Genomic DNA, 56,722 nt, shown 5'->3' on the forward strand with positions numbered 1-56,722 from the left:
CGGGCGGCAAGCGCGACAGCAAGATTCGTGGCGAGGGTCGTCTTGCCGCAACCGCCCTTGGAATTCACCACCAGTATCTTGCGCATTTCCACTCCTTTGTGTGTTCTCTCGCACACGCTCGCCTAAGCTTCAACATAGGCGCACAAAATGCGCCTTTTCAAGGGCGTTGGGCGCGAAAATTACCTTTTCGTGGCGACAAAGCGGCAGAACTCGGGTATAGCTTTCCGTCACCATGCATGTGATTACAAAAACAAAAGATCTCGCCGCTGCGTGTCAGCGTCTTGCCGCTCATGATTACGTGACCGTCGACACGGAATTTCTCCGTGAGACAACCTTTTGGCCCAAGCTCTGCGTCATCCAGATGGCAGGGCCTGACATGGCCTTCATCGTCGATGCCCTGTCAGAAGGGCTGGACCTTGAGCCTTTTTTCGAGCTTATGCGCGACGGCAGTGTGACAAAGGTTTTTCATGCTGCCCGCCAGGATATCGAAATCATCTATCACCTGGGTGAACTGATCCCCGCGCCGCTGTTCGACACGCAGGTGGCGGCCATGGTCTGTGGCTTCGGCGATTCCATTTCCTACGACCAGCTTGTCTACAAGGTCACCGGAGCACGAATCGACAAGTCCTCGCGCTTTACCGATTGGGCCCGCAGGCCCCTGACGGCAAAGCAACTGGATTACGCGCTGGCGGACGTCACGCATCTGCGCGACGCTTACCAATTCCTGAAAGCCAATCTCGCCGAGCAGGACCGCATCCACTGGGTACAGGACGAGATGCAGGTTCTGACGTCGGTGAACACGTATCGCACCGACCCGGAACAGGCCTGGAAACGTTTGAAACTGCGCGTGCGCAAGCCGGTTGAACTGGCTGTCATGATGGAGGTCGCCGCTTGGCGCGAACGGGAAGCGCAATCGCGCGATGTTCCCCGCAGTCGCGTCGTCAAGGACGATGCCATTTACGAACTTGCGGCCCAGCAGCCTCAGGACGCGGAAGCACTTGCGCGCCTCAGAACCATTCCACGCGGCTTCGAGCGGTCCAAGTCCGCGGATGAAATCCTGAAAGCTGTCAGACGCGCCGTTTCGCTTCCCAAGAACGAAATGCCGAAACTGCCCAAGGGCCGTCAGGCTCCGGATGGTTCGGCGGCAGCCGTCGATCTCCTGAAGGTTCTTCTGAAACTGGTCAGTGAAGCCCACGGCGTTGCGGCCAAGGTCATTGCCACCGTGGATGATCTTGAAAAGATTGCTGCAGACGACGCTGCCGATGTGGCGGCCATGAAGGGCTGGCGGCGCGAGCTTTTCGGCGAAACCGCACTCAAGCTGAAGCGCGGCGAAGTCGCCCTCGCCTTTCAGAACCGGCAGATCGTGGCGATCGAGCAACCGCAACAGCCGGAAGATGTCGAAAAGGAAGCGGCGGAATAACCTCTGCCGCTTTGTTTCCTCAAGTCCCCTGACTAACGATCCCTGCCCTCAGCCGGCGTTTACCGCAACATCAACCTCGATGATCTTGCTGAGCTGGTTCGCGCGCTTGCGCAAGCGCTCGCCGTCCAGATTGGCCAGCTCCTTGCCGAGGTCGAGCGACAGCCCCTTGTCTGTCTTGGTGATGCCCACCTTCGGCAGCATGCCGGCAATCGATGCACTCAGAAGTGATGCCACGCGCATGGTTGCGCCGAGAACCTTGGCACGAATGCGCAGGCGGTCGGTAAACAGTTCCCGGATCACAGGCGAAAGATCGCCCTCCCGCAGGCCCTGGTGGCGATAGAAGACGGCCGCGGCCAGATAGGCGCGGCTGGCATGATCCAGGCCGACGAAGGACGCGTTCGAAATGATGTTGAGGCTTTGCTCGCCGCGATAGTCCGGATGGGCTCGCCAACCGATGTCGGAGAGAAGGCAGGCCGCATGCCGCAGCCGGGTCTCGTTGGCGGTTTCTTCAATGCCAAGTTGCCGGAACAGAGAGTCCGTCCAGACGATCAGCTCCTCGGCAAAGGCAGGAGAGCGCGCCCGCAGCGTGCACAGTTCGCGTGCGGCTTCGATTACCGGATCATGGGCCTGCATTTCCAGCGGCAGCTTTTCGTGCAGCAGACCTTCGCGCACACCGGTTGCGGAAAAGACCAGGCGTTCCGCCTTCATCGACAGGAGCACCTGCTCCAGCACCACTGCGCCGATCGGGACGAGCGGACGGCGCTGCTTAGAGACGATCTCGGCAAGCTCCACTCCTTCGAGATTGGGAACCGCGATCCGCTTGCAGAAGGCAATCGCCTCTTCCGCACTGATTTCGTAATTGTGCATCACGTGCAGCGGGTAATTGTTCTGCATCAGATGCAGACGCCCGAGCGACCGCCAGGTGCCGCCGACGGCGTAAAACGTCCGTTCACCTGGTGCCAGATCAGGCCAGTGAAAATCCTTGAGCGCGGCTTCGGTAATTTTCTGCGCCTTGGCAATCTTGCCGTCGGCCTCCTCCGACAGGCGCAATCCGCCGAGGGGGAACGTTGCCCCGGCGCCCGGCTTGTTGTCGGCGATTTCCACCAGCTCCAGGCTGCCGCCACCCATGTCGCCCACTATGCCGCGCGGCTGCCAGAAGCCCGCAATCACGCCAAGGGCCGAGTAATAGGCTTCCTCACTCCCGTCGAGAATACGGACCGGCGCGTCCAGTGAGCGCTCGACTTCGCGCACGAATTCAGGACCATTTTCCGCATCGCGCGCTGCAGCAGTCGCGACGATATAGATATCCTGACAGCCGGTGTGTTTGATGAGGGTCTTGAAACGGGTCAGCTCTCCTAGCGCCAGATTAACAGAATCGTCAGCCAGACGGCCGGTCGCGGCAATGCCCTTGCCAAGGCCAGCGAGGAGCTTCTCGTTGAACAGCATCGTCGGCGTGCGGGCCTTGCGTTCGTAGATCACGAGGCGCACGGAGTTGGAACCGATGTCCACGACTGCGACAGGGCCGGACCCGTTGAGACGGCCACGTGCCGGGTGAAACTCAGCAGTCATGCTAACCTCGTTTTTGCCGTTCCAGGAACGGCCTCGGCCGGTCACTCTTCAACGACTTGCCACGCCCCGACAGTGAGGGGTTCGTCATGAAATATTGATGCGCATTGAAGGGTTCTTCATTGGCGTTCGGAACGATGCGCTCATGGCTGCCATCGGACAGGATGCGCCAGCTTTGCTGGTTATCCTTCAGGTTGGCCACCATGATCTGGTCCAGCACCTGCTCGTGTACGGTCGGCGTCTTGAGCGGCGCCAGAACCTCGACCCGCCGGTCGATGTTGCGCGGCATCAGATCCGCCGATCCGATGTAGACATGCGCTTCCGGCGATGGCAGACCCTGGCCGTTGCCGAAGCAATAGATGCGCGAATGCTCCAGAAACCTTCCGACAATGGATTTCACCCGGATGTTGTCGGACAGGCCCGGAATGCCCGGACGCAGGCAGCAGATGCCGCGAATGATCAGGTCGATCTGCACGCCTGCCTGGCTTGCACGGTACAGCGCGTCGATGATCGCCGGATCCACCAGCGAGTTCATCTTCCACCAGATCTGCGCGGGACGTCCGGCGCGGGCGTGCTCGATTTCGCCCTCGGTCATTTCCAGCATGCGCTGGCGCAGATTGACCGGTGAGACCATCAGATTGTTCAGCTCCGCCGGCTGAGCGTAGCCTGTGATGAAGTTGAACACGCGGGCTGCATCCTCGGCAATGCCGGGGTCATCCGTGAAGAAGGACAGATCCTCATAAATTCGCGCGGTGATCGGGTGATAGTTCCCCGTGCCGATATGGCAATAGGTCTTCAGCTGGCCGTGTTCGCGCTTGATCACCATGGACAGTTTGGAGTGGGTTTTCAGTTCGATGAACCCGAAAACCACCTGCACCCCTGCCCGCTCCAGGTCGCGCGCCCACTTGATGTTCGCCTCCTCGTCGAAACGGGCTTTCAGCTCCACCAGCGCCGTAACCGATTTGCCGGCTTCGGCTGCCTCTGCCAGGGCCTTCACGATGGGGCTGTCATTGGAAGTGCGATAAAGCGTCTGCTTGATCGCCACCACGTCCGGATCACGCGCTGCCTGCCGCAGATACTGGACCACCACATCGAAGGATTCATACGGGTGGTGGACGATGATGTCCTTCTGGTGGATTGCCGCAAGACAGTCGCCGCCGTGTTCGCGAATGCGCTCCGGAAACCGGGCGGTGTAGGGCTGAAACTTGAGATCCGGCCGCTCGAGATCGACTACCTGAGACAGGTTGTTGAGCGCAAGCAGCCCGTTTGCCAGAAAGATCTCGCTCTCCCCGACGTGCAGCGCCTCGGCCACGAATTCGCGCAGAGCCGGTGGTGTGGTCTCCTGAATTTCCAGGCGGATCACCGAACCCCGGCGGCGGCGTCGCAGGGCGCTCTCGAACAGGCGAACGAGGTCTTCCGCTTCTTCTTCGATTTCCAGGTCGCTGTCGCGGATGACGCGGAAAGCGCCCTTGCCGCGGATCTCGTAACCGGGAAACAGGCGTCCGATGAACAGGCTGACGACTTTTTCGATCGCGATGAACCGGGCTGCGCCATCTGCGCCGTTGGGCAGCTGGACGAAGCGGTCGACCTGGCTTGGAATTCTGAGCAGCGCGATCATTCCGCGCCCGCCGGATGTGGGCGCCAGTTCGAAGACGATGGAAAACCCGAGGTTCGGAATGAAAGGGAACGGATGCGCCGGATCGATGGCCAGCGGCGTCAGAACCGGGAAGACATAAGCCAGGAAATAATCCTGCAGCCAGACCCTGTCCGCGTGGTCCAGCGTCTCGCCCTGCGGGATCTCTATACCCTTGTCGGCAATCTCACGGCGCAGTTCCACCCAGATCTTCTGCTGGGAGGCCTGCAGGTCCCGCACGGCATCGCTGATCTTCTGAAGCTGCTCGGTTGGAGTCAGGCCGTCATCGGACAGATTTGTAACGTCCGCCCGCTGCTGGCCGCGCAGACCGGCAACTCGCACCATGAAGAATTCATCGAGGTTGTTGGCAGAGATCGACAAGAACCGAACCCGCTCAAGCAGCGGGTGGTTCGGGTTCATGGCCTCTTCCAGAACCCTCAGATTGAATTGCAGCCACGACAGTTCGCGGTTCATGAAACGGGCCGGCGATGTAGCCAGCTCACCTTCTGGCGCCAGTTCCGGCACGGTTCCCTTGCCATCGGCTGCAACTGTGGAAGCGGGCAGAATGTCAGAAATATCAGGGGCTTCGTTCATGGCATCATCCCTTTTTCCGTGCAGCTTCCGCTTCAATCAGGCAGAGCAGAGCATACCCATTCCGCGTTGTTGCCGACGTGACTAACATGAAGTCCCAAGCGGACAAATGACAGTCCTGTGGAAGTATCGGCGATTATTGGCCTTTATGCACATTTTCCAAGACCCGCCCTGCCAGTGGTTTCGTGATCTTCACGCGTCCGGCCAAAGCCTCTTGATCGATCGCTTCGACAGCGCGCATGGCAACTTCAAGCGACCTCTCCATTCGCACCACAAGATAATCGACGACACCTTGATCGACCGCAATCTGACGGTCGGCGAACAGTTTCACCAATACCCGGCGCAGAAGATCGTCGTCCGGCTCCAGAATTTCCACAGGGGTTGCCGCCCGCAGACGGGACTGAAGATCCGGCAGGGAAATTTTCCAGCTTGCAGGCCACGTGCGGCTGGTGATGAGCACGGTCTTGCCGGCCTGACGCGCCGCATTGAGAAGGTGAAACAGCGCCGTGTTGTCGATGCCCAGATGCGCATCCTCGATCACGCAGGCGGACGCTGCGACGAGGGTTTGCACAGAGTGTGGCGTAAGCTCAGCCGCCGGCACAACAGCCGCTCCGGTTTCATCCTGAAAAGCCCGGACCAGATGGGTCTTGCCCGCTCCGACAGGCCCCGCAAGCACGACGACCGGCGACGGCCAGTCCGGCCAGCGCTCCAGAAGTTCGAACGCAGCCCGATTGGAGCCTCCAACCAGATAGTCATCACGGCTCAGGGCCGCTTCATGCGGCAATTCCAACGGCAACTGGCGTGGTGTTTCCGCCATTTCTACTCTGAAACCTGCTGTTCTTGTTCCGACGCGGGATGGTCTGTTCCCTGGTAGACCGGGCTTGCCAGATACTGCTTCAGGGCAAAGCGTGCAAGCACGCCGATCATTGCAGCTGCGGGTACTGCAATTAGCATCCCCACAAATCCAAAGAGATATCCAAAGGCAAACAGGGCAAACATCAGTGCCACGGGATGAAGCCCCGTACTGTCACCGACAAGTTTGGGCTGCAGGATATTGCCTTCCAGAAACTGGCCGATGCCAAAGACCGCGGCGACCGCGACAATCCAGGGCCACTCCGGCCAGAACTGGACGATTGCCACACCTAGAGACAGGATTAGACCCAAACCGGCCCCGACGAACGGAATGAAACTGACGAGGCCCGCTGCCATTCCGATCAGAAGGCCGAAGTTCAGCCCGACCAAGGCCAGCGAGACAGCGTAAAACGAACCGAGGATCAGGCACACCGATACCTGCCCGCGCACAAATCCGGCAACTGCCTGATCCATTTCCCGCGCAAGCCCGCGAATTTCCGACAAATGAGGGCGCGGCAACCAGCTGTCTATCCGCGCGACCATGCGATCCCAGTCCAGCAACAGGTAGAAGGCGACAACCGGTGTAATGACGAAGAGCGACAGGATCGACAGCAACGCCTGACCGCCACTCCACAGAGACTGCGCCAGCTTGCCGATAAAGGAAGCGCCTTGCCCAATGAGATTGGACATTGAGGATTGAAGATCTTCCGCGCTTATGCCGGCAACAGACGCAAGATTGGCCGGAAAATTCTCCGACAACAGGCTCTGAAGCTTGCGGATCAGCTCCGGGAACTTCTCAAGGAAAAGCGAGAGCTGATTTCCCAGAAGCGGCAGGATCAGAATGAAGAACATCACCAAGATGAGAACGAAGGCAAACAGGATGCAAAGCGTCGCCCACATGCGCCCCATGCCCAGCTTTTCCAGCCGGTCGCAAACCGGGTCCAGCAGATAGGCAACGGCCATACCCGCCACGAAGGGCAGAAGCACGCTGGAAAAGACGTACAGAAAAAGGCAGAAGACAATGAGAGAGATCAGCCAGAACTGTACCTGTCGGCGAAGGGTCATGAATGGCGCTCCTCGGTTGTTCCGGCGCGTGAAAATGGCTTTCCTGCGGACATGGGATTAAACCCTGCCTCGGGTCAAGTCCAGAATGGTCAGTCTTGCACGGTCCTGGCCCCCCACGGCGGCCCGCCAGCCTTGCTGTTTGCCGGCAATGCACTTTCTGGTGGTTGAACGGGCCGGGCAGCCAAGAAAGATGCGGAAGTTACCCCGCCATCTGTTCTTAAGCCCTGCGCAGAGCCGCTCGCCTCTTGTGTTCCTTGGCAGCAGACTGTAATCCGCACTGGCACAGCCAACCGCACGCAGTCTCGGAGTGCCCCATGAGCGAATCCTCTGGTCCCAACGGCCTGACCTATGCCGATGCAGGTGTCGATATCGATGCCGGAAACGAACTGGTGAACCGCATCAAGCCGCTGGTCAAGGCAACCTCTCGCCCCGGGGCCGACAGCGACATCGGTGGTTTTGGCGGTCTGTTCGATCTGAAAGGCGCAGGGTTTCAAGATCCGATCCTGGTTGCGGCCAATGATGGCGTCGGCACCAAGCTGAAGATTGCCATTGAAACCGGCCAGCACCGCACTGTGGGCATCGACCTCGTGGCCATGTGCGTCAACGATCTGGTGGTTCAGGGTGCAGAACCGTTGTTCTTCCTCGACTATTTCGCAACCGGCGCGCTGGACGTGGAAACCGCAACGGATGTGGTGGCAGGCATTGCGGACGGCTGCAAGATGGCCGGCGCCGCACTGATCGGCGGCGAAACGGCTGAAATGCCGGGCATGTATGTGGAAGGTGACTACGATCTCGCCGGTTTTTCTGTTGGAGCGGTTGAACGTGGCGCAATCCTGCCGCGGCCGGATGTCGCCGCAGGCGATGTGCTGCTTGGCCTTGCCTCTGCCGGTGTCCATTCCAACGGCTATTCCATGGTCCGCAAGATTGTCGAACTGTCCGGCATGACCTGGTCGGACGCAGCGCCCTTCGCTGCCGGAAAAACACTCGGCGAAGCTCTGATGGAGCCGACCCGCATTTACGTCAAGCCGCTGCTTGCCGCCCTGAAGGAAACATCCGGCATCAAGGCTCTTGCCCATATCACCGGCGGAGGTCTGCCGGAAAACCTGCCGCGCGTCCTGCCGAAGAACTGTTCCGCGCGCATCGACCTCACCCAGATCAACGTTCCGCCGGTGTTCGGCTGGCTCGCTAAATCGGGCGGTGTGGCTGAAAAGGAAATGCTGCGCACCTTCAACTGCGGCACCGGCATGGTGATTGTCGTCGCCTCAGATGCGGCGGACGCGGTTGCCGACGTCCTTGCCAAAGCTGGGGAAACGGTCAGCCGGATCGGTACCATCGAAGCTGAAGGCGCTGCACCGGTGCTGTTTGACGGCAGCCTGGACCTCGGCGCATGAGCCGGAAAAAGACAGCCATCCTGATTTCCGGGCGCGGTTCCAACATGGGCGCGCTGATTTCTGCCGCCATGTCTCCCGACTATCCGGCAGAAATCGCGCTGGTTCTTTCCAACCGTCCGGACGCAAAGGGACTGGAGCGGGCTGCGGGATTCGGCATCCCGACGGCCGTTGTCGACCACAAGGACTTCGCAGGCGATCGGGAAGCATTCGAGCGATCCGTTGATGCCGTGTTGAAGGAACACAAGATCGAACTGGTTGCCCTCGCAGGCTTCATGCGTATCCTCACGCCTTATCTCGTCAATGCCTGGGCAGGCCGGATGATCAATATCCACCCTGCCCTTCTGCCTTCGTTCAAGGGCCTTGCCACACACGAGCGGGCTTTGCAGGAAGGCGTAAAATTGCACGGTGCGACGGTGCATTACGTATCGGCTGAAATGGATGATGGGCCGATCATCGTGCAGGGCGCCGTTCCCGTTCTTGATGGCGACACACCGGACACGCTGGCCGCCCGCGTTCTGGAGGTCGAACACCAGATCTACCCCAAGGCGCTCTCGATGGTTGCCAGCGGCACGGCCAGAGTGTCCGGAACACGCGTGACCGGCAGCAGCGACAGCGCAGGCACCGAAGCGCTTATCTGGCCGTAGACAGCAAAGCGCCTTTCCACCGACAGTGAACCGATCGCGGCTTTGTCTGGCAAATCTTCCTGACCTTCTGATCAATCGGGCTTTGTCTGGAGCTGCTGCCGTAACGGCATCACAATAAACTCCGCCGGCCGAATGAGGGCAACCTGCACCACGACGTTTACAGTGCCAGCTATGACATCTGTCTCGGTCATGGTTGAACCAAGGCCAACATCCACTCCGAAAGCCTCATCAGAAGTGGCGCCAACGAGCGCTCCGGCTTTCCAAAGAGAATTCAGAAAATACTCAATCGAGTGCTTTATCGATTGCCAGGTTGGTTCAGTGTTGGGTGAAAACACGAATGCATCGAGCGTTGCCTTGATCGATTGTTTCAGCATGATCGCCGTTCGGCGGACATTCACATAGCGCCATTCAGAGCTGTTACCGGCCAGCGTGCGCGCGCCCCAGACAACTGTCCCGCGTGCCGGAAACGACCGGATCGCATTCACGGCCTTGCCATCCAATGGGGCGTTCAGATCTTCCTGCTGAGCATCTGAGATAACTATGCAGGGTGATACGACGGAAGATAGCCCAATGTTTGCAGGCGCCTGCCAGACGCCGGTATTGTTGTCGGTCCTTGCGTAGGCACCCGCCAGCGCACTTGACGGAGGCATGACATTCAACGCTGCGACCGCATGGTCAATGAGGTCTTTGTAACGATCCGAAAGAACTCTCAAGCCTTTCTCACAACGTGCCTTTTCTGCGTCGGACGTTTTGTCATCCGCTATCAGATCGAGTGTTTTTTCCAGCGCGGCTTTTTGGGCATCGAACGCCTGTGCGCTCGGATCTTGCCGGACATAATCGAAAAAAGCCTTTCGGGTGTCGGCAGAAATGTTGTCGAAGGTCAAATCAGAGGCGACATGGAGCTTGGTGTTCACCCAGGGATAATATGCGGCCGCGAAGCTCAAGTCTTCTGCCGAGAGCATATTCCGCAGGCCGGTCTTTCCCGAGATCACGTCAGCCTCGTCGTATGTCCTCTTCGTGTCACCGTTGAACACATCCACAATGGCGAAACGTTTTTTGGTCTCGGCACAATGGGCAAGACCCCTGTCCCAGACGGTCTTGTAGTCCACCGGTGACGGCAGGAGCACCGCCTCTGGAATGACGACCATCGACGGCTCCTCCTGCTGGGCGACTTCCTGCCAGACAGCCTCACTGAAATGCTCCACGGACTTTGCAATCGCGGGCTCTCCCTCGCCGTAACAAGCGACTGACAAAATCCAGCACTTGCTGCCGCCATTTTCGAAGAACAGGCGTATGGCCGAGTGCAGAATGAAATTGCTTGCGTCCTCCAGTTCCAGAACCGGTTCCCCTGCCCGCAGACTGAAGTCAAACCGCGCTGCCGGTGCTTTGCCGAACCATAGTTCAAACTCCTTCAATGAAGTGACCCGAGCCGGCACGCCGGTCACATCCGCGCCCTGCTGCGCGGCCCTTTGCGTGTAGCCGATGAAGATCGGGACATCTGTCGCGACTTCCACAACCTGCATAGGAAAGGCATTTTTCTCGACGATGTAGACGCCCGGGGCCTCATACTTCTTCATGTGCTCTTCCTCGTGACGCGGCCTCCGGCGGAAGCTTGACGCGCTTGCTCGGTACAGGCTCCCACAGTAGCCCCGATCAGCAAAGGACTTTCCGCCAGAAGTTGCAGCCACCCTCGGAAACACTTCGGGTTTCGTTTTGGGTGCACAGGACGCGTAACAGCGCTGCGGATAGTATCTTGACTGATTGTGAGGGTTCACCCGGTCGGATAACGTCACTGCATGTTTTCAAGTTTCCTGTCGGCGCTTGGTGGCGTTGGCCTGTTTCTGATCGGTATGATGCTTCTGACCGACGGGCTGAAGGCCCTCGCGGCGCAGCGCATGCGCGATATGTTGTCGAGGTTCACCTCAACGCCTTTGTCCGGTGCTGTGACAGGCGCCCTCACCACCGCGGTCATCCAGTCTTCCAGCGCGACCACCGTTGCAGCCGTCGGCTTTGTCGCGTCCGGCCTGCTGACGTTTCCACAGGCGCTTGGTGTCATATTCGGCGCAAATGTCGGCACCACCCTGACAGGCTGGCTGGTGGCTGTCCTGGGCTTCAAGCTGGATCTCGGACAGATCGCCCTGCCTTTCGTGTTTTTCGGTGCGATCGCGCGGCTTGCGTTTCGCGGCCGGGTCGCACTGGCGGGACAGGCGCTCGCCGGCTTCTGCCTGATCTTTATCGGCATCGAACACATGAAGGACGGTCTGGACGCCTTCAGCGGCGTCGTAACGCCCACCGACTTTCCGCCGGACACACTTTTCGGCCGTCTGCAACTTCTGTTCATTGGCATGCTGATAACCGTCGTGACCCAGTCCTCAAGCGCAGGTGTTGCCACAGCGCTGGCGGCTCTAGGTGCCGGCGCCATCAACTTTCCACAGGCAGCCGCCCTGGTGATCGGCATGGATGTCGGGACCACGTTTACCGCAGCCCTGGCGACAATTGGCGGCGGCACCATGGCCCGGCGCACGGGCTATGCGCATGTGATCTACAATGTCCTGACCGGTGTGATGGCGTTTTTTCTGCTGGGGCCATTTCAGCTTGTGGCTGGGGCGATGACCGGAAACGGCGATGCGCAGATTGCTCTCGTCGCATTTCACAGTTTCTTCAACGCACTTGGAGTTGTCCTGGTCCTGCCCTTTGCGCGGCCTTTTGCCCGCCTGGTTGAAACACTGGTCCCCGAAAAAGGCTCCGACCTGACCAGCAGACTGGATCCCCTCGTGCTGCGGGACCCGCATGCAGCCGCAGCACTTGCAGGGCAGACGGTTGCCGATCTGGATGCTGCCATTATCGACAGATTGCGCAGCCGGCTGGGCGCAAGGCCTGTTTCGCACGAGGAACTGGACCGGGAGGAACTCGCCAAGGCCATTGCAGATACACGGACCTATCTGGACAGGATCATCGTCCCCCCAAATGACATGGTGTTCCAGGAAGAGTTAAAAGGGCAGTTTCACATCCTCGATCACCTGAGCCGCCTGCTGTACCGCTGCGACCAGAGACAGCGGATCGATGAGCTGGCGCTGGATCACCGTCTCAAACGCCTGGCGGGCCTGATCCTGGGTGTTACCGGAACCACCGCCAGACAGAAGGACGTCAAGACACAGGAAAAGACACTCGACCGGCTTCGGCTGTTGATGCGGCGGCAGCGCCGGCTCAATCGGGATCGGCTGATCGCAATGGCAGCGGCGGATAAGGTGCCGGCGGAGACCGTCTGGCTGAAGCTGGATGCCCTGCGCTGGCTGCACAGGGTCGCCTATCACCTTTGGCGGATCCGGCTGCACCAGAATGTTCTTCTGGATGCCAACCGGGATCTGGCCTCAACCGTCGAGGAAGCCCGCATCGACGTCGACCAGGACTGATCAACGCGGGCTGATCTCTGCCGTCAGGCGGCAGACCGGTCGATGATGACGTGATTTTCACCGCGCGAGCAGGCTTCCACGCGCGCTTCCACACGGTAAATGTCACGCAGCATTGAGGACGTGATGACGTCCTCAGACGGACCGGCGGCCATCAGACGCCCGCCGGCAATCACCATTGTGTTCTTGCAGAACCGCAGCGCATGATTGAGGTCGTGCAAGGCGATGAGCACCAGCGTGCCCTGGCGGCGTGCGAGGTCACGCATGAAGTTCAGAACTTCAACCTGGCGGTAAAGATCCAGCGCGGATGTCGGTTCATCCATCATCAGCACTTCCGGGCGGCGTACCAGAGCCTGCGCAATTGAAACGAGCTGGCGCTGGCCGCCGGACAATTCGCCAAGGTTCCGGAAGGCCAGTCCATCGATTTGCAGGGCTTTCAGGATCTGATCGATTTCGAACAGCTCGGCATCTTTCACACGCCAGCCTTCGCCCTGCTTGGCTGCCAGCAACACGGATTCATAAACCGTCAGCACGGCATTGGCGTGCGTGTCCTGGGGCATGTAGCGGATCGCGTCGCGCGGTGATGCCTTGTTGCCTTCCAGAACCACCTCGCCCGGCCCTTTCAAAAGTCCTGCGATGCGCTTGAACAACGTCGACTTACCCGCAGCGTTTGGTCCGATGACTGCAGTCAGTTCACCGCCCGAAAAAACCGGGGTCGAAACCCCTTCCACCGTAAGTGTGGAGCCGTAGCGAGCCCCCAGGTCTTTTAATTGCAGGGTTACCATGACTGCCTCCGATCCGCGAAGATGAGCACAAAGAAGAACGGCACACCCACAAGTGCTGTGATGACGCCGATCGGCAGGATCGCCCCCGGCAGAAGGATCTTGGAAACGACGGATGTCGCCGACAGCATCAGCGCACCACACAGGATGGCGGCAGGCAGGAAAAATCGCTGGTCTTCCCCCACCAGCATGCGGGCGATATGCGGTCCGACCAGTCCGACAAACCCGATGGTGCCGACAAAGGAAACCGGTATGGCCGCCAGGAGACTGACGCCAAGCAGCGTCTTAAGACGGAGCGACTTGATGTTCACGCCGAAACTGGCTGCCTTAACGTCGCCGAGCCTCAGCGCCGTCAACGCCCAGGAATGGCGCGCGAAAAACGGAATGCAGACGATAAGGATGGCGAATGTCGCCATGACCTTGCCCCATGTCGCCTTGGTCAGCGATCCCATGGTCCAGAACACGACGGCAGCGAGCGCCTGTTCGGATGCAAGATATTCAAGCAGGGACAGCAGCGCGTTGAAGGTGAACACCAGCGCAATGCCCAGAAGCACGATGGTTTGAACGGTCACGCCCCGGACGGTCGACATCAGATAGATGAACAGTGAAGCGGCCATGGCCATCAGAAAGGCATTGAGCGGAACCATGTAGTGAACCGCGGCCGGAAAAATCGCAACGCCGGCGACAAGGCCAAGGGCCGCGCCGAAACTGGCTGCGGCTGAAATGCCCAGCGTAAAAGGACTGGCCAGCGGATTGGCGAGGATCGTCTGCATCTGCGCGCCCGCCAATGACAGACAGGCGCCAACGCTGATCGCCATAAGAGCAACCGGCATACGAATGTCCCACAGGACCACACGGGTCTGCAGGTCCGCGCCGGAGGGATCGATCAGGGCGGCGAGCACTTCCGACAAGGGATAGCGGGCCGGCCCAAGAGCGAGATCCATTGAAAAGCTGAACGCCAATGCGACGATCAGGCCGCAAATGACAAGAATACGCCTGAACGCAAGGGCGCGGTAAAGACCGCGCCCCTCCTCAGCCGGAACAAGTTCCGAAACTGCCATGTCAGTTACTCGATTTCAGTGACACGAAGTAACCAGGCCGGTAATCGATCGGCAGGAAACGGTCGTGCAGTTCCTTGAAGGTGGCATCGGGATCAAGATCGGCAAACAGATCGGGATGCAGCCACTTGGCAATCTGCTGGATCGCCACGAACTGATAAGGGTTGTTGTAGAACTGGTGCCAGATGGCATGCACGTTGTTCTCGCGCACGGCCTTGACGCCGGTGAAACCAGGGCGCTTCGTCAGCTTTGCGAGCTTGTCCCCGGTGACTTCGGGATCGGCACCAGGTCCGACGCCAACCCAGTTGCCGCCAGGAATATAGAGTTCCCAGTTTGCACCGGTCACGATGATCTGGTCCGGATCAGTCGCGATGATCTGCTCCGGATTAACAGTGCCGAAGGTGCCCGGAATGATGTCGGCCGCCATGTTGATGCCACCGGCCATTTCCACCATCTTGCCGAAGTTCCCATCGCCAAAAGACATGCAGCAATCGTCGGTATATCCTCCGGCGCGCTCCATGAACACGACGGGCTTCACGAGATCCTTTTGAGCTGCCAGCTTGTCGGTCACCTTGGCGATTTCCGCCGCCCGGAATTCGATGAATTCCTCGGCCTTTTCCTCCTTGCCGAAGAGTTTGCCGATCAGGCGCATGGATGGCTCGGTGTTTTCCATCGGCTTTTCACGGAAGTCGACGTAAACGACCGGAATACCGACCTTGGCGAGCTTCTCGATATAGCCGCCTTCTTCGGTGGCCACCTTGGCATCCAGGTTCAGGATGATCACGTCCGGCTCAAGCGCAACAGCCTGCTCCACATCGAAGGTGCCGGTTTTCGTGCCACCGAAGGTCGGCAGATCAGTCATTTCCGGATACTTTTCGAGATACTGGTGGTAGCCGTCGTTATCCGCCTTCTCGAAATCGTCCCGCCATCCGACGACACGCTTGAAGGGATCTTCACTATCCAGCGCCGCCGTGAAATAGATCTGGCGCCCTTCGCCCAGAATGACCTTTTCCACCGGCACTTCGACCTCGACCTTGCGGCCGGTAATGTCCGTCACAGTTACCATGTCACCGGCGAGAGCCGCCACGGGAACAAGAGTTGCCGTCACCAGCAAAGAGACTGCCAAGCCTTTGATTTTGCTCACATCCGCCTCGATTTATCCAGAGGTTATAAGTTGAGTTTTAAATTCTTGTTTTTGGTATTTTTCCTGAGTATATGAGTCAAGAAATATCTTTTGGAATGGTTCCAACCAACCGGAGCAGCAGCCCTCATGAGCGACGCGGACACTCTCTCGAACTTCGATCTGCGTGAGGAAATCAAGGAATATTGGGGCAAGCGGGCGGAGACCTTCGACAGCCAGCCCGGACACGAAATTTTTTCCACCGAGGAGCACACAGCGTGGAAAAACCTCTTCAACAAGCATCTGGGTCCCGGGAACTCCCGGAGTGTTCTCGACCTTGCCTCCGGAACAGGCGTGATCTCGCATCTGCTTGATGATCTGAACTTCGACGTGACCGGCATGGACTGGGCAGAGCCGATGCTGGCCAAGGCCCGCGAAAAGGCGAAAACACGCGGACAGGCCATTCGTTTTCTGCTTGGCGATGCAGAACGCACGATGGAACCGTCCGGCAGCTATGACGCGATCACCTGCCGACATCTCGTCTGGACGCTGGTCGATCCGGCGTCGGCTTTTGCCGAATGGCACCGGGTGCTGAAACCGGAAGGCAGGCTTCTGATAGTCGACGGAGACTTCGTCAACCCGAGCTGGTTCGCAAGACTGCTCGCCTCATTGTCGAAAACAAGAGCTCTTTTCGGGGCAAGTCCTGAAGCGGACGCAAACCCCACCGCCATGGTGGAAACCCATCGCAGTATCTTGTCCCGCGTCCATTTTTCCAACGGCGCGAGAGCGGACGCAGTGGTGGATCTGTTGCGGGAAGCTGGCTTCAGACAGATTGTCGTCGACACAGATCTCAAGGCTATTCACAAGGCTCAACGACGCCACCTGCCCTTCTTCAAAGGTTGGGAGAGAGCAACACAGCACCGCTATGCGATCCGCGCTGTGAAATGACACCGCAAACCTGGAAGAATTGAAGTATTGACCACAAACAAAAACCAGAAAAATCAACTTCCGCTATTAAATTAAATTCTCCATCAGTCCAAAATTTCAATAACAAATTGAATAGCTAGTCTTCACCCACTGTTAATTCACTATCGAATAACGGTTGTTTATTCACAACCCCTGCGTATTCCCTGCCATCGCGCTCGCAGCGATCTCCGATAGCTGAAACTGGATGAAAGCGGCGACGCTGGCCATGGCCGCCATTGGAATCACGATGACGGCCTGCGGCTCCGTCATATTTGGCGGAGCCGCCGTATCCGTTGTCGACCCACTAACCCAAATCATCCACGGCGCTGATCACGACGCAGCATATGCCGGTCATTTTCGGCTGCCTTCAATCATCGTCCCGGCCGTTGTCATCATCTCCGCCGTCATCGTTGCCACGACCGTGGTCATCGTTATGGCTATTGTCATGGTCTCTGCCATTGTCGTCATTCCGGTCGCGCCCGTTGTCATCATTTCGGTCGTGCCCGTTGTCATCATTGCCGCGCCGGTCATGGTCGTCATCCCGGCTTCCCCGGTCATCATTGTAGGACGCGGATCTGGTTTCTCCATGTCCTCCCCTGCCTTCGCCACTCCGGGCATTCCCGGCACCAGAACCGGAGAAGTCGCCGGAGATCAGCTTATGCAAAAAACCACGTTCTGCCGACATGGCCCCGGAGGATCCGCAGAACAACAACACACTTGCCAACGCCACATGCACCAGTTTCATTTTCATTCTCCTTGCGATTTTCCACCCAGTGTCCCCGTGACCCCAACAGTTTTGTTAATCCGGGTTCAACATCTCGCTTGAGAGCCAACCACCTTGCATTCGGAAGCGACGATAATCCGCCACACCAAACCGCAGGACGACAGCCTCAAGAACGCAAGCAAAATCCAGAAAAAACTTCTATTTTTACTTACGTATTTTCACATATTCTCATATTTTTATTGATATATCGGTTAAGTTTCCCGATTAACTTTAACTTTCAACTTCGAATATGTTCTTTCAAAATCCGAATTCAGTTAGATTTGTCTATAAGCAGGTGCTTATTCAGCGTGAAACGTGACGGTTTTCGGTCCTGGAGGTGCATAATTCTTTGGACAAGGTCATCAGCGGTTACCTGACATCATCGCTTAGGATGACGACGCTGATTGCTGTCGCCCTGCTACAAGCTGTGAGCGCGATCTTTTTCATCGGTGACTTCTTCTGGGAGTTTCACCTGTCCGGCCTGGTGAGCCATACCGCGTTCGAAGGCCTTGCAACGCTTGGGCTCGTTTCCGGTGTCTTGTTCGGTGTTGTGGAAATGGCGCGCATTCAACGCTCGGCGCGCATGGCCGAGAACTCCCTCAAGATCGCGGCAAATGCCTTTGGTGAAATGATCACGGAACGGTTCGAGACCTGGTCCCTGTCGGCGTCCGAAAGAGACGTCGCGCTACTGACCCTCAAGGGCTTCGACGTTGAGGAAATTGCGCAGCTCCGAAAGACGGCCCCAGGCACGGTGAGAGCACAGCAGGCAAGCATTTATTCGAAATCACAGACCCACAACAGGGGACATTTCGTGTCCTCTTTCATTGACGCCCTCGTCGAAACACCGGTTGCCGGTTCCAGAACAGCTGGCCAGGGAGGACAGGACAGCTGAGGCGAAGGGAGACAGATGTCAGCCCTGCAACGCCTCACTCAACGATGTGCCCCCTGCCGGCTTCTCTTTCAGGTCCAGACCTGAATGAAGGTCGATGATGTGGCTCTTCTGAATGCTCTCGGCTGCCGCGCTGTCCCGCTTTTCAAAGGCGCTCATCAGCGCATGATGAGAATGGCTCTCACAAGCCGTGTCCGAACGCTTCCAGTAAAGGGCGATGATCAGCGAAGATCGTGAGATTAAAGAACGGATCATGCCCGCGAAGATACGATGATCGGCGATGTCGGCAATTTCCGTGTGAAAGTTTCCGGACAGAAATAGCGCCTTTCCCATATCGCCCGCATGGAGTGCGGCATGCTCGGCATCCAGATGCGCGTGTAAAAGGGCCAACTGCCGATCGGTGATGACGGCCGCCGCCAGGCGTGCCACGGCAGGCTCTATCAAGGCGCGCGCCTGAAACACCTCATGCGCCTCACGGATCGAGGGTTTTGCAACAAAGGCACCCCGGTTCTTTTCCATGGAAACCAGTCCGGAGTGGGCAAGCGCTTGCAGCGATGCACGTACGACGGTTCGGCTGGCACCGTAGATTTCCCCCACCTCGTCTTCGGACAGTTTCAGCCCAGGCGACAGCCTGTGTTCCAGGATGGCTTTCTGAAGCTTGAGGCAGATATCTAGGGCCCGGCCCTGCGGCAGGGCAAAGACTTCATGCAGCTTGCTGCGTTGATCGAGTTCGGCGGAGGTCACAGGTTTGGTCATTTTTCTTGAAGTGCCCAATGGGGGTTGAGCGATGGCTTGATCCTACTCTCGGGGATCCTGCCCGGCAATCTGAGATCGTATACAATTTTTATTCACATCGTATTTAATTTGCCGAAATATTGTGCACCTTCGACGAGAAATTTTGGCTCAATTCCTTTTCGATTGCTCAACTTCCCAGGATTTCTGCCAATTTTTCGCATTGGCACGGCACTTGCTGTTTCAGGACCCGAAAACGGTTTTCTGAAGGAGACGTCCGGTCATGGCGAAGTCCCTGGACCTTGAACTGGCAGCCACCACCAAGATCTACGGTGAGACCATCGCGGTCGACGCGATCAATCACAAGTTCGCCGCCGGCACCTATTCCTGCCTGCTGGGTCCATCCGGCTGTGGCAAGTCTTCCACCCTGCGTATGATCGCGGGCCATGAAAGCGTCTCGACCGGCGATATCGTGTTGGGAGGCACCAATATAACCGACCTTCCACCCGCCCGGCGCGGCACGGCGATGATGTTCCAGAACTACGCGCTGTTTCCGCATCTTTCCGTCATCGATAACGTCGCCTTTTCCCAGAAGATGAAGGGTGTGGACAAGCCGGTCAGGCTAAAGAAGGCCCGTCAGTTGCTGGAGCTGGTCGATATGGCAGCCTACGCCGAAAGGCTGCCTTCGCAACTGTCGGGCGGTCAGCAGCAGCGCGTCGCCCTGGCCCGCGCCCTGATCACCGAACCTTCCGTGCTTCTGCTTGACGAGCCGTTGTCGGCGCTTGATCCGTTCCTGCGCATCAAGATGCGGCTCGAACTCAAGAAGCTGCAGCGCGAGCTCGGCATTTCCTTCATTCACGTCACACACAGCCAGGACGAGGCCCTCGCACTTGCCGACGACATCATCGTCATGAACGGCGGCAAGATCGAACAGGCCGGTAGCCCCCGCGATGTCTTCAACACGCCGACGACAGAGTTCGTCGCCCGTTTCATCGGCGGCCACAACGTCCTGCAACAGAATGGCGCGTCGGTCGCACTCAGGGCGGACCGGCTGAAGGTCAGGAAAGTGGCCGGTGAAGACGCCGCCGCCCTTACGGCCTCCGTCAAGGATGTCGAATACCTCGGCTCCACCGTCAATCTGGCCCTCGATGCGGGCGGCGCAGGCGATCTGACGGCCGCACTCACCGACGAAGCCTTTTTTCAGGACCCGATCGAAATCGGCGCGACCGTCTTCCTGACATGGAAGCCGGAGGACGCACATCAACTGGCTGCCTGACGGTTGCCGATGGCAGGCCTTTTCCCGAGGCCGAACAAACTCCAGAGGGGAACAGGAGTAAGAAAATGACAGATAAAGTGGCAAAAACTGAACAGATGACCAACAAGGGCGTCAGCCGCCGCAGCATCCTGAAAGGTGGCGCCGCCGCTGCCGGTGCCGCACTCGGCTCCGGAGCGATCACCGGCTTTCCGACCATCTGGGCGCAGAACATCAAGGACGTGACCCTGCGTCAGTTCGGCACCGGCGTGTCCAACCTCAACGAAGTGGCACAGAAGGTGAAGGAAGATCTCGGCTTCACCCTGGAAATGACGGCCCTCGACAGTGACGCCGTCACCCAGCGCGCCGCTACCCAGCCGGACAGCTTCGACATTGCCGACATCGAATACTGGATCTGCAAGAAGGTCTGGCCGACAGGCAACCTGCAGGCCATGGATACGTCCAAGATCAAGAATTACGACAAGATCGTCGGCATCTTCAAAAGCGGCAAGCTGACGCCGGAATCCGTGATCGCGCAAGGCACCGCCCCGCACACGGTCGGCTTCGTCGACGGTCCGGACGGCAAGGCATTTGCCAGCGAAGAAACCGGCTGGATGACGCTGATCCCGACCATCTACAATGCCGACACGCTCGGCATCCGCCCGGACCTGATCGGCCGCCCGATCGAGAGCTGGACCGAACTGCTGAACCCGGAATTCAAGGGCAAGGCATCGATCCTCGACATCTCTTCCATCGGCATCATGGATGCGGCCATGGTCTGCGAAGCCATGGGCGAGATCCAGTATGGCGACAAGGGCAACATGACCCGCGAAGAGATCGACAAGACCATGGCGATCTTCACCGAAGCCAAGAAGAACGGCCAGTTCCGTGCCTTCTGGAAGACCTTCGACGAAAGCGTCAACCTGATGGCGTCCGGTGAAGTGGTGATCCAGTCCATGTGGTCGCCGGCGATTACCGCCGTGAAGTCTCGCGGTATCGAGTGCGTCTACCAGCCACTGAAAGAAGGCTACCGGTCGTGGGGCGGTGGTATCGGTCTCTCCAAGAGCCTGACCGGCCTCGAGCTGGACGCCGCCTATGAATACATCAACTGGTATCTCGATGGCTGGGTCGGCGGCTTCCTTATGCGCCAGGGCTATTACTCAGCCGTGCCGGAAACCTCCAAGAACTACATGGACGAGAACGAGTGGGGTTACTGGTTCGAAGGCAAGGAAGCCACCGGCGACATCACCAACCCGTTCGGCGACGTTCTGGCAAAAGCCGGTGAGACCCGCGACGGCGGCTCTTTCTATGAGCGCATGGGTGCGGTTGCCTGCTGGAACGCTGTCATGGACGAGAACCAGTACATGGTTCGCAAGTGGAACGAGTTCATCGCCGCCTGAGGCTGAACCGGCACACAGGTGCCCGGGGTTATTCCCCGGGCACCTCAATACCCCGGCGTCCCTGACAAGCGCCTTTTTCTAAAACCGGACCCGACCCTCATGACGGACCAGACACAGCCCATTTCCAGCATTTCCCCGGCTGCGAAAGCCCGCGCAAAAGCGCCCTTCAGCCTCGCCCGCCTGCCTGATGCGGTAACCGGCTGGCTGTTGTCGCTGCCCCTTGCGCTGGTGCTGTTCTTCTTTCTGCTTCTGCCCATTGCCATGATCGTCGTGGTGAGTTTCTGGGGGGCAACGGAATTCTCGATCTACCCGGCTTTCCAGTTCGACAATTACGAGTTCCTTCTTACGTCTCCGGTGACCTATCAGGTGTTCTTCAACACCGTGAAATACGCGCTGATCACCTGGGCGATCACGCTGGTGATCGGCTTCACCGTTGCCTATTTCCTTGCCTTTCACGTGCGCACGCTGACCTGGCAGATCATTCTGTTCCTGCTGTGCACGATCCCGTTCTGGACGTCCAACATCATCCGAATGATTTCCTGGATCCCGTTTCTGGGCCGCAACGGCATCGCCAATTCCACCTTGATCTCGATGGGGGTGATCGACGAGCCTCTGGAATGGCTGCTCTTTTCCGACTTTTCGGTGATCCTGGCCTTCGTCCACCTTTACACGCTGTTCATGGTGGTTCCGATCTTCAACACCATGATGCGCATCGACCGCTCGCTGATCGAGGCGGCCTATGACAATGGCGCGAGCGGGCTGCAGACGCTCACCAACGTCATCATCCCGCTGACCAAACCCGGCATCATGATCGGTTCCATCTTCGTCGTGACGCTGGTGATGGGCGACTTCATCACCGTACGCTTCATGTCCGGCAGCCAGAAGGCCAATGTCGGCAGGCTGATCTCCAACGACATCGCGCTTCTGCAATATCCCTCAGCCGCGGCAACGGCGGTCATCCTGCTCATCACGGTGCTTCTGGTGATCTCGATCCTGCTGCGCTTTGTCGACATCCGGAAGGAGCTCTGATCATGGAAAAACGGTCCCGCTCCTTCTACGTGCTCGCCACCTTCTTCGCCCTATTCCTGGTGTTCCTCTACGGTCCGACGATAACCATCGCGATCCTCAGTTTTCAGGGCCCACAGGGCGGGCTGACCTTTCCGATGCGCGGTGTCTCTCTGCACTGGTTCCGCGACCTATTCGAGCAACAGGCCGTCGGTGATATCTGGGGCAGTTTTTCGCGCTCGCTCACACTCGGTCTCATGGTCATGGTGACAACGGTTGTTGTTTCGGTGATGGGCGGCCTCGCCTTCCGTAAGCGGTTTCCAGGCTCCGGGGCGATCTTCTATCTGATCATCACCTCGCTGGTGATCCCGTCGATCCTTGTTTCGCTCGGCGTCGGGTTGATCTTCTCGCAATCCGGCCTCGCCGTGCACTGGTCGACCTCGGGCTTCGGCGCGCAGCTGACGTGGACCTTGCCCTTCGGGCTGCTGATCATGTTCGCGGTCTTCAACCGCTTCGACAAATCCTACGAGGAAGCCGCACGCGATCAGGGCGCGAACGCCTGGCAGACCGTTCGATATGTCGTGCTGCCGATTATCGCACCGATGTTGATCGGGGTCGCCTTGTTCGGCTTCACCCTGTCCTATGACGAGTTTGCCCGCACGCTTCTGACGGCCGGCAGCTACAACACACTGCCGCTGGAAATCTATGGCATGACCACAAACGTCACGACGCCGGTGATCTTTGCCCTTGGCACTCTGACGACAGCCTTTTCCTTCGGCATCATCGGTCTGTTCCTGGCCATCGTGGTGATCCTCAACAAACGCAGGTCCCGGCACGGTTCGGACGCCGGAAAGGGCATGGTCTAGGGCCAGACATGGACGACATACATATCCTCGTCATCAACCCGAATTCCACGGCTTCAATGACGCAGAAGATCGCGGCGGCTGCTCGCGCCGCAGCCGGTCCTTTCACCCGGATTACGGCCATCAATCCGCTGAAGGGACCGGCAGCCATTCAGGGGCCCGCCGACGGCGAGGCTGCCCTGCCCGCTCTGTTCGATCTCTTCGAAAAATCCCTGAAGTCCGATCCGAGCATCCGTGCCGTGATCATCGCTTGTTTCGACGATACCGGCCTGTGGGAGTTGAAAGCAACGTCCGGCGTTCCTGTGGTCGGCATCGGCGAGGCCGCCTACCACGTTGCGTCCGTTGCTGCCGAACGGTTCTCCGTGGTCACCACCCTGCCCGTCTCCGTTCCGGTGCTGGAAGACAATCTGAAACGCACCGGGCTTGCGGCTCGCTGTGCCAGAGTGCGAGCTTCGGATGTGCCGGTTCTGGAACTGGAGAACCCCGAGAGCGATGCCCGTCGCAAGGTCGAGGCAGAAATCGAAGCGGCCCTCCGGCAGGACGGTATCGGAGCGATTGCGCTCGGCTGCGCGGGCATGGCAGATCTGGCTGCGGACCTGACAGCGCAGTTCAAGGTGCCGGTCATCGATGGCGTGGCGTCAGCGGTGAGGCTTACCGAGGCAATTACGAGTTAGCCGCCTCGCCTTCTAGTGATCCAGAAGCGCGTCCGCTTCCGTACGGAAGCTCTCGACAGCGGAAAAGAAAACGTCGAACAACATACTGCGCTCATCGCCAAGTGAGAAAACCACTTCCTCGTACTGACGCTGCATGTCCGAGACAGGAACACGGTGCACGACGTCCGTGCGCCCCGTGCCGAACCGCCACATGAACCCTACCCCGAGCCCGTTGACCACCGCTTCATAGACCGCGTCGCGCGTGTCCAGCGTCAACAGGGGCGACGGCTCGAAACCGGCGGCGCGAAAGGCCTTGTCGACCACGCGCTGGGTGGAGGACCCCTTTGTGCGGAAGATCAGGGGTTCGGCCATCAGACGTTCGCAGGTTACGGCAGTCTCTCGTGAAAGTGGGCTGTCCGGATGGACGATGGCGACGACGTTCTGCCTTGCCAGCAATGCGCGGCGGAATCTTCCATCGGCCGGCACATCCGGCAGAACCCCGATATCAACGTCGCGCGTCAGCACCGCCCGGGTGATCCGTTCGTGCGAACCGGTCTCGACCGCGATCTCGATGCCCGGATGGCGCTTCAGGAATTGGGCGATCAGCGCCATGCCCGGCATGGAATTTCCCAACCCGATTTTCAATCGACCGTTCAGCAAGGTGTTGTGACGGGTCAGAAGCCGGGTCGCCGCGCGTTCGGCTTCTGCCATGCGCTCAGCAACATCGCAAAGTTCGTTGCACAGAGGTGTTGGCGCCAGAACGCCGTTCTTCCGGTCGAACAGGCGCACCCCGAATTCCGCTTCCAGGTCTTTCACATGCCGCGCGACTGCCGGCTGCGAAATCTTCAGAGCCCTTGCCGCGGCAGCATAGGAGCCACCGGACGCGACCGCGTTGACGGCCCGAATGCGCGACAAGGAAAGGGTCATTCCGAGTTTTCTCCGAACAACAAAGCCAAAGGTTTGATCGCCTCAAACCATAGGTTCGCTCTGTTACGGCAGCGTCACAGAGTGAAGACAATTTGATGGCGGTTTCAGCGGGCCGGAGCAATGGAGCACGGCCCTCCCTGATCCGAACAAACCGCCCGACTTTTCGGCGGCTCTTCAATGGCTGGCGGCAGGACCGGCAGGCAAACGGACAGATATGGATTTCGCAATGCGGGCTCGCAAAACAACAACGATCCAATGGCTTGGCGCCGCAGACATTGACGACTACGCCGCGATCCTGTGTGACCTGGACGGCTGCCTGATTGCGGCCGGGAACGCCTTGCCGGGTGCGAAAGAATTTGTCCGGGCCGCTGGTCAAAGACTGTCGATCGTCTCCAACAACTCAGCCGATACAAGCGTCACTCTTTCCCGAAAGCTGACTGCGATCGGCCTGCCCCTGCCGCAGGAAAGCATCTTTCTTGCCGGCGAATTGACTGTGCGCATGATCGCCGCCGAACAGCCAGGAGCGCGCGTCCACGTCATTGCCGAGCAACCGCTTCACCAACTTGCCGCCGACCTTGGTCTTGAGCGGGCAGATGAGCGGGCGGACACTGTCCTTCTGGCCCGTGACACCCGCTTCACACTCCACGGACTGGAAAAGGCATTGCGGCTGCTGGAGCAAGGCGCCGAGCTGGTGGTGACCAATCCCGATCTTTCCCACCCGAACGCGGATGGTCTTCCCGTGCCGGAAACCGGGTCGCTGCTGGCAGCCTTTAAGGCCTGCGCTCCAAGCATTACCGCCCGTGTCATCGGCAAACCTCAGCCGTTCCTCATCGATGCCGCGCTCACCGCCGCAGGTGTTGGTGCTAGCGACGCTGCCTTTGTGGGCGACAACGCCACCACAGACGGGGCCGCTGCCGCTCTCGCCGGCCTCGATTTCATTCACCTCGTCGCACCGCCTTCCCTGATGGCTAACGCGAACGCCCTCAGGGACACGGCAGAACCTGTGCAACCGGCCGCTGCGGAGGCGAGCGCATGCTGACCTATGTCCTTCGAACCCTATTGAGGATGGCGATCACCCTGTTTCTGATCGTGTCGCTGGTCTTCTTCGCCACGAGGCTGTCGGGAAATCCGGTCGACTTCGTTCTCGGCGAAGGCATCACCAAGGAAGACCGGGACCTTCTGATTGCCTATTACGGTCTGGATTCCTCCATCGGCACCCAATACTGGCGCTATCTCAGCTCCGTGTTTTCAGGCGAATTCGGATTGTCCTTCCTGGAGCGGCGGCCGGTATCGGAAATCGTCCTCGAGCGGGCGTGGCCTTCGTTGAAACTGCTGCTCAGCGCGGTGTGCTTCACGCTGATTGTTTCCATACCGCTGGGTATTCTGGCTGCGATCTATCGCACCAGCATCATCGGCAGTGTCGTGATGGTGGTGGCCTTCCTCGGCTATGCCGTCCCGTCGTTCATCATCGGCATCCTGCTGGTGCTGATCTTTGCCTATACGCTCAACTGGCTCCCGGTTATCGGCGATGGCACGGCGCTACATTTCATCATGCCGACGCTGGCAATTTCCGGAATGCTGGTCGCGGCAATCACCCGCTTCACCCGCAACGCCATGCTGGACGTGCTCAGCCAGGACTATATGCGCACGGCCCGGGCCAAAGGCCTGCCGGAGTGGATCGTTATCCTGAAACACGGTCTGCGCAACGCTTCGATTACCCTACTTTCCGTGGTCGGCCTTCAGATCGCCAGCCTGGCCGCTGCTGGAAGCGTCGTCGTGGAATCGATCTTCGCCTGGCCCGGTATCGGCGATCTTCTCGTCCGCTCGGCCATCCTGCGCGACTACCCCGTCCTCCAGTTCGGTGTCCTGTCCGTCGCTGTTGCGGTCATCGTGATCAACGCAGCGGTCGACATCGCCTACGCCTTCGCGGATCCGCGCATCCGCCTTGCCAAGGGATAAGCGTATGACCGACGCAACGCATAACCTGTCTTCGCCGCATAATACCGGATTGAGAAGCTTCCGCATCCCGATCTGGTCGGATGCAAACTGGATCGTCCGGATCGCGCTGCTGATCGGCCTGATCCTGATCTTGACCGCGCTCACCGCCCCGTGGCTTGCCCCTTTCGACCCGAATGCCCAGAGCCTTATTTCCCGTCTGCGGCCGCCGATTGGCTTCGACCGTTACAAGGACGGCTTCTACTTCGGAACGGACGAGCTCGGCCGGGACATCTTCTCCCGCTGCATCTACGGCCTGCGGCTGACCTTCGCCCTTGCCCTCGCAGGAGCTGTCATCGGGCTTCTGATCGGTGGCACGCTTGGGCTTATGGCCGGCATCATCGGAGGTCTTTTCGAAGAGATCGTCATGGGTCTGGTCGATGCGCAGATTGCCATTCCCTTCACGCTGATCGCCCTTCTCATCCTGGCCATCATGGGGTCGTCTCTGGACGTGATGATCCTGGTGCTCGGCGTCTATGGCTGGGAGCAATACACCCGGATCGTACGCGGCGAAGTGAAGAAACTGATCCAGATGCCCTTCGTCGAAGCGGCACGGGCAGCCGGCGCAACACCGGTCCGGATCGCGATGCGGCACATCCTGCCCAATGTCGTCTCGCCCATCGTGGTGCAGTTCACATTGAACTTTTCCAACATCGTCATCCTGGAATCGACTCTGTCTTTCCTCGGTCTCGGCGTTCAACCGCCGACCGCAACACTCGGCTCCATGGTCGGCATCGGCCGGGACTACCTGCCGACGGCCCCGTGGATCGTACTCGCCCCCGCGATGGTGATCCTGCTCCTCACATTCGCAGTCCAGATCCTTGGCGACTGGCTGCGCGACAAGGCGGATGTCCGTCTCAGGTCCCGCTGACCGACCCCACCCACAGAAGCCGGAACGGCCAACGCTCCACCCTAGCAGCCTTGGAGGCTCGATATGACCAAACTACTGGCAACCACCGCTCTTGCATCGCTTATGGCGACAAGCGCCTTTGCAACCGAACTCACCGTTGGCGCCGCCAATGTGTCCAGCTACCTCGATCCGGGCCGCGACCACTCGAATGTCGGTTCGCAGTTCTACTACAACGCCTTCGATACGCTGATTGCCAAGAACCATGACACCACCGAAACCGAATGGCAGCCCGGCCTTGCGACCGAATGGAAGTTGATCGAACCGACGATCATGGAACTGAAGCTGCGGGAAGGCGTGAAGTTCCACAATGGCGCCGACATGACCGCCGACGACGTCGTCTTCTCACTGAACCGGATGTACCAGGCTGATTTCCCGCCGTATCAGGTGCGTGCCCGTGACCGTCTTGAGAACTTCGAGAAGGCCGAAAAGGTCGACGACCTCACCGTCCGCATCCATGCCAAGCGCCCTGAGCCGCTCTGGGAAACGCTGCTGAACTTGCAGCAGGTCATGATCATTCCGGAAGACTATGCCAAGAGCCTTGCAGGCGACCCGGACAAGCTTGAGCATGACGACTTTGAGGCCTTTTCCCTGAAGCCTGTCGGCACGGGCCCCTACAAGGTTGCCGAATTCGTTCCGGGCCAGACCGTTGTCTGGGAACGTTTCGACGATTTCTGGGGCGAAAAGGCGCCGCTCGACAAGGTCACCGTCAAGCACATGCCGGAAACCGCGTCGCGCATCACGGCGCTGAAAACCGGTGAAGCCGACATCGTCACCAACATCGCGCCGGATCAACTCCAGCTCATCGAGAACGATCCGGACATGAAGGCTGTCGGCAGCGCCACGGCCCTCTTCCACGTCATGATCATGAACGTGAACCATCCGAAGCTGAAGGATGCCCGCATCCGCCAGGCCCTGTCGCTTGCCATCGACCGCGACACGCTCAACGAAGCTCTTTGGGGCGGCAAGGCCGTGGTTCCTTCCACGCATACGCTGAAGGAATTCGGCGAATTGTATCAGCCGGAGCTGACCACCTTCGAATACAATCCGGAGAAGGCCAAGGAACTGCTCAAGGAAGCAGGCTACGACGGCTTCGAGATCACCTATGACACCGCGCCGGGTTACTACACCAACGGTCTTCTGGCTGCCCAGGCGATCATGGAGATGTGGGCGGAAGTCGGCATCAACGGCAAGGTCAACGTCCAGGACAAATGGAGTGGCAACTCGCCGGACATGATGACCCGCAACTGGTCCAACCCGATGTATTTTGCCGATCCGTTCGGCTGCTTCGGCGTCATGTGGGCTCCGAACGGACCGTCTGAATCCGAAGGCCGGTTCAACACCGACGAAGACTACGCCAAGAGCTGGGAGCAGTTCCGCTATTCCGGCGATGTCGAGCTGCGCCGCGCAGCCTACGCCGAGCTGATGGAACGCATCAAGCAGGATCCGCCGGTGCTGCCGCTGTATCGTCCTTATGAAAGCTGGGCGATGAAGACCAACGTCAACTGGGCACCCAAGCCGGGCCACATTCCCTACGTGCTCGACTTCCGCGCCGGTTCGATCTCCTTCAACTAAGCAACAAAGCGCCGCCGGTTCGCCGGCGGCGCTCTCCCGAACCTAAGATCAATTCAGGAAAATCAACGTGTCCGTACGTATCGCAGTCGTCGCCGACATCCACCACGGCAAACCTTCCGCAACCAAGCGCGGTGACACCGCCCTCGACCTGATGGCCGAGTTTGCCCGTTTCGCCAATGATGCTGCGCCTGATTTCGTCATCGATCTGGGCGACCGTATTTCGGATGTCGACCGGGACACGGACCTTCGGCTGGAGCGTGAGGTCGCCGACGCCTTCAAGGCAATCACCGCTCCGATCCACCACATCAACGGCAATCACGACCGCGATCACCTGGAGGTTTCGGACAACGAGGAAATTCTCGGTCAGTCCTTCGCCAATACGACCATCGACGCGGGGGACTGGAGAATTGCCCTGTGGCGCGCGGACAGCAAGATCCATCGTACGCCAGACCATTCCGGTTTCATTCTGCATGAAGCCGATCTGTTGTGGCTGTCGCGCGTTGCCCAAAACACGGACAGGCCGCTGCTGGTTGTCAGCCACGTGCCTGTGTCCGGTCATGGCCAGATCGGCAACTACTACTTCGAACGCAATCCGTCGGCATCGACCTACCCAATGGCCGAGCGCGCCCGCGCCGCACTGGCTCAATCCCGCCATCCTGTGGTCTGCCTGTCCGGGCACGTTCACTGGAACACCATCACCACGGTTGACGGCATTACCCACCTGACCCAGCAGTCCCTCACCGAAAGCTTCACCACCAAGGGCGAACCTGCCGGAGCCTTCGGACTGATCGAACTGGGCGAAACCGTTTCCTGGCAAGTGCAGGGTCTCGACCCTATTGCCCATTCCTTCAAGCCGCATGCCGACCGCTGGACACCGCCGCTTCCGGATTTCAACCAGCACCCGGAATTTGCAGCAAGACGCCGCGGAGACCTCAAATGACCAAGCCGGTACTGGACGTTCAGGACCTCAAGATTTCTTTCGGTGCCCATGAAGCGGTCAAGGGGATTTCCTTTGCCATTCATGCGCGTGAAACGCTTGCGCTGGTTGGAGAGTCCGGTTCCGGCAAATCGGCTACGGCGCTCTCGATCCTGCGCCTGATCGAACGTGAAGGCGGAACGATTGGTGGGGGACGCATCGTCCTGAATGACGGCGCGAGCTCCTACGATCTGCGAAGCCTGACGGATACACAACTGACCACGCTGCGCGGCAATGCCATTTCCATGGTCTTTCAGGAACCGATGACTTCTCTCAATCCGGTGCTGAAGATTGGCGACCAGGTTGGCGAGGTTTTCATCCGCCACAGGAAATATGACAGACGCAAGGCCATGAAGGCTGCGGAAGAAGCCCTCGACCAGGTTCGCATTCCGGACCCGGCGCGCCGGCTCCACCAGTACCCCCATGAACTCTCCGGCGGTCTGCGTCAGCGGGTAATGATCGCGATGGCCCTTGCCTGCCGGCCAAAACTTTTGATCTGCGACGAACCGACAACGGCTCTCGATGTCACCACCCAGGCGGAGATCCTGACACTGATCAGAAACCTGCAGGCCGAGATCGGTATGGGCGTTCTGTTCATCACGCACGACATGGGCGTTGTTGCCGAGATTGCCGACCGGGTGGTCGTCCTGCGCAACGGCGAAAAGATGGAAGAAGCGAGCGTACACGATCTCTTCGAACGGCCGAAGGCCGCCTATACCAAGGCACTGATGGCAGCGACACCCAAACCTGGGTCCGGCAGCAGTACCCGGCAAGCCGGAACCGGCACCGTGCTGGAAGTGGATTGTCTGTCGACACGCTTTGCCGGCAAATCCCGCCTATTTTCCAGAAAGTCCGATAGCGTTCTGGCTGTGAACAGCGTTTCCCTTAAGGTGGCCCATGGTGAGACGCTCGGCCTGGTAGGCGAATCCGGTTGCGGCAAGTCGACCCTGGCGCGATCCATCCTGCATCTGATCGAACCTGAAAGCGGGTCGGTGTGGCTTGACGGCAAGGTCCTGAACAGCTCCTCCAAACAGGCGCTCCGGGAAACACGAAAAGACATGCAGATGGTGTTTCAGGACCCCTATGCGAGCCTCAACCCGAGGCTTCCGGTTCATGAGCTGATCACGGAACCGGCCCGGATCCATGGGCTCGTCTCACAGAAGGAGCAGAAGGAACTCGCAGCGGATCTGGTCGAACGGGTCGGGCTTGAGCGCGATGCCATCAATCGCTTCGCGCACCAGTTCTCTGGCGGGCAACGCCAGCGCCTGTGCATTGCCCGTGCGCTGTCCGTGGAGCCGAAACTCATCATCGCGGACGAAGCGGTTTCCGCGCTGGATGTGTCCATCGCCCGGCAGATCACCGATCTCATGCTGGAATTGCAACGCACGGAAGGCCTGTCGTTTCTGTTCATCTCACATGATATCGGCGTGGTCGAACGGGTCAGCCACCGCATCGCGGTGATGTATAAGGGCGAGATTGTCGAAACCGGGCCGACGGACCGAATTCTGAAGAACCCGGAACACCCCTATACGCGCCGTCTCCTGTCCGCCGTGCCGAGCCCGGTGCCGAAGAGGAGAAGCGCACCTTCGCAGCTTTCCGTCTCGCTTCAAGTAGAAGTGCCTTCGCTGGCCGCCCTCGCCTGAGGCGGCCTGGCCGTAAAGAACAATTCCTCTATTTCGCAAAGACTAATGGGAGGCAGCCAACCGGGCTGTCTTCAGGACGTGACGCGTTGATTGCGCCCATAGACCAACAGCATGCCGATGATCACCGCGCCATAGATGATCTGCCGGCCTGCTTCCGGCATCTGCATGATCGACAGAACGGAATTGAGAAGCACGATCAGGATGACGCCGACAAGCGTACCGACATATCTGCCCTTGCCCCCGAGAATATGCGTGCCGCCGAGAACGACCGCGGCAATCGCCGGCAGCAGGAACGCATTGCCCATGCCCTGGTAGGCCTTGGCGGAATATCCGGTCAGTAGCACCCCGGCGATGGCGGCGCACACACCGGATGTGACAAAGGCTCCGACGATGACCCAACGTGTCCGGATGCCCGAAAGATACGCCGCCCCCTCACGTGACCCGGTGGCATAGAGAGACCTGCCGAAGCCTGTCCGGGTCAAAAGGGTAGCGATCACGATTGAAACCGCTGCCCAGACCAGAATGGTGGCCGGAACGCCGAAGATCCTGTCCTTGGCTAGGAACAGCATGACCGGCGTTGCCCTGTCTTGCGGCGCGAATCCGCCCGTCTGGGCGACCATCAATCCGCGCAGCACGGTGTCGACACCAAGGGTGAAGATCATCGAGGGAATGCGGAGCCAGGCGACACCGATACCGTTGAGAAGGCCGACGCAAACGCCGACGCCAAGGGCCGTCGGAATGGCGAGGTCCCCGCCAACTGCCGTCGCCGTCATGGCCGCTGCTGTCAATGTCCAGGGAATGGAGAGATCGATATGGCCCAGCAGTATGACCATCATCATTCCGGCCGCGCAAATTCCCAGGAACGAGCCCGTTTGCAACTGTTGCAGCAGATAGTTGACCGACAGCAGGGGTGCCGTGCCTGTCGTAGATAGAGTGTAGGCAGTGCCGGCAATCAGGATGACGCCCACAAACAGGGACGCAATGACAATCGGTCGGTTTTCTTTGGAAAGGGAAATCTGCATGCCTGGCTACCTGAACAAGTCGAGCTGGTTTTTGACCCGCAAGGTGCGGAACGCCCCGAAGGAAACGGCCGTCAGCAACACGAGCCCCTCGATCAACGGCTGCAGCAGCGGGTCGATATCGAGAATACGGAAGTAGAAGGAAATGACCCTGAGGATCATTGCTCCGACCAGGCTGGCAATGGCCCCGCCCGTTCCGCCAAGCAGCGATGTGCCGCCAAGCACCACCGCTGCGATGGAGTTCAGCGTATAGGCGCCCGCCTGCTGCACATCCGCATTGCCCGATGAGGTCTGGATGGCAAGGTAGAGGCCGCCGCAGGCAGCCAGAAATCCTGCAAGGGTGAAGGCGGTAATCTTGGCCCGCTGAATGGGCAGTCCGGACATATAGGCAGCACCTTCCGCCGAGCCGATGGCGTACACGGTCCGCCCCGTGACAGAGCGGCGGAAAGGCACCCACACGATGACGGCCACAAGAACGACCAGAAGAAACGGCACCGGGATGTCGGCAAAGGGGCGCAGCCACCAGGCCTCTCCCCCATCCGCAAAGCCATAGGTATCGGCAAGATCCCAGACGGAGTTGGTCAGCGCCCAGCCGAGATCATCGTCGACATTGCCGCCCGGCTTCGGCCGGATCAGCAGGGCTAGTCCGATGGCGACCGCCCCTGTTGCCAGGGTGGCGATGATCGGCTGAATGCGGCCGTAGACGACGATGCAGCCATTCATGAAACCGAACAGCGTTCCGGTGAGCAGCGTCAGGATCGCCCCCAGAAGAATTTGCAGCGGCGACCCCGTCAACAGCTCCGAGGCAACGCAATTCGTCAGCGTCATCACGGCACCGACGGATAGATCCAGGCCACCGATGAGCACAGGCAGGGTCTGGGCCATGGCAACAAAGGCGATGGCGACTGTCTCGTTGGCGTTCTGAATGGCGACCGCCGAGGAGAAACCGCGCGGATGCAGCACGTTGTAGGTCAGGAAAAGGATCGCAAACAGCAACAGCGCGGCAGCAAATCCGGTATTCTGAGATAACCAGCGCTTCAGGTCTGAGGACCGTGTCGAACCCCGTTTCATGCTGCCTCGACACCGATGTTGAGAGAGGCCGCGACAAGGCTTTCCTCGGTTATCCCGTCACCTGACTGCTCGCTGACGACCTGGCCGCCATAAAGAACGGAGACCCGGTCGCAACAGCCGATCAGTTCCGCATAGTCGGAAGAATAAAACAGAATGGCCTTGCCCTCATTCGCAAGCTCACGCATGAGCCGATAGATCTCCTGCTTGGTGCCGACGTCGATGCCCCGGGTCGGATCATTCAGCAGTATGATGTCGGGATCGATCATCAGCCATTTGGCAAGCACCACCTTTTGCTGGTTGCCGCCTGACAGGGTCATGACCGGGTCATCGGCGGAGCCGACCTTGATCTGCAGTTTCGCGATGCCTTTGCCGATTTCAGCCGCCGCTCTGCCCGGATCAATGAACGGGCCCCTGGAAATCTTCCCGAAGCTGGAGACGAGCAGATTGTCGGCAATCGACATGTCGAGCATGAGCCCCTCCGTCTTGCGGTCTTCGGGAACCAGCGCCATGCGGGTTGCAGCGTTTTTTGCCGTGGCGGGTGAGGATGGCAATCCCTTTTGCCCGCCGATGATCACATCGCCCTCGACATCCTTCAGCACACCGAAAAGAGCCAGCAGCAGTTCCTTCTGACCTTGCCCGTCCAGTCCGCCAAGCCCGACGATTTCGCCCCGCTTCAGGGAAAGATCTATGCCGTTCAGCCGGTTCCCCCACTTCAGCCCCGCCACCTTCAGGATTGGTTCGGCCGTTGCTGCCTCCCCTGCCCGGTCCGGTTTCGGTGGAAACTGAGCATCGACATCCCTGCCGATCATCAGCCGCACGATCTCCCGTTCGGACTTCTCACCCTTCTGGAAGGTTTCGATGTGCTGGCCGTTTCGAAATACCGAGAGCGTGTCGCACAGCGCCTCGACTTCATGCATCCGGTGGGAAATGAAAAGGCTTGCGACCCCGGCGTCCTTCAACTCGCCCAGAAGATCATAAACGGTGCGCACATCGCGTGCAGTCAGCGCTGACGTCGCTTCATCGAGAATAAGCACCTTGGGATTCCGCCCGAGCGCCTTGGCAATCTCGACCATCTGCCGTCGGGACAGAGACAATTCGCGCACCAGCGCATTCGGATCGACATCCTCGCAGCGCACACGGGCAAGCAGCTCTTCGGCGCGGCTGATCTGCGCCCGCCGGTCGATCAGCCCGAAACGGCGCGGCGGGCTGGAAATGGAAATATTGTCCGCGACCGAAAGATCCGGAATGAGCGACAGCTCCTGGAACATACAGACGATCCCGGCATCGACCGCAGCCTGCGGCCCGGCAAAGGAAACCTCCTTGCCTTCCATCAGAAGCGTGCCTGCATCGGGCTGCAGCACGCCGGCCATGATCTTGATGAGTGTGGATTTGCCGGCGCCGTTTTCGCCCAGGATCGCGTGCACGGAACCGGGCCGGCACTTGAAATCGACCCCTTCCAGGGCACGAATGCCGGCGAAGTATTTGGAAACGCCCCGATATTCAACAATCGCTTCAGTCATGCGCGTGCGCTCACCCTGCTTTGAGCCCGGTCCATGGTTTTCGAACTGGTCCCGGGGCGTGCCCGGGACCGGTTCTGTTGGCTCTTGTGGGTTACTTCACGTCTTCTTCGGTTTGCGACATGATTTCCGGACCGGAAATGTTGACGCCGCAGGGCGGGAACTCGTTGACGGTGAAGAAGTTGTCCGGAAGGTCGGACCAGTAGTTCTTGCCGTCTTCCAGCTGGTCGTATGTTGCGACCGGCAGCGGCACGGAGATGAGCTGCGGCATGACATTGCCTTCCAGTGCGGAGACCGCCGCCTTCATTGCAATGGCGACGAGACCCGGTGACTGACCGATGGAAATGCCCTTCAGCCCATCGTCGGAATATTCGGCAATCGCCTTGCGGAAACCGTTTTCAGATTCCCCGGCCACCGGAACCCACGGATGATCGGCATCCTTGAGCGCCTGGACAACGCCGTTGGAACCACCCTGTCCGACAACGGCGACAAACTCGCCATGAACGGCAATCGCATCGGCAACCACTTTCTGGGTGGTGCCATCATCCCAGTTGCCGACGACCTGCACCACTTCCCAGTCGCCGCCCGAAGCATCCAGAACCTCGTTGATGCCAATGGAGCGGTCACGATCCACGGAGTTGCCCGGCAGCCCACGCACCTCGAGGATCTTGCCGGAAGTGACGCCCTTTTTCTTCAGCTCGTTGACCGCAAACTCCGCCCACATGCGGCCCATCTTGAGCTGATCCTCGTTGACCTGCATGACCTTGTCGGTGTCGAGCACGTTGTCGAACGGAACAATGACGACGTTGTTCTTGTCTGCGAGGCGGATTACCCGGTCAAAGCCATCGGGTGACACGGCAATGGTGACGATGGCGTCATAGCCCTGGTTGATGAAATCCTCGATTGCACCCAGCTGGGCCGGCGCGTCCGTGCCTGTCGAGACAACCTTGAAGTCCGAGATCTTTTCCTTCAGCGACGGATCCTCGGCAAAGGCCTTTGCGGTCTTGATCATCTGAATGCGCCAGGTATTACCGACGAAACCGTTGACAACGGCGATCCGGTAGGGACCCGGCTTTGCATCCCATTTGAAGAATTTGGTGTCTGCCGACCAGGGCGCGAAACACTCCGGATTCACACCGGGCCCGGACACTTCGGCAGGGCCCGCGAGAGCCATGGCCGTGGACAGAACAAGCGCCGGCAGTGCCATCGTCAGCGCAGTCGTCAATTTCAACTTCGTATTCATCGCACTTCCTCCCGTACTTGCGTCAAGCTGCGGCTCCTCTTGGCTGGTCGACGCCCCCCAGCCACCGCTTGTTGTCTCCTGCCTCGCCGGCTGGCCTGTCAGGCCGTTGCTTCCATCTCCTGGCTGAAGTGGCGGGCGCCGAACATCAAATGCGTGCGCAATCGGTACTGAAAGGCCAGCCTGTCGCGGGCCGCGAGCGCATCGATCACGCCCTGATGTTCGCTGAAGGTTTCAGTCATGAAGGTTCTGCGGGTCTTGCCCTTCTGCATGATCCGCAGGATCACCGGCTTCATGACCGCGTAGACATCCAGAATGGCAGCGTTGTCGAGAATCGAGACCAGACGAACGTGAAAGGCGTAGTCGATCTCTGAAGCCTCGTTCAGGTCGTGGTTGGCGGCCAGCTCTGCGTTGATGTCGTTGAGCTCGTTCAGATCGTTCCGGTTGACCTTGTCGACCAGCATTTCAGCCGATCCAACCTCCAACAACCCGCGCAGCGCCTGGACGTCGCTGAAGGACTTGCGGGAGAGCTCCATCGTGTTGAAAGAGAACAGCTCGAAAGCGCGCGACATGCGATTGTCGATGATGGTGGCACCGATTTTCGGGCGCACATCCACCAGCCCATAAGCTTTCAGGATGCGCATCGCTTCGCGCACGGTGTTGCGGCTGGCGTTAAACTGGGCGCAGAGCTCCCGCTCGGTCGGAAGGCTATCGCCCACCTTCAACCTGGAACTCGCGATCAGGTCCCGGATCTGCTGCACAACGGCGTCCACGGCGGATTCACCCGCCTGACCCGAACGCATCATTGATCCACCAGCTTCCACTTCCATCATCTGTTCCTGAATGTGTCGTCCGCTGGCTCAGCATAGCCTATTTGTTGGACCAAAAAATACCTACTGAGAGAATTAACCGGTGTCAACGCCGCGACGTAAATTTCGAATAAATTTCCATTTTTTCTCATTTAAACATGATGTTACGAATTGATAATATTATTAATTTCGCTCTTCAAGAAATACGCAGCACCTTCGAGCAGGTGCTTATCATCCTATTTGTCATACCAGAAAGGCGCTCTTGGATGAGGGGTCGGCAAGGAAGAACCATGCCTTCGCAGCCGCCGGAGCAGCCTTTTGCGCAGGAGCGTCCAGCAACTCACGCTAAGTGTTTCGGCAGGTCTGCTATCAGCGCATTTGCTGACATTTGCGGCGAGTAGCGAGGCCAACCAAATTGCGTCACCGAAGACCAGCCGGCATTCCTGAACACCGCGCGCACGGAAACAAGGCAAGTCTCAAAGACGAAGGGAACACCCTTTTGGGACTGGCTGCGTCCCGAACAGCCACCTCTTCCCCTCAACTTGAAGGCCGATCTGAAAGCAATGGCGTCAGCACTCGTACGTCCACTCAGCGCACTGCAACATCAGTATTGTGGAAAAAACGAAAGCTGGCAGCGCAGGCCACAAAACCATGTAAGGTTCCTCTCCGGACGGACACAAACCTGGAGCTGCCATGAGCGGATTGCTTGCCCTTCTCGATGACGTTGCCGCGATTGCGAAGATTGCAGCTGCGTCTGCGGATGACGTGATCGGCCAGGCGGCCAAGGCGGGTGCGAAGGCGGCGGGCGCCGTGATCGACGACGCAGCTGTCACTCCGAAATATGTTGCCGGGTTTTCACCCGCACGCGAAATTCCGATTGTCTGGCGCATCGCGAAAGGCTCGATCAAGAACAAGCTGCTGTTCCTGCTGCCCGCCGGTCTTGCCCTCAACGAGTTTCTGCCCGGTGCCATCACGCCCCTGTTGATGCTGGGGGGCGCCTATCTGTGTTTCGAGGGCGCCGAAAAGATCTACCACCTCTTCAAGCCGCACCATCATGACGCGGACCAACCCGATGACTTTGTCGCCGATCCTCTGCATCTGGAAGAACAAAGGGTGTCAGGGGCCATAAAGACCGATTTCATCCTGTCAGCCGAAATCATGACGATCGCCCTGTCGGAAATTCCGGAGAGCACCCTCTGGCTGGAAGCGGCAGCCCTGGCCATTGTCGCCATCGGCATCACCGCCGTCGTCTACGGTTCGGTCGCGTTGCTGGTGAAGGCAGACGATTTCGGCCTGATGCTGACGCGCTATGGCCGCCTGTCGGCAACCCGCGCCGTTGGGCGAGCCATCGTCAAAGCGATGCCCGGCTTCATGAAACTGCTGATGATCGTCGGCACCGCTGCCATGCTTTGGGTCGGCGGCTCCATCGTGCTTCATGGCACGGAAGTTCTGGGCTTCGGCCTGATCTACGATACCATCCATGACATCGCGCACAACGTTGCGCACGCGGTCCACGTCGCTCAAGGCTTCGTCACCTGGGCGGTCACCGCGACCCTGGACGGTATCTTCGGCCTGGCATTCGGCATGGTGCTGATCCCGATCACCACCAAGGTGATCGTGCCGCTCTGGCGGCTCGTCAGAGGCAAATCCGCCACAAAGAGCCACTGAGACACCGCCAGCATTCCCATTTATGTCGAAACAAGCAAGGCAATCGGACGGGTCCGTCCGATTGCCTTTTTCATTCGCGGACAAAACCTTTGCGCTTCCGACCGGTGGACAGGACCGGCTCAGGCCAGACCGACCGCTCGCTCCCAGTCGCTCAGGGTCAGGTCGTAAAGTGTGTTGAAGCCCGGGGCAGGAACCGCCCGCTGGGCCAATGTGACATAGGGAGCGACAGTGAGCGCCGTACCCACGAAACCGGGCTTCATGATGACATAGGCATAGGCCATGAAAGTGCGGTCATAGAGCACGGACTGGTCCTTGCCGCAGGCAACGATGCTCCACGCCACGGATTTCTGATGCTCCTCCAGAAAGGCCTTCAGCTCGGCTTCATTGTCATTCTTCGTCCAGGTGCCCGCATCCTCGATAAACAGATCCGCCGAGTTGTAGCGATCACGCGTGATCGACAGAGCAATGTAACACCAGACCCCATAGGCCTCCCCTTTGCCGGGATCCGGCTCCCTGTCTCGCGGACGTAAATTGGTGGTGCTCTTGTTTGCGCAGATCACATGTGCGCCGGGCGCTGGCGGAAAGCGTCGGTGCGGTTCTGTACCGAACAACGCGATACCGGCATCGATCAGCGGCGCGGCGTCATAGACCGGCAAGTCCGACCCGTCATACTGCTTGGCGCTGAACATGGGCTTCAGCTTGTCGAGCGCGCTGTTGTAGGCAAGGTCATAGCCCCAGACATTGCCCGCGATGCCGCAGAAGGAAGATGCCGTTTCCATGTTGATCTGGCCGATATAGGCATCGTTCGCCTCAGCTCTGTCGTAGGCGACGATACCGTCCAGCAGAAAATCGTCCGTTTTCTCAACCGTTCCTGTGGCCACCTTGACCACCGAAACATAGCCGTTGCCGAGGTTGCCCGGCCGGGCATAGCCGTCGCAATAGGTCGGATATCCGCTGATCGCGGTCCGGTCGATAGTGGAAATGGTCTTGCGCATGATGCCCCTCAAAATGCCTGTGTTTGCAATGACGCGCGAATGCAGATCCGCACCTTCATTTAACACCCGCACGCCAGGGAAATTCAATTTATTGTTTTAACTGAACAGCAGTTCTACTTATGCGCTTTTTCGGGTTGGGACCGGCTGCGGCTTGCAACGATGACGATCAAGCCTCAATGGCTTTCGGTGTCAACTCGCCGAGATCCTCCCCCTTCAGAAATCTTGCGAAAAGATCGGCCGCCTTGTCCGTATCAAGCGGCATGGCCTCGATCCGCTTTGGCAAGTCGGCACGCTGCGCCTCGTTCAGCACGTAACCGCGCAGGCCAACAATCCCGGCAAGATAGTCCGGACTGATTTCCGGATGCGGCTGGCAGGTCAGGATACGGCCGGCCAGATGCATTCCGGCTATCGGGCAGCCTTCACTTCGCGCAACCACCTCAAACCCTTTCGGGGCCATGATCACCTGGTCCTGATGCCACGCGTTGAGCACAAGCTTTTCGTGACCGAAGCCGCGATAGGTTTGGGGCCCTGCGGTGAACCCCTTCGCTGACCGCTCCACCCGGCCACCAAGCGCCTGCGCGATGATCTGATGCCCGAAACACACCCCGATGAGCGGACGTTCGCTCTGATGAATGGCGCGGATGAGATCTTCCAGCGGAGGAAGCCAGCCATGGTCTTCATACGCCCCGTGGCGGGATCCGGTTATCAGCCAGGCATCCGCCACGTTCGGCCCCTCCGGAAACTCGCCTGCCTCAACATCAAAGGTCGTGAAGGAAAACCCTCGGTCTGCCAGTAACCGCCGGAAACAGGCGTCATAGTCGCCCAGCTTCGCCGCCAGTTCGTCTGGAGCGTGTCCGGGTTGCAAGATGCCGATATGTCTGGGTGTCATAAAAAGGTCTCGTGAAGCGAATCCGGCGAACGCCATTCACTCATGATTGACGGCTTGCCGCCGCTTGCGCAAGACACTCGCCGAGCTTGCGTTTCTGCTCTCCGGACGGCCCGAAATTCTCCGGCGCCAGCCAGGCCTCGTAGCCCTTTTTCAGCGCCGGCCATTCCTTGTCGATGATGGAGAACCATGCAGTGTCGCGATTGAGCCCCTTGACGACGAGGTGTTGCCGGAAGACGCCCTCCTCAGTGAAGCCGAACCGCAGGGCGGCTTGTTTGGACGGCAGATTCTCGTTGTTGCACTTCCATTCGAAACGGCGATAGCCGAGATCGTCGAAAACATATTTCATGAACAGGTAAAGCGCTTCCGTCGCTCCACGCCTGCGCGAGATCAGTGGACCCCAATAGATATTGCCGATTTCGATGACGCCATTGGCCGCATCGATCCGCATGAGCGTCTGCCGCCCCGCCACTGTGCCGGTTTCCTTTTCAATGACGGCAAAGAAAAGCGGGTCCTTGCTGGCAGCAGCCGTCTCCACCCAGGGGCGGAATCCGGCTTCCGTCTCGGGCGGATATTCAGGCAGCCAACGGAATTTCTCATCGCCGTCCGGCACATTCGAAGCCTCGAAAAGACCAAACGTGTGACGCTCCGGGTCAAGCGGTTCAAGGGCGACGTAACGACCGGCAATCGGCGTGTGCTCCGGCCGGGGGCGCGCTGCCCAGCAGCTCAGGTCTTCAGGCATGGTCAACTCCGGAAAAGGCACGACTTGCAAGGGCCGGTAGTTTGCTACCGGCAGACGTCACCTGTCTAGCGTGCCAGCGATACTGCCGGAAGATCCAGTTATGCAAGAGCTAGAGGACCACTTTCCTTGCGCCAGCAGCCTTGCGCCGACCATCCGCAAAAGTCGCAAAGGAACCCATCTACTCTCAATTGAACTCATGGTATTCTCTACTCCTCTCTTGAGGAGGCAAACCATGGCGTCGGGTGTAACTATACTTGTCGGGACCACCAAGGGTGCATTTCTGCTGAACGGTGGAGACAACCGGGAAGGCTGGAACGTAAGTGGTCCCTTTTGCGATGGATGGCCGATCAATCACATGATCGGCGACGCGGACAGCGGCACGATCTGGGCTGGTGGCGGCGGCGAATGGTCCGGTGCCGGTGTCTGGCGTTCGGTCGACGGCGGCAAGACCTGGGAAGTCACGCGGCTGACCAAGGGCACGATTGACGAGTGGGCCGCAAACGATCCTGAAACGGCCAAGTTTCTCAACTGGACACCGCAGGAGCTGCCTTTCGGTGAAGACTTCTCGCAGGTCTGGTCGCTTGGCTATGCTCACGGCACGCTCTATGCCGGCACCAAACCGGCGCGGTTTCTCGCCAGCCGCGATGGCGGCAAAAGCTTCACGCATCTGGAAGGTCTTGCCAATCACCCGTCCGCAGACAGTTGGAACCCGGGTGCAGCCGGCCTGGTGCTACATACTATCGTTTCCGACCCGGACAATGCGAACAAACTCTGGATCGGCATTTCCGCCGCCGGCGTATTTGCAAGCGAGGACGGCGGTGTCACCTGGGAGCGGCGCAATCGGCTGTCCAACGCTGCCGCCTGTGAAGGACACGACCACCCCGCCTCCCCGCGGGACGGCGAAACGGGCCATTGCGTTCACAACATGATGCGCGCACCAGGCAGCGGCGACCTGCTCTATCAACAGAACCATCACGGCGTCTGGCGCTCTGCAGATGGCGGGCTTAACTGGGACAATATCACCGACGGCCTTCCCTCCACTTTCGGCTTCCCGATCCGGGTTCACCCGCGTGATCCGGACACCCTCTGGACGTTACCGCTCAACGGCGACACCGAAGGGCGATTTCCGCCGGGCGCGGCAGCAGCCGTCTGGAAATCAGAGGATGGTGGCAGAACCTGGCGCGACAAACGCAACGGACTGCCACAGGAGGCCTGCTTCTTCACGGTTTTGCGTCAGGCGATGGGCGGCGATAGGCGAGACCCTGCCGGACTATACTTCGGCACAAACTCCGGCTCGGTTTTCGCGAGCCTGGACGAAGGCGAAACCTGGCAGGAAATCGCCCGCCACCTGCCAACGGTTCTGGCAGTGGAAGTGCTCGACCGCGGCTGACCTCACGGATCTTCATGACGCTTTGCTCGATGGGGCGGCATGAGGCCTGGAAACAACTTGCCTGAGCCGGAGCTCCAGTGTTCGCTGGCATGCTGTGGTGCTTCTACCGCCGATCCCGCGCAAGCACCCGCAGGTCGACGCACTTTGTGCGAATGACTGATGACAAGCAGACACCTCGTCTGTATACAGTCATTATCCAGTCAATTTGAAAGACAATTCGTCATGACCGAATGGTGCCCGGATCTTTCCGCCAGCAATGCCCCGCGCTATGCCGCGATCGCTGACGCCATAGAAGCGGATATCCGCGCCGGACGCCTTTCGCCTGGAGACAGATTGCCGGCGCAACGCCAGTTGGCGGCCCGGCTGGGGCTCGATTTCACGACCGTTGCACGCGGCTATACCGAGGCGAGGCGGCGCGGTGTGATTTCCTCCATGGTCGGCAGCGGCACTTTCGTTACCGGTCCGGACACGCAGCTAAACGGCACCAAGCTGGGCGTTGGCCTCGCGGCACGTGACGCCAGACGCCTGTCAGCACCAGATTTTTCGATGAACCTGCCACCGGAAGTCAGCGACCCCAACTTGATCGAACGTATGCGAGAAGGTGTTGCCGCGCTGTCAGCCGATCTCATCCCGCTGTTGCGGTACCAGACAATTGCCGAGAAAGACCCGGACCCGCAAGCGGCAGCGCAATGGCTTGCCGGGGTTGGCCTAAAGCCCGCTCCGGAAGAAATCCTGCACGCACCGGGCGCTCAGGCTGCCCTTGCCAGTATTCTTGCAACGCTCAGCGAACCAGGGGACAGGATTGCCTGTGAAGCCGTCACCTACCCTGGGATCCGCTCCATCTGCGGCCAGCTTCGCCTGGAATTGCGCGGATTGCCGACCGATGGGGAAGGCATCGACCCCGCTGCCTTTCAGGACGCTTGTCTCGATGGACGTTTGAAAGCGCTTTATCTCAACCCGACCCTTCACAATCCCACCACCCGAACCCTTACGGAGCAGCGGCGCCGCGACCTTGCGGCCGTCGCGCAACGCCACGGTGTTCCGATTCTGGAGGACGACCCCTATGGCCAGCTCAGCCGCAAGGAGATGCCGCCGATTGCCGCCATCGCTCCGGACGTGACCTGGTATATCGGCTCTCTTTCAAAAAGCATCGGAGCCGGCATCAGGCTGGCCCACGTCCTTGCACCTGACCGGAGGGCGGCCTGGCAGTTCAGCCGCTCGCAACGCACATCCTGCATCATGATTTCACCGCTCAACACAGCCCTTGCCACGCGGTGGATCGAAGACGGCACCGCCAAGGCCCTGCTTCGGCACATCCGCAGTGAAAGCGCGGCCCGGCAGGAACTGGCTGCACGCTATCTGAAGGGCCTGCAGTTCGAGGCCGACACGGACGGCTTTCACCTGTGGTTATCCTTGCCGCATGGCTGGTCCCGCCCGGCCTTCGTCAGCCAGATGCGAAACCAGCCGGTCGGCGTTGTCGAAAGCGATGCGTTTACCATCACCGGAAAAGCCGACGAAGCCGTGCGGCTCTGTCTGGGCGGGCCACATGACCGTGCACAGATCGACAGCGCGCTCAGGGTCATTTCCGAAGCGCTGGCTTCAACGCCGGACAAAACGTCCACCTACTTCTGAGTGAAATCAAAATGACTGCGCACGGCCCCGGCCAATCTGCCGCAGGCGAGTGACTTGCCATGTCTGCAAATTGCTTTATCTTTGACTGCAAATATATCCAATCATTCTCTAATTGACTGGATAAACGTCTCCGGCACTTCCCGGAAGACCTCTCGCAGGAAAAGGTGTTCCATGACCACTCAACAAAGCTGGCCGAAAATTCCGCCGATCCGCACCGGCATCAAAGGCCGCTGCCCGCGTTGCGGTGAAGGTTCGATCTTCGACGGCTTCCTGAAGCTGAAGCCGAAATGCGACCATTGCGGACTTGATTACAGCTTCGCCGACCCTGCGGACGGGCCGGCGTTTTTCGTCATCTGCTTTGGCTGTATTCCTGCGGTCGCGTTTGCGATCTGGCTCGAAATCGCCTTTACCGCTCCATACTGGGTGCATCTGGTGACGACCCTGCCGCTGATCCTCGTGACCTGCATCCCGTTGCTGAGGCCACTCAAGGGATGGCTGGTCTCCAGCCAGTATTTCTACAAAGCGGAAGAAGGCAAACTGGCCACACCCGTTTCCCAATCCCCGGAAAGCCAGGTCTGACATCCGGAAGCCCCAAGCCGGGCAAGGATCTGGTTTTTCCGAGGCAGGCGGTGACATCGGACGGGGATGCACCGCCTTTTTCTTTCTGAATTCTAGAGGCTATGGAGCAAGTGACCCATCCTTAGACGGTGCTTCGCACCTCCTCAGGATGAGGATGAATGTGTTGCTCTGCTTACGTCTGAACGCACTTCCGCCTCATCCTGAGGAGCGAGCTTGCTCGCGTCTCGAAGGATGGGCCGCGATCTCCGTGCAAACCGGCTGGCCACGTCAAACCGCCCTCACCCACACAGCCGTGTCATGGAAGGCAGCGCCGCCATAAGGTGCCACCGGGTCGGCACCGGTAAGCGTGTTGATGCCGCGGCCGTCCTCGAAGGCATCATTCGGCCAGATACCCTCCGAGATTACAGTTCCAGGTGCGACGGTCGAGACATGCCGCGCATGCAGCGTGACGACGCCGCGCCTGTTACCCATCTTCACCTTGGCACCGTCTTCAATGCCAAAGCGCTCCGCCTCATCCGGACGCAGCCAGACTTCCGGCCGGCCTTCCTTCTTCTTTGAACTGTCGGTCTCGTTGAACGTGGAATTCAGGAACGAGCGCGCCGGCGATGTCACCAGACGGAATGGATGTTGCTCGTCGGCAAGTTCGATGCTGTCCCACTGGTCCGGCAGCTCCGGCATCGTCTGCCATGGGCCGAAAGCAGTGCCGTCTTCCGGCTTGTTGGGCGAGGAAGAACGCCCCCAGTCGGCCTTGAAGTGGAATTTGCCGTCGGCATGGCCGAACCCTTTGAGGTAGTGCGCCGTTTCGAAATCGGGCTGCAAGTCGATCCACTTTCCAGCCTCTAGATCTGCAAGCGTTCCATAGTTGGAGTTGCGCAGCAGCCAGTCGATATGGTCGCACGCGCTCATATCGAATCCGGGGTGAGATTTTGAGTCAACGCGCTTGGCAATCTCATTGATAACAAATATGTTTTCTCTCGGCCCTGCAGGGGGCTCCACAGCTTTGGGACCCAGCATCAGATACTGGTGACCGCCGCCTTTATAAAGATCGTCGTGCTCCAGGAACTGGGTTGCCGGCAGCACAATGTCGGCCATCTGCGCCGTCTCTGTCAGGAAGTGCTCGTGGACGACGGTGAAGAGGTCCTCGCGGGCGAAGCCCTGCTTTACCAGTTCCTGTTCCGGCGCCACGGAACCCGGGTTGGTGTTCTGGATGAGCATCGCCTTTACAGGCGGACCGCCGAGCAGCGCCGCCTCGTCGCCGGTCAGAATGCGTCCGACAAGGCTCTGATCAAGGGTACGAACCGTCGGGTCCTTCAGTGAGCCGGCTTCAATCATCTCCTTGTTGAGCTGATAAATGGCACCGTTGTTGTGAAAGGCGCCACCGCCTTCTTCCTTCCAGCAACCGATGACAGCGGCAATGGAACTGGCGGCATGCATACCGACGGCCCCGTTGCGGGACCGGGTGAAGCCATAGCCGAGCCGGAAATACGTCTTCCTGACTGTCCCGATCAGGCGCGCCAGCTCCTCGATACGGGAGGTGTCGAGACCGGTGATCGCTGCGGCCCATTCCGGTGTCTTCGTCTTCAGATGCGCTTCCAGCTCGGATGGACAGTCTGTGTAGGTTTCCAGGTAATCCCGGTCGGCGAAACCATCGCGGAACAGCACATGCATGACAGCGCAGGCCAGCGCGGCATCGGTTCCGGGTTTCAGGATGATGCCCAGGTCCGCCTGCTTCATCGTCTCGGTTTCATAAACGTCGACGACAATGATGCGCGCACCCCGCTTCTTGCGGGCGGCAATGGCGTGGGTCATCACATTGACCTGTGTCGCAACCGGATTTGTTCCCCAGATGACGATCTGGTCGGAAACCGCCATCTCACGCGGATCGGGGCCCGCGAGCTTGCCGGTGCCAGCGACGTACCCCGTCCAGGCCATGTTGGTGCAGAAACTGTCGAACTGGCGTGAGTAGCCCTTGGAGTGGCGCAGCCGGTGAATGCTGTCCCGCTGCACCATGCCCATCGTTCCGGCATAGTGATAAGGCCAGACGCTTTCGGCGCCGAATTCAGCTTCGGCAGCCAGAAACTTTTCGGCAATCAGGTCCAGCGCCGCATCCCAGGAAATTTCCTCAAAACGGCCCTCTCCCTTTTTACCGGTGCGCCGCAACGGCTTCAACAGGCGGTCCGGATGGTAGAGCCGCTCGGGATAGCGGGCGACCTTGGCGCAGATCACGCCTGCGGTGTAGGCATTGTCCTTGGCACCATTCAGCCGGCGCACGTCGCCATGCGGATAGAAATGCACCTCGAGCGCACAGGTCGACGGGCAATCGTGCGGACAGGCGGAAAAAGTGCTCTTGGGTGGCTGCTGGTTCATGATGCCTTACTGAATTTCCTCGAACGTGAGCCCGGCAAGGTTCCCCCAGCGCGGCCACCTGTCAAGTCAGATGGCCGCTTTTACCGGCTAACGGAGCGGGAAATATCACCTGCGCTGGCCGAAATCCGCCGTGGTCACGACACCATCGCCATTGCGGTCGATCATTTCGATCCATGCCTGTGCGTTATCAAGGAATTCGGCCTCGGAGACCTTGCCGTCACCATCGGTATCATTGACGTCCAACGCCATGCCGTTCGCAGGGTTGCCTGCCCCCCGCCCCATTCCCTGGGGTTCATTTGCGGCCTGGTCCTGCGCTCTTGCCTCATCGAACAGGACGTATTCCTCCGCATCCAGAAAACCATCTTCGTTGGCGTCAAAGCTGGCAAAGACATCGCTGCGCCGTTCACGCGCTTCCTCAGCCGTCACGGCCCCGTCTCCATCCAGGTCCCAGTTCTCAACGAAGTGAGCGCCCGGGCCTTCTGCGGCCCATCCAGCGCTGGAGATTGCCAGGAAAAGAGCGGCTCCGAGAGTGATCGTTTTCATGTTCTTCCCTTTCTTTATAATGTTCGAATTCTTGAATGTTACTCTTTCAAAAAAAGTGCGTGGCGGCCACGCACTTTTTTCAGTCAACTGCTGCTACTGGGAGACCTTGCTCCCTGTCTGCCGCCCGAATGTCCACCGGGTTGCGGGGGTTGCACCGGATAGCCATCAGCATGGATATGCCGGTCGTTACCGTCGATGGAATTGTCGGCAGAGGCTTCCGCCTTCGGCAACAACAGGTTCCCGATTTCGTCGACGACATGGGCATGTTCGACGGCTTCTTCACCCGCCAGCGGTGCCGTGCTGTCATGCGCTGCAGCCGGTGTTGCAATGAATACGCCGGCAAGCACTATGGACATGCGCATTGCTTTCTCCCGATCTCTAAGCCCACAAGCGGAGTATGGGACTTAAGAGAGCGAGACGCTGTCAGACAATCGCATCAAAGTGTAACGCGATGTAACGGGAGACAGGCTGGAAAAACAAAAAAAGCCGGCCCCTGGGGACCGGCTTTGAAGTCAGCTGATTGTCCGAAGATTAGCCGACGAGCTCGACACCGGAGAACCAGAAAGCGATTTCTTCGGCAGCGGTTTCAGCCGCATCGGAGCCGTGTACGGAGTTTTCGCCGATGGACAGCGCGTATTCCTTGCGGATTGTGCCTTCTGCAGCGTCCGCCGGGTTGGTTGCACCCATGACTTCACGGTTCTTTGCAATGGCGTTTTCGCCTTCCAGAACCTGAACGACGGTCGGGCCGGAAGACATGAATTCGGTCAGTTCGCCGAAGAACGGACGTTCCTTGTGAACCGCATAGAAAGCTTCTGCTTCGCGAAGGGACATCCAAACGCGCTTGGATGCAACGACGCGCAGGCCGGCTTCTTCAAGCTTGGCGGTGATGGCGCCGGTCAGGTTGCGCTTGGTGGCGTCCGGCTTGATCATGGAAAATGTGCGTTCAATCGCCATGGTTTCATCTTTCTCGTTTCAGCAGCGGACCGGCGGAGTGCCGGTTCCGGATTTCAAAAATTTCGCGGCCTTAATACCGGGGCACTGTCATGCCCGCAAGGGGGCCACGTCATGACATTTTGATGTCGGTAACCGCTTTGTGTCTGAATATGGTGCTGGCAAACGCTCAGGCGGCTGCCTAAGTTGGCTTGCAAAGGCAAAGGTCGCGCGGATGGTTTGCGGCGCTCTTTTTCGGGAATGACACCATGATCGAACGCTTCGCGCTCTTGCCGACGCTCCTTTTCGCCGCAGTTGCATCGCTCTGGCTCAGCTTTGCCGCCGCGCCGGCGGTGGCCAACGCACAGGCAAGCGACACCCCGCAAACCTTCCCCACGCTATCAGCAAAGCTTGCAGGTCTCTCTCCCGAACAGCTTGAAGAGCTTTTTGTCTTCGTGGCAGGCAACACGCTGTTCACGCTCTACCACGAGAGCGGACACATGCTGATTTCGGAGTTGGAACTTCCCGTTCTGGCGCAGGAAGAAGACGCAGTCGACAATCTGGCTACCGTTTCCATGCTCGGTGCCGACAGCGACGACATGGACCTCTACCTCACCCAGGCGATGATAGGCTGGTTCCTGATCGCGGAAGAAAACTACGACGATCTCGTTTTCTACGACGAACACGATCTCGACCAGCAGCGCGGTTACAAGATGCTGTGTCTGATGGTGGGCGCCGATGAAGACGCCTTTCTGGACTTCGCCAGAGATCTGGATCTGCCGGAAGCGCGGATCGAGAGCTGTGCTTTCGACTATGAGCAGGCGTCAGCTTCCTGGGAAGCCGTGACAGATCCCTACCTGAGAGACAGCGATACGCCCGGGGGCAAGATCAAGGTTGTCCATGATCCGGCCTCCAGGGATATGGAGGCCATGGCCCTGTTTCTGAAGGAAAGCGGGCTGATGGAACTGGTCGCCAAAGAATTCGATACATTTTACGATCTGCCGCGGTCCGTCACCTTCCGCGCGGCGGCCTGCGGCGAGGAAAATGCCTTCTGGGATCCGGACAAACGTGAAGTCATCCTCTGCCACGAGTTGCTCGCCGGTCTGGCAGAGATCTATCTGAGCGTACCGGACGAGGATGAGAACGCTCAGAAAGCAGATTGAGCGTTCTTCTTGCGGTAGACACCTGGCGCTGCGCCATACGCTTTCTGAAACTCCCGGTAAAAATTCGAACGGGTGAGAAATCCGGCCCGCTCCTGTATCTTGCCGATCGGTTCCTCCGTCGTCACCAGCAGTCGCTCCGCTTCTGCAAGACGGACCAGATTGACGAACTGGCTGACATTGACACCTTCAACAGCATTGACTGCTCTGGACAGATCCCGGTCCGGCACGCCCACCCGGCGGGCAAGGCGTGTGAGCGTCAATGACGGGTCCCGGTAGAATTCCTGGTCGATCAGCACTTTTCTGGCAGCCGTGACAAGCTCTGCCTGCTGCGCGCCGCTTTCAACGTTCTCTACCTGGATTTGCCGCCCCTGTCCGAAACGCAGAGCGATGACCCCAACGACGGCGGCGAAGGCAATCACCAGAAAAAACATGCTTGCCAGCGAGATTGCCAGGGCGGCAGCCACCTCACTTTGATGCGCGAAGAGATATGCCACGAAGACGTCAATTAGCAACGACGCCAACATAAGCACCATGGAAAACCCAAGCAGTTTGTGCAGCAAACCGGCAATGTTTGTCGGCGCATTGCAAAATACGTCCGGTCCATGCCGCCAGAGCCGTGCAAGTGCCAACGTGTAAAGCGCATAGCTCGCACTGATGATCCCGTCGATGTAACCGATGACCGGCACAGGCAGGTGCATCACGAAGGTCACGATCGCTGCCCCACCAAAATTCCAAGCAATCAACCGTCGGGTCTTTTCAGCGGAAACCGTGAGCGACACAAAGGCGAGATAGACGGATGGGGCTATCCAGACAGGCAACACCCTTTGCAGGGCCAGAAGCTCGAAAAAACCGAAGGCAAAACGAACACCAACCAATGCAGCTTCCAAGGCCAGCAAGCTGAAGAGCCAGACGAACATCCCTCTTGCTGCGGTCGGCAATGACCGCCAGTTCAGTGCTGCGATCCCCAGTGCGAGGAAAACGGCTGCGAGCAGAAAGGAGACGGGAATGCTGATCATGACGGGTCTGAACGGGAGGATTTCTTGAACGGCCTGTCCTTTATCACGATTGAGGACAGGACGGGGAGCCTGCGCCGATTGTCAACAGATCCGCCACCCAGCATCTGAAAGACATCGCAACGCACAGATGGACTTCCCATGTCATTTCGATCCTTCAAAAAGCAGCGGGTTGCCCGCTTTTTCTTCGCAGCAGCGGTTGTTGTCGCAGGCCTCGTTGAGCCGGTGCAGGTGCAGGCTGAAGACCAGACTGCCCTTCGCTATGGTCCAGGTGTCATCAGCATCACGGTAGAGGACGATCGGCAGGACCGCCCGCTTTCAGGTGACCTATGGTATCCGACCTCGACACCGGAAGTCTTCAGCCGAGCAGACAAGAGCAAGGTCTGGCAGATGGCCCCTGCCGACCCCGACGGCAGGCCCGCGGAAGGGCGTTTTCCGCTGCTGGTCATCTCTCACGGCATGTATGGCAATACGCATAATCAGGCCTGGCTGGCGTCGGAGCTTTCGCGCCGCGGTTACATGGTCGCGCTGATCAATCATCCGGGAACAAGCACCTTCCTACGCGACCCGGATCAGGCCCGCCAAATGTGGGACCGTCCGGTTGATCTGTCGAGGCTGATCACCTTCCTGCTGAAAGACAAGGCAACGTCGACGCGGATTGATCCGGATCGCATTTATGCCGCGGGACATTCGCTTGGCGGCTACACCGTCATGGTTGTTGCGGGCGCGACATTCGATCCCGCGCGGCAGCAAACGAATTGCAGCGGGGATAACCAGCCTGCTTCGTGCAAGGCTTTTGCCGGCTGGTCGGTCGCCGAAACTGCGGCGGACAAGCAGCTGATGTCGGTTTCACGCAAGGACAGCCGCATCAGGAAAGTCATCAGCCTGGACCTTGGAGGAACGCCGCTGCTTTCTACGGAAAGTCTTCAGGCAGTCGATATTCCGGTGCTGGTTCTGGGAGCGGAACGCGCGGACATGGTGAACCAGGCAATCGAGTCCCGTGCCCTTGCCGCTTCGCTGCCGGCGAACATGGTGCACCACGTTGAACTTGAAGATGCCGGTCACTTCGACTTCATGGGCGTATGCAAGCCGGAGGCATTGGACCTTCTTTCAGAAGAAGAACCGGGGGACGAAATCGTCTGCGTGAAAGGCACCGTTGAGCGCGAGGCGCAGCACAAACGGATCCTTGCAGAAATCCTCAATTTCCTGAAGCCCTGATCCTCAAACAGGCGGGCCAAAGATGCAGCGATGCCACAGCCCGCCATCGGATCGCTTGCGGCTCAGCTTTCCGCTTGCATCCGCAGGGGCGCTCCGCCAAACATCCGCCTCATGTTGCAGATTACGGACCTTACATATCGGATCGGAGACCGCCTCCTGATCGACAGAGCCAGCGTTACGCTTCCCGGCAAGGCCAAGACAGGTCTTGTCGGTCGAAACGGTGCGGGCAAATCAACACTTTTCAAGATCATCACCGGTGATCTTTCCACCGAGACAGGCTCTGTGCAGATCCCGAAGCGTGCGCGCATCGGTCAGGTGGCACAGGAAGCCCCGGGGACGGAAGAAACCCTGATGGAAGTGGTGCTGGCAGCGGACAAGGAACGCAGCCAGTTGCTGGCGGAAGCAGAAACGCAGACAGATCCGGCCCGGATTGCGGAGATCCACACCCGGCTCGCCGACATCGGCGCACACACGGCAGAAGCCAGAGCAGGTGCGATCCTGTCCGGACTCGGCTTTGATGCCGCCGCGCAGCAGCGGCCGTGTTCGTCGTTTTCGGGCGGCTGGCGCATGCGTGTTGCGCTGGCGGCAGTTCTGTTTTCCGAGCCCGATCTTCTTCTGCTCGACGAGCCGACGAACTATCTCGATCTGGAAGGCACGATGTGGCTGGAGAACTATGTCGCCCGCTACCCGCATCAGGTGCTTCTGATCTCCCACGACAGGGACCTTCTGAACAAGGCCGTCGACAGTATCGTCCATCTCGACCGGGGCAAGATGACCTATTATTCCGGTGGATACGACAGTTTCGACCGGCAACGGCGCGAAGCGATGATCCTTGCTGAGAAGGCGAAGGAAAAGCAGGACGCCCAGCGCAAGCACATGCAGGCGTTTGTCGACCGGTTTCGCTACAAGGCCAGCAAGGCCCGCCAGGCGCAGTCCCGGCTGAAGATGCTGGAAAAGATGCAGCCGATTGCCGCACTCACCGACGAGAGCAGCAAACCGATCCACTTCCCCGATCCGGAGAACCAGCTTGCGCCGCCGATCCTGAAACTGGAAGGCGTGTCGACCGGCTATGGCGATACCAAGATCCTGTCACGGTTGACGCTGAACATCGACACCGATGACCGGATTGCTCTTCTGGGGGCCAACGGCAACGGCAAATCGACATTTGCCAAATTGATTTCCGGCCGTCTGGGCGCAATGGATGGCGAGATCACCAAGGCATCGAAACTCAAGATCGCGTTTTTCGCCCAGCACCAGCTCGATGAGCTCAAACCGTCGGAAAGTGCTGTCGCGCATGTCCGCGAACTCATGCTCGATGCGCCTGAGGCAAAGGTGCGGGCCCGGGTTGCACGTATGGGCCTTCCGACAGACCGAATGGACACGCCCGCGAAAGACCTGTCCGGTGGTGAAAAGGCACGCCTGCTTCTGGGGCTGGCAACCTTCGACGGTCCGCACCTGCTGATCCTCGACGAACCGACCAACCACCTTGATATCGACAGCCGTGAGGCGCTGGTGATGGCGCTGAACGACTATCAGGGAGCCGTTGTCCTGATTAGCCACGACCGACATCTGGTCGAAGCCTGCGCAGACCGGCTTTGGCTGGTGGCCGATGGCAAGGTGGAGCCTTATGACGGTGACATGGAAGACTATCGCCGGCTGATCCTGCAAGGGCCCGAGGCGGTTCAGAAAGCCCGCGACAAGGCCGCAGAGGAAGCCGACAAGGCAACTGCGCAGGAAAAACGCCGCGACGCCGCCGTCAAACGCGAACTCTTGAAGCCCCTGAAACAGAAGATTGATGCCGCCGAAAAGGAAATGAAGCGCCTGCAGGACAAGATCATCAAGCTCGACGAAGCGCTTGCAGATCCGGAGTTCTTTACCAAAGACCCCGACCGGGCTGCCAAATTCGCCAAGGAGCGAGCCTTCTGCGAGAAGAAGCTGATCAAGACCGAAGAGGACTGGCTCGAACTTTCCGCCGAATTCGAGGAGGCTTCCTGATGGCCACGATCACGACACTCGGTTTCGACGCCGACGACACGCTCTGGCACAGCGAACGGGTGTTCAGGCTGACGGAAGAACGCTTCGCAGACTTGCTCGGCGACTATACCGACAAGGATCATCTGGCCGAACGGCTTCTGGCAGCGGAAAAACGTAACGTTCTTCACTATGGCTACGGCGTGAAGGGCTTTACCCTTTCCATGATCGAGACGGCGATCGAGGTGACTGACCGGCAGGTGCCTGCAGATGTCATTGCCGAGATCCTGGAAGCCGGGCGGGAAATGATGACACACCCTGTGGAACCGCTTCCTTTCGTTGAAGAGACGCTGCAGAAAGTAAAGTCGTCGTTCAAGCTGGTGCTGATCACGAAGGGTGATCTGTTCGACCAGGAGCGCAAGGTGACGGCCTCCGGCCTCGACATCTATTTCAATGCAATCGAGATCGTCTCGGAAAAAACCGACGAGACCTACCGCTCGCTGTTTTCCCGCCACGGCAGTGGCCCGGGTGAAGCACTGATGGTCGGCAACTCGCTTAAGTCCGACATTCTGCCGGCGCTGGATGCAGGCGCCTTTGGCGTTCATGTTCCCTATGAACTCACCTGGGCATTGGAAGACGCGGACGAGCCGCGAGGTCACGACAGATTTTATCGGCTGGACCACATCGGAAAGGTGCCGCAGCTACTCGCTCGTTTGAGCTAAAGCAAAGCTAAGTGGCTGAAAAATCTGACCAGAGGTGAAAACAATTAAATTCCGACGGGTTGTCGTAAATGAACATTCAGACCCTAACGGCACCTTTGCGGTACAGCCGCCAGTGTTTTCGCAAGGTAAGATTTTTCGCACGCCTCCGATCAGGATATGCAATGCCTCTCTCCAGAACCGTCACCCTTTTTCTCGGTGCAACTGCGCTCGTGGTTGCTCCTTCCCTTTCCCCCGACGTGCCTCACCTTTCCTTCCAAGTGGACAAGGCCTTTGCCAAGAATGGCAATGGGAACGGCAATGGCGGCGGTAACGGCAACGGCAATTCCGGTGGCAATGGCAACGGTGGCGGAAACAAGGGAAATTCCGGCGAGAAGGGCAACAGCGGGAACTCCAACCGGGGTGGAAATTCCGCTTCCAACGGAAACGGCAACAAGGGTTTTGGTATCTTCAACCGCGGCAACGGCTCGAAGCAGGCCAAATCGAACAACGGGAACGGCAACGAAAAAGGCCTTGGAGGTTTCCTGAATTCCGTTTTCGGCACCGAGAACTCGAAGACATCCGGCAAACGTCAGACCGCCTCAAGGGGCAAGAGCGGCACGGCAAGCCACCGGCTTCCCAAAGCCGAGCGCGCGACACTGGCCAGCATCGCCGTAACGCCGCAGGCAAACCCCACCGGCAAACCGAAGAATTTCAACGCCAGGCTTGGCCGGCTGAATTCCTTGAACCGGAATTACCACGCCTATCTCAATTCCAACGACCCGCACCTGGCCGCCATCCAGGCCTACATTAACGACAGCCTCGCCTACGAGCGGCTTTCCGCGGATCTGCAAGGTCTTGAACAGGACCTTCTGACCGCTCGTACCCTGTTCGACAGCCTGCTTCAGGACGTCGACAGCTATGATGGCTTTGCTTACGACAGCCTGACGTCTCAACAGCTTGAAGACCGGCTTGCAGAGCTCGAAAGCGTCGACACGACCGAGTTGACTGAAGTCGAGCTGACCGCTCTCGAAACCGAACGACAGGCACTCGAAAACGCCCTGCAAAGCGACGCCTATTCCGATTTCAAAACGGCGGAAGCCGAATATGAAACGGAAAAGACATCTCTGGATGGACTTGCCGCGGATGTTTCTGACGAAGCGCTTGAAGAAGCGCTGCTGGCAATGGCCAAC

51 protein-coding genes (2 of these 51 running past the window's edge) are annotated in these 56,722 nt (G+C 59.0%); 27 read left to right on the plus strand and 24 right to left on the minus strand.

Annotated features, from left to right (window positions below):
* Nucleotides 1-86: the start of a ParA family protein gene (locus V1T76_RS09945; protein ID WP_330560510.1), read on the minus strand. It extends 541 nt beyond the left edge of the window; only the first 86 of its 627 coding nucleotides appear in the window; it begins with the start codon at nt 84-86; its stop codon lies beyond the left edge, outside the window.
* 146 nt (nt 87-232) lie between these two features.
* Between V1T76_RS09945 and rnd the strand changes: the two genes are divergently transcribed.
* On the plus strand, nt 233-1,420 hold the full coding sequence (gene rnd / locus V1T76_RS09950) for a ribonuclease D (RefSeq protein WP_330560511.1): 1,188 nt from the start codon (nt 233-235) through the stop codon (nt 1,418-1,420).
* A 48-nt stretch (nt 1,421-1,468) separates the two neighbouring features.
* Here the strand turns inward: rnd and V1T76_RS09955 are convergent, their stop codons facing one another.
* The 4 genes from V1T76_RS09955 to V1T76_RS09970 all read right to left on the minus strand — a co-directional run bounded on the left by V1T76_RS09955 (nt 1,469) and on the right by V1T76_RS09970 (nt 7,127).
* On the minus strand, nt 1,469-2,989 hold the full coding sequence (locus tag V1T76_RS09955) for a Ppx/GppA phosphatase family protein (RefSeq protein ID WP_330560512.1): 1,521 nt from the start codon (nt 2,987-2,989) through the stop codon (nt 1,469-1,471).
* Nucleotide 2,990: 1 nt separating this feature from the next.
* On the minus strand, nt 2,991-5,213 hold the full coding sequence (locus tag V1T76_RS09960; RefSeq protein WP_330560513.1) for an RNA degradosome polyphosphate kinase: 2,223 nt from the start codon (nt 5,211-5,213) through the stop codon (nt 2,991-2,993).
* A 133-nt stretch (nt 5,214-5,346) separates the two neighbouring features.
* Nucleotides 5,347-6,027, minus strand: coding sequence for a DnaA ATPase domain-containing protein (locus V1T76_RS09965; RefSeq protein WP_330560514.1), 681 nt, complete (start codon nt 6,025-6,027; stop codon nt 5,347-5,349).
* A 2-nt stretch (nt 6,028-6,029) separates the two neighbouring features.
* Nucleotides 6,030-7,127: an AI-2E family transporter gene (locus V1T76_RS09970; RefSeq protein WP_330560515.1), complete on the minus strand. Its 1,098-nt coding sequence runs from the start codon at nt 7,125-7,127 to the stop codon at nt 6,030-6,032.
* A 314-nt stretch (nt 7,128-7,441) separates the two neighbouring features.
* Here V1T76_RS09970 and purM point away from each other — a divergent pair, with 314 nt between their 5' ends.
* A complete protein-coding gene (purM, locus tag V1T76_RS09975) occupies nt 7,442-8,518 on the plus strand; it encodes a phosphoribosylformylglycinamidine cyclo-ligase (RefSeq protein WP_330560516.1) in 1,077 nt (358 codons plus the stop codon).
* A complete protein-coding gene (gene purN / locus V1T76_RS09980; RefSeq protein WP_330560517.1) occupies nt 8,515-9,162 on the plus strand; it encodes a phosphoribosylglycinamide formyltransferase in 648 nt (215 codons plus the stop codon). The genes purM and purN overlap by 4 nt, the downstream gene beginning before the upstream one ends.
* A 71-nt stretch (nt 9,163-9,233) precedes the next feature.
* Here the strand turns inward: purN and V1T76_RS09985 are convergent, their stop codons facing one another.
* On the minus strand, nt 9,234-10,739 hold the full coding sequence (locus V1T76_RS09985; protein ID WP_330560518.1) for a phage tail sheath family protein: 1,506 nt from the start codon (nt 10,737-10,739) through the stop codon (nt 9,234-9,236).
* 219 nt (nt 10,740-10,958) lie between these two features.
* Between V1T76_RS09985 and V1T76_RS09990 the strand changes: the two genes are divergently transcribed.
* On the plus strand, nt 10,959-12,575 hold the full coding sequence (locus V1T76_RS09990; RefSeq protein WP_330560519.1) for a Na/Pi cotransporter family protein: 1,617 nt from the start codon (nt 10,959-10,961) through the stop codon (nt 12,573-12,575).
* Nucleotides 12,576-12,598: 23 nt separating this feature from the next.
* On the opposite strand, the gene V1T76_RS09995 is transcribed toward V1T76_RS09990, so the two are convergent.
* The 3 genes from V1T76_RS09995 to V1T76_RS10005 are packed head-to-tail and all read right to left on the minus strand — an operon-like array spanning nt 12,599 to nt 15,538.
* Nucleotides 12,599-13,357, minus strand: coding sequence for an ABC transporter ATP-binding protein (locus V1T76_RS09995; protein WP_330560520.1), 759 nt, complete (start codon nt 13,355-13,357; stop codon nt 12,599-12,601).
* Nucleotides 13,351-14,415 (minus strand): FecCD family ABC transporter permease, encoded by a 1,065-nt coding sequence (locus V1T76_RS10000; RefSeq protein WP_330560521.1) that lies wholly within the window; start codon nt 14,413-14,415, stop codon nt 13,351-13,353. The genes V1T76_RS09995 and V1T76_RS10000 overlap by 7 nt, the downstream gene beginning before the upstream one ends.
* Nucleotide 14,416: 1 nt before the next feature.
* Nucleotides 14,417-15,538, minus strand: a complete 1,122-nt coding sequence (locus V1T76_RS10005) for an ABC transporter substrate-binding protein (protein WP_330560813.1) — start codon at nt 15,536-15,538, stop codon at nt 14,417-14,419.
* A 144-nt stretch (nt 15,539-15,682) separates the two neighbouring features.
* Between V1T76_RS10005 and V1T76_RS10010 the strand changes: the two genes are divergently transcribed.
* The 3 genes from V1T76_RS10010 to V1T76_RS10020 all read left to right on the plus strand — a co-directional run bounded on the left by V1T76_RS10010 (nt 15,683) and on the right by V1T76_RS10020 (nt 18,153).
* A complete protein-coding gene (locus tag V1T76_RS10010) occupies nt 15,683-16,480 on the plus strand; it encodes a class I SAM-dependent methyltransferase (RefSeq protein WP_330560522.1) in 798 nt (265 codons plus the stop codon).
* Between the two features lie 223 nt (nt 16,481-16,703).
* Nucleotides 16,704-17,324: a hypothetical protein gene (locus tag V1T76_RS10015; protein WP_330560523.1), complete on the plus strand. Its 621-nt coding sequence runs from the start codon at nt 16,704-16,706 to the stop codon at nt 17,322-17,324.
* A 286-nt stretch (nt 17,325-17,610) separates the two neighbouring features.
* Complete coding sequence (locus V1T76_RS10020; RefSeq protein ID WP_330560524.1) at nt 17,611-18,153, plus strand: helix-turn-helix transcriptional regulator; 543 nt, start codon at nt 17,611-17,613, stop codon at nt 18,151-18,153.
* Nucleotides 18,154-18,171: 18 nt separating this feature from the next.
* Here the strand turns inward: V1T76_RS10020 and V1T76_RS10025 are convergent, their stop codons facing one another.
* Nucleotides 18,172-18,906 carry a GntR family transcriptional regulator gene (locus tag V1T76_RS10025; protein ID WP_330560525.1) on the minus strand — a complete coding sequence of 245 codons (735 nt, stop codon included), beginning with the start codon at nt 18,904-18,906 and terminating at the stop codon, nt 18,172-18,174.
* Between the two features lie 259 nt (nt 18,907-19,165).
* Between V1T76_RS10025 and V1T76_RS10030 the strand changes: the two genes are divergently transcribed.
* The 5 genes from V1T76_RS10030 to V1T76_RS10050 all read left to right on the plus strand — a co-directional run bounded on the left by V1T76_RS10030 (nt 19,166) and on the right by V1T76_RS10050 (nt 24,076).
* Entirely contained in the window at nt 19,166-20,158 is a 993-nt protein-coding gene (locus V1T76_RS10030; RefSeq protein ID WP_330560526.1) for an ABC transporter ATP-binding protein, read from the plus strand.
* A 65-nt stretch (nt 20,159-20,223) separates the two neighbouring features.
* The gene (locus V1T76_RS10035) at nt 20,224-21,534 is read left to right on the plus strand and encodes an ABC transporter substrate-binding protein (protein WP_330560527.1); all 1,311 of its coding nucleotides are present in this window, start codon (nt 20,224-20,226) and stop codon (nt 21,532-21,534) included.
* A gap of 99 nt (nt 21,535-21,633) precedes the next feature.
* Entirely contained in the window at nt 21,634-22,563 is a 930-nt protein-coding gene (locus tag V1T76_RS10040; protein ID WP_330560528.1) for an ABC transporter permease, read from the plus strand.
* Nucleotides 22,564-22,565: 2 nt separating this feature from the next.
* On the plus strand, nt 22,566-23,405 hold the full coding sequence (locus V1T76_RS10045; RefSeq protein ID WP_006934853.1) for an ABC transporter permease: 840 nt from the start codon (nt 22,566-22,568) through the stop codon (nt 23,403-23,405).
* An 8-nt stretch (nt 23,406-23,413) separates the two neighbouring features.
* Entirely contained in the window at nt 23,414-24,076 is a 663-nt protein-coding gene (locus tag V1T76_RS10050; protein ID WP_330560529.1) for an aspartate/glutamate racemase family protein, read from the plus strand.
* A 12-nt stretch (nt 24,077-24,088) separates the two neighbouring features.
* Here the strand turns inward: V1T76_RS10050 and V1T76_RS10055 are convergent, their stop codons facing one another.
* A complete protein-coding gene (locus V1T76_RS10055) occupies nt 24,089-24,982 on the minus strand; it encodes a LysR family transcriptional regulator (RefSeq protein WP_330560530.1) in 894 nt (297 codons plus the stop codon).
* A gap of 226 nt (nt 24,983-25,208) precedes the next feature.
* On the opposite strand from V1T76_RS10055, the gene V1T76_RS10060 reads away from it, so the two are divergent.
* The 6 genes from V1T76_RS10060 (at nt 25,209) to V1T76_RS10085 (ending at nt 32,078) form a co-directional block, all read left to right on the plus strand.
* On the plus strand, nt 25,209-26,021 hold the full coding sequence (locus V1T76_RS10060) for an HAD-IIA family hydrolase (RefSeq protein ID WP_330560531.1): 813 nt from the start codon (nt 25,209-25,211) through the stop codon (nt 26,019-26,021).
* Nucleotides 26,015-26,941 (plus strand): ABC transporter permease, encoded by a 927-nt coding sequence (locus tag V1T76_RS10065; protein WP_330560532.1) that lies wholly within the window; start codon nt 26,015-26,017, stop codon nt 26,939-26,941. The genes V1T76_RS10060 and V1T76_RS10065 overlap by 7 nt, the downstream gene beginning before the upstream one ends.
* 4 nt (nt 26,942-26,945) lie before the next feature.
* The gene (locus V1T76_RS10070; RefSeq protein WP_330560533.1) at nt 26,946-27,848 is read left to right on the plus strand and encodes an ABC transporter permease; all 903 of its coding nucleotides are present in this window, start codon (nt 26,946-26,948) and stop codon (nt 27,846-27,848) included.
* Nucleotides 27,849-27,911: 63 nt separating this feature from the next.
* Nucleotides 27,912-29,459, plus strand: a complete 1,548-nt coding sequence (locus tag V1T76_RS10075) for an ABC transporter substrate-binding protein (RefSeq protein WP_330560534.1) — start codon at nt 27,912-27,914, stop codon at nt 29,457-29,459.
* A gap of 67 nt (nt 29,460-29,526) precedes the next feature.
* A complete protein-coding gene (locus V1T76_RS10080) occupies nt 29,527-30,399 on the plus strand; it encodes a metallophosphoesterase family protein (RefSeq protein WP_330560535.1) in 873 nt (290 codons plus the stop codon).
* Nucleotides 30,396-32,078 carry an ABC transporter ATP-binding protein gene (locus V1T76_RS10085; protein WP_330560536.1) on the plus strand — a complete coding sequence of 561 codons (1,683 nt, stop codon included), beginning with the start codon at nt 30,396-30,398 and terminating at the stop codon, nt 32,076-32,078. The genes V1T76_RS10080 and V1T76_RS10085 overlap by 4 nt, the downstream gene beginning before the upstream one ends.
* 71 nt (nt 32,079-32,149) lie before the next feature.
* Here V1T76_RS10085 and V1T76_RS10090 read toward each other — a convergent pair whose 3' ends face one another.
* The 5 genes from V1T76_RS10090 to V1T76_RS10110 all read right to left on the minus strand — a co-directional run bounded on the left by V1T76_RS10090 (nt 32,150) and on the right by V1T76_RS10110 (nt 37,731).
* Nucleotides 32,150-33,100 (minus strand): ABC transporter permease, encoded by a 951-nt coding sequence (locus V1T76_RS10090; protein ID WP_330560537.1) that lies wholly within the window; start codon nt 33,098-33,100, stop codon nt 32,150-32,152.
* A 6-nt stretch (nt 33,101-33,106) separates the two neighbouring features.
* Entirely contained in the window at nt 33,107-34,168 is a 1,062-nt protein-coding gene (locus V1T76_RS10095) for an ABC transporter permease (RefSeq protein ID WP_330560538.1), read from the minus strand.
* A complete protein-coding gene (locus tag V1T76_RS10100) occupies nt 34,165-35,688 on the minus strand; it encodes a sugar ABC transporter ATP-binding protein (RefSeq protein ID WP_330560539.1) in 1,524 nt (507 codons plus the stop codon). The genes V1T76_RS10095 and V1T76_RS10100 overlap by 4 nt, the downstream gene beginning before the upstream one ends.
* Nucleotides 35,689-35,779: 91 nt before the next feature.
* Nucleotides 35,780-36,928: a sugar ABC transporter substrate-binding protein gene (locus V1T76_RS10105; protein WP_330560540.1), complete on the minus strand. Its 1,149-nt coding sequence runs from the start codon at nt 36,926-36,928 to the stop codon at nt 35,780-35,782.
* Between the two features lie 98 nt (nt 36,929-37,026).
* On the minus strand, nt 37,027-37,731 hold the full coding sequence (locus V1T76_RS10110; RefSeq protein WP_330560541.1) for a FadR/GntR family transcriptional regulator: 705 nt from the start codon (nt 37,729-37,731) through the stop codon (nt 37,027-37,029).
* A 696-nt stretch (nt 37,732-38,427) separates the two neighbouring features.
* On the opposite strand from V1T76_RS10110, the gene V1T76_RS10115 reads away from it, so the two are divergent.
* Nucleotides 38,428-39,402, plus strand: coding sequence for a DUF808 domain-containing protein (locus tag V1T76_RS10115; protein ID WP_330560542.1), 975 nt, complete (start codon nt 38,428-38,430; stop codon nt 39,400-39,402).
* Nucleotides 39,403-39,521: 119 nt separating this feature from the next.
* On the opposite strand, the gene hdcA is transcribed toward V1T76_RS10115, so the two are convergent.
* The 3 genes from hdcA to V1T76_RS10130 all read right to left on the minus strand — a co-directional run bounded on the left by hdcA (nt 39,522) and on the right by V1T76_RS10130 (nt 42,025).
* Nucleotides 39,522-40,397: a histidine decarboxylase, pyruvoyl type gene (hdcA, locus tag V1T76_RS10120; protein ID WP_330560543.1), complete on the minus strand. Its 876-nt coding sequence runs from the start codon at nt 40,395-40,397 to the stop codon at nt 39,522-39,524.
* A 166-nt stretch (nt 40,398-40,563) separates the two neighbouring features.
* The gene (locus V1T76_RS10125) at nt 40,564-41,286 is read right to left on the minus strand and encodes a type 1 glutamine amidotransferase (protein ID WP_330560544.1); all 723 of its coding nucleotides are present in this window, start codon (nt 41,284-41,286) and stop codon (nt 40,564-40,566) included.
* Nucleotides 41,287-41,326: 40 nt separating this feature from the next.
* Nucleotides 41,327-42,025 (minus strand): GNAT family N-acetyltransferase, encoded by a 699-nt coding sequence (locus V1T76_RS10130; RefSeq protein ID WP_330560545.1) that lies wholly within the window; start codon nt 42,023-42,025, stop codon nt 41,327-41,329.
* 232 nt (nt 42,026-42,257) lie between these two features.
* Between V1T76_RS10130 and V1T76_RS10135 the strand changes: the two genes are divergently transcribed.
* The 3 genes from V1T76_RS10135 (at nt 42,258) to V1T76_RS10145 (ending at nt 45,626) form a co-directional block, all read left to right on the plus strand.
* Complete coding sequence (locus V1T76_RS10135; protein WP_330560546.1) at nt 42,258-43,415, plus strand: WD40/YVTN/BNR-like repeat-containing protein; 1,158 nt, start codon at nt 42,258-42,260, stop codon at nt 43,413-43,415.
* Nucleotides 43,416-43,637: 222 nt separating this feature from the next.
* Nucleotides 43,638-45,047, plus strand: a complete 1,410-nt coding sequence (locus V1T76_RS10140) for an aminotransferase-like domain-containing protein (protein WP_330560547.1) — start codon at nt 43,638-43,640, stop codon at nt 45,045-45,047.
* Nucleotides 45,048-45,218: 171 nt separating this feature from the next.
* Nucleotides 45,219-45,626: a DUF983 domain-containing protein gene (locus V1T76_RS10145; protein WP_330560548.1), complete on the plus strand. Its 408-nt coding sequence runs from the start codon at nt 45,219-45,221 to the stop codon at nt 45,624-45,626.
* A gap of 267 nt (nt 45,627-45,893) precedes the next feature.
* Here the strand turns inward: V1T76_RS10145 and V1T76_RS10150 are convergent, their stop codons facing one another.
* From V1T76_RS10150 to ndk, 4 genes are all read right to left on the minus strand, one after another.
* The gene (locus V1T76_RS10150) at nt 45,894-47,993 is read right to left on the minus strand and encodes a molybdopterin-containing oxidoreductase family protein (protein ID WP_330560549.1); all 2,100 of its coding nucleotides are present in this window, start codon (nt 47,991-47,993) and stop codon (nt 45,894-45,896) included.
* A 105-nt stretch (nt 47,994-48,098) separates the two neighbouring features.
* Nucleotides 48,099-48,536 carry an EF-hand domain-containing protein gene (locus V1T76_RS10155; protein ID WP_330560550.1) on the minus strand — a complete coding sequence of 146 codons (438 nt, stop codon included), beginning with the start codon at nt 48,534-48,536 and terminating at the stop codon, nt 48,099-48,101.
* Between the two features lie 83 nt (nt 48,537-48,619).
* Nucleotides 48,620-48,898 (minus strand): hypothetical protein, encoded by a 279-nt coding sequence (locus V1T76_RS10160; protein WP_330560551.1) that lies wholly within the window; start codon nt 48,896-48,898, stop codon nt 48,620-48,622.
* Nucleotides 48,899-49,067: 169 nt separating this feature from the next.
* The gene (ndk, locus tag V1T76_RS10165; protein ID WP_330560552.1) at nt 49,068-49,490 is read right to left on the minus strand and encodes a nucleoside-diphosphate kinase; all 423 of its coding nucleotides are present in this window, start codon (nt 49,488-49,490) and stop codon (nt 49,068-49,070) included.
* Nucleotides 49,491-49,735: 245 nt separating this feature from the next.
* On the opposite strand from ndk, the gene V1T76_RS10170 reads away from it, so the two are divergent.
* Nucleotides 49,736-50,629 (plus strand): DUF4344 domain-containing metallopeptidase, encoded by an 894-nt coding sequence (locus tag V1T76_RS10170; RefSeq protein WP_330560553.1) that lies wholly within the window; start codon nt 49,736-49,738, stop codon nt 50,627-50,629.
* Here V1T76_RS10170 and V1T76_RS10175 read toward each other — a convergent pair.
* Complete coding sequence (locus V1T76_RS10175) at nt 50,614-51,645, minus strand: helix-turn-helix transcriptional regulator (RefSeq protein ID WP_330560554.1); 1,032 nt, start codon at nt 51,643-51,645, stop codon at nt 50,614-50,616. The genes V1T76_RS10170 and V1T76_RS10175 overlap by 16 nt on opposite strands.
* A 138-nt stretch (nt 51,646-51,783) precedes the next feature.
* Between V1T76_RS10175 and V1T76_RS10180 the strand changes: the two genes are divergently transcribed.
* From V1T76_RS10180 to V1T76_RS10195, 4 genes are all read left to right on the plus strand, one after another.
* Nucleotides 51,784-52,860 carry an alpha/beta hydrolase family protein gene (locus V1T76_RS10180; protein ID WP_330560555.1) on the plus strand — a complete coding sequence of 359 codons (1,077 nt, stop codon included), beginning with the start codon at nt 51,784-51,786 and terminating at the stop codon, nt 52,858-52,860.
* Nucleotides 52,861-52,971: 111 nt separating this feature from the next.
* Nucleotides 52,972-54,855, plus strand: a complete 1,884-nt coding sequence (locus V1T76_RS10185) for an ABC-F family ATP-binding cassette domain-containing protein (protein ID WP_330560814.1) — start codon at nt 52,972-52,974, stop codon at nt 54,853-54,855.
* Nucleotides 54,855-55,553, plus strand: coding sequence for an HAD family hydrolase (locus V1T76_RS10190; RefSeq protein WP_330560556.1), 699 nt, complete (start codon nt 54,855-54,857; stop codon nt 55,551-55,553). Before V1T76_RS10185 ends, V1T76_RS10190 begins: the two co-directional genes overlap by 1 nt.
* A 161-nt stretch (nt 55,554-55,714) precedes the next feature.
* A protein-coding gene (locus tag V1T76_RS10195; protein WP_330560557.1) for a hypothetical protein crosses the window boundary here: on the plus strand, nt 55,715-56,722 show its 5' portion. The gene runs 240 nt beyond the window's last position; only the first 1,008 of its 1,248 coding nucleotides appear in the window; its start codon is at nt 55,715-55,717; its stop codon lies off the right edge, out of view.

This window comes from Roseibium sp. FZY0029, from assembly GCF_036350355.1.
Classification (GTDB): Bacteria; Pseudomonadota; Alphaproteobacteria; order Rhizobiales; family Stappiaceae; genus Roseibium.

Excerpts from the sequence above, each read along its gene's own strand:
- ndk (WP_330560552.1), bottom strand. The coding sequence starts at position 49,490 with ATGGCGATTGAACGCACATTTTCCATGATCAAGCCGGACGCCACCAAG.
- V1T76_RS10185 (WP_330560814.1), top strand. The coding sequence starts at position 52,972 with ATGTTGCAGATTACGGACCTTACATATCGGATCGGAGACCGCCTCCTG.
- V1T76_RS10190 (WP_330560556.1), top strand. The coding sequence starts at position 54,855 with ATGGCCACGATCACGACACTCGGTTTCGACGCCGACGACACGCTCTGG.
- V1T76_RS10000 (WP_330560521.1), bottom strand. The coding sequence starts at position 14,415 with ATGGCAGTTTCGGAACTTGTTCCGGCTGAGGAGGGGCGCGGTCTTTAC.
- V1T76_RS10060 (WP_330560531.1), top strand. The coding sequence starts at position 25,209 with ATGCGGGCTCGCAAAACAACAACGATCCAATGGCTTGGCGCCGCAGAC.
- V1T76_RS10110 (WP_330560541.1), bottom strand. The coding sequence starts at position 37,731 with ATGATGCGTTCGGGTCAGGCGGGTGAATCCGCCGTGGACGCCGTTGTG.
- V1T76_RS10155 (WP_330560550.1), bottom strand. The coding sequence starts at position 48,536 with ATGAAAACGATCACTCTCGGAGCCGCTCTTTTCCTGGCAATCTCCAGC.
- V1T76_RS10040 (WP_330560528.1), top strand. The coding sequence starts at position 21,634 with ATGACGGACCAGACACAGCCCATTTCCAGCATTTCCCCGGCTGCGAAA.
- V1T76_RS10135 (WP_330560546.1), top strand. The coding sequence starts at position 42,258 with ATGGCGTCGGGTGTAACTATACTTGTCGGGACCACCAAGGGTGCATTT.
- V1T76_RS09960 (WP_330560513.1), bottom strand. The coding sequence starts at position 5,213 with ATGAACGAAGCCCCTGATATTTCTGACATTCTGCCCGCTTCCACAGTT.
- V1T76_RS10095 (WP_330560538.1), bottom strand. The coding sequence starts at position 34,168 with ATGAAACGGGGTTCGACACGGTCCTCAGACCTGAAGCGCTGGTTATCT.
- V1T76_RS10090 (WP_330560537.1), bottom strand. The coding sequence starts at position 33,100 with ATGCAGATTTCCCTTTCCAAAGAAAACCGACCGATTGTCATTGCGTCC.
- hdcA (WP_330560543.1), bottom strand. The coding sequence starts at position 40,397 with ATGCGCAAGACCATTTCCACTATCGACCGGACCGCGATCAGCGGATAT.
- V1T76_RS10150 (WP_330560549.1), bottom strand. The coding sequence starts at position 47,993 with ATGAACCAGCAGCCACCCAAGAGCACTTTTTCCGCCTGTCCGCACGAT.
- V1T76_RS09995 (WP_330560520.1), bottom strand. The coding sequence starts at position 13,357 with ATGGTAACCCTGCAATTAAAAGACCTGGGGGCTCGCTACGGCTCCACA.
- purM (WP_330560516.1), top strand. The coding sequence starts at position 7,442 with ATGAGCGAATCCTCTGGTCCCAACGGCCTGACCTATGCCGATGCAGGT.
- V1T76_RS09990 (WP_330560519.1), top strand. The coding sequence starts at position 10,959 with ATGTTTTCAAGTTTCCTGTCGGCGCTTGGTGGCGTTGGCCTGTTTCTG.
- V1T76_RS10160 (WP_330560551.1), bottom strand. The coding sequence starts at position 48,898 with ATGCGCATGTCCATAGTGCTTGCCGGCGTATTCATTGCAACACCGGCT.
- V1T76_RS10075 (WP_330560534.1), top strand. The coding sequence starts at position 27,912 with ATGACCAAACTACTGGCAACCACCGCTCTTGCATCGCTTATGGCGACA.
- V1T76_RS10010 (WP_330560522.1), top strand. The coding sequence starts at position 15,683 with ATGAGCGACGCGGACACTCTCTCGAACTTCGATCTGCGTGAGGAAATC.
- V1T76_RS09965 (WP_330560514.1), bottom strand. The coding sequence starts at position 6,027 with ATGGCGGAAACACCACGCCAGTTGCCGTTGGAATTGCCGCATGAAGCG.
- V1T76_RS10045 (WP_006934853.1), top strand. The coding sequence starts at position 22,566 with ATGGAAAAACGGTCCCGCTCCTTCTACGTGCTCGCCACCTTCTTCGCC.
- V1T76_RS10140 (WP_330560547.1), top strand. The coding sequence starts at position 43,638 with ATGACCGAATGGTGCCCGGATCTTTCCGCCAGCAATGCCCCGCGCTAT.
- V1T76_RS10125 (WP_330560544.1), bottom strand. The coding sequence starts at position 41,286 with ATGACACCCAGACATATCGGCATCTTGCAACCCGGACACGCTCCAGAC.
- V1T76_RS09955 (WP_330560512.1), bottom strand. The coding sequence starts at position 2,989 with ATGACTGCTGAGTTTCACCCGGCACGTGGCCGTCTCAACGGGTCCGGC.
- purN (WP_330560517.1), top strand. The coding sequence starts at position 8,515 with ATGAGCCGGAAAAAGACAGCCATCCTGATTTCCGGGCGCGGTTCCAAC.
- V1T76_RS10115 (WP_330560542.1), top strand. The coding sequence starts at position 38,428 with ATGAGCGGATTGCTTGCCCTTCTCGATGACGTTGCCGCGATTGCGAAG.
- V1T76_RS10015 (WP_330560523.1), top strand. The coding sequence starts at position 16,704 with ATGAAAGCGGCGACGCTGGCCATGGCCGCCATTGGAATCACGATGACG.
- V1T76_RS10100 (WP_330560539.1), bottom strand. The coding sequence starts at position 35,688 with ATGACTGAAGCGATTGTTGAATATCGGGGCGTTTCCAAATACTTCGCC.
- V1T76_RS10175 (WP_330560554.1), bottom strand. The coding sequence starts at position 51,645 with ATGATCAGCATTCCCGTCTCCTTTCTGCTCGCAGCCGTTTTCCTCGCA.
- V1T76_RS10180 (WP_330560555.1), top strand. The coding sequence starts at position 51,784 with ATGTCATTTCGATCCTTCAAAAAGCAGCGGGTTGCCCGCTTTTTCTTC.
- V1T76_RS10105 (WP_330560540.1), bottom strand. The coding sequence starts at position 36,928 with ATGAATACGAAGTTGAAATTGACGACTGCGCTGACGATGGCACTGCCG.
- V1T76_RS10085 (WP_330560536.1), top strand. The coding sequence starts at position 30,396 with ATGACCAAGCCGGTACTGGACGTTCAGGACCTCAAGATTTCTTTCGGT.
- V1T76_RS10035 (WP_330560527.1), top strand. The coding sequence starts at position 20,224 with ATGACAGATAAAGTGGCAAAAACTGAACAGATGACCAACAAGGGCGTC.
- V1T76_RS10030 (WP_330560526.1), top strand. The coding sequence starts at position 19,166 with ATGGCGAAGTCCCTGGACCTTGAACTGGCAGCCACCACCAAGATCTAC.
- V1T76_RS09985 (WP_330560518.1), bottom strand. The coding sequence starts at position 10,739 with ATGAAGAAGTATGAGGCCCCGGGCGTCTACATCGTCGAGAAAAATGCC.
- V1T76_RS10065 (WP_330560532.1), top strand. The coding sequence starts at position 26,015 with ATGCTGACCTATGTCCTTCGAACCCTATTGAGGATGGCGATCACCCTG.
- V1T76_RS10050 (WP_330560529.1), top strand. The coding sequence starts at position 23,414 with ATGGACGACATACATATCCTCGTCATCAACCCGAATTCCACGGCTTCA.
- V1T76_RS10070 (WP_330560533.1), top strand. The coding sequence starts at position 26,946 with ATGACCGACGCAACGCATAACCTGTCTTCGCCGCATAATACCGGATTG.
- V1T76_RS10130 (WP_330560545.1), bottom strand. The coding sequence starts at position 42,025 with ATGCCTGAAGACCTGAGCTGCTGGGCAGCGCGCCCCCGGCCGGAGCAC.
- V1T76_RS10055 (WP_330560530.1), bottom strand. The coding sequence starts at position 24,982 with ATGACCCTTTCCTTGTCGCGCATTCGGGCCGTCAACGCGGTCGCGTCC.
- V1T76_RS09970 (WP_330560515.1), bottom strand. The coding sequence starts at position 7,127 with ATGACCCTTCGCCGACAGGTACAGTTCTGGCTGATCTCTCTCATTGTC.
- V1T76_RS10145 (WP_330560548.1), top strand. The coding sequence starts at position 45,219 with ATGACCACTCAACAAAGCTGGCCGAAAATTCCGCCGATCCGCACCGGC.
- rnd (WP_330560511.1), top strand. The coding sequence starts at position 233 with ATGCATGTGATTACAAAAACAAAAGATCTCGCCGCTGCGTGTCAGCGT.
- V1T76_RS10170 (WP_330560553.1), top strand. The coding sequence starts at position 49,736 with ATGATCGAACGCTTCGCGCTCTTGCCGACGCTCCTTTTCGCCGCAGTT.
- V1T76_RS10025 (WP_330560525.1), bottom strand. The coding sequence starts at position 18,906 with ATGACCAAACCTGTGACCTCCGCCGAACTCGATCAACGCAGCAAGCTG.